The following is a 54,932-nucleotide window of genomic DNA, read 5'->3' as shown; positions in this document are numbered from 1 at the left end:
CCCGCACCCGCACCAGCCACTTCGCAGCACTTCGCCCCGCCGACCACAAGGTCGACGGGGCGAAGTAGGAAGGCCCCGGATTAACCAACAGCATCCGATCTTGGTCCGGGGCCTTTTGACGTGCACTTCTGACATCAGCGGGGCGGTCGAGAGGTCCCCTCGCTTCGGTTACCAGCGAATCGTCTGGCCCTCCGGGGTAACGGTGACGGTGAACTCCTCCAGCTTCGGTGCGCCGGCGGCGCGCCAGCGTCCGAGCTGCTCTTCCACGCGGTCCCACAGCCATACCGGCCCGCCTTGCCGGACGAGCCACCGACCGCCGTCCTCGTACACCGCGGCCCACGAACCGGAGCCGACGTCAACCAGGACGTCCTCGGTGCGCCCGTCCCTCCGCATCGTCAGCCGTTGGGCGCCCGGCACGGCGAGCTGCGTGACGAAGCGTGCGGTCCAGTTGTTCAGCACGTCGGCACCGGTGGCGGTCTCGCGTTCCTCGGCGTCGTCGAGGTCGGGGAGCATGCCGAGCGGGGGCGGCAGCTGCGGCCGGGCGAGCATGAAGGAGATCTGCCCCCCGAGCAGTCTGCCGTGGGCCACCCCGTCGTCGCCGACAGTGAGCCGGGCCAACTCCGAGGCATACAGCCACCCGCACAGGGTGGCCAGGATGGCTCCGCCCGGTGCGGTCTGCTCGATCCAGGCGTGCGGCACCTCCAGCACCCCGCAGGTGGCGACCAGCCGGTCGTACGGGGCCCCGTTCTTGTGCCCGGCGAGGCCGTCACCGACAACCAACTCGGGGAAGTAGCCACAGGAACCCAGGGCAGCACTCGCCCTGCTGGACACCTCCGCGTCCACCTCCACCGACGTCACCAACTCGTCTCCGAGTCGCTGGCACAGCAGCCCGGTCGAGTAACCGGTGCCGGTGCCGATCTCAAGTACCCGGTTGCCGTCTTCGACTTGGAGCTCTTCCAGCATCCTCACGACCAGGCTCGGCATGGTGCTGGACGACGTGGGGGTGCGCAGGATCTCGCCGCGAATGTCGCCCGGCACGACGGTCCCGGCGATCTGAGTGACCAGAGACTCATCCGCATAGCAGCGCTCCAGCCAGCCGGCGGTGCCGGGCAGGACCGGCCGCCAGGCTGTCGGTGCGGAGCCTTCGACCTGATCGAAGAAACCGCCGCGCAGGAACTCATGGCGGGGCACGGTTTCGACCGCCGCGCGCCACGGCGGGGTACGCAGGAAGCCGCCATCGACGAGTCGACCGGCCAGCGCACGGCGATGGGCTACGGAGTCCATGACGGTCATCAACGCATCTTCCTTTCCAGCAGGTCGGCCATGGCCGCGAGCATCGGCAAGCCGGTCTCAGGCTCCAGCCAGTACCACTGCCCAGACGGGTTGCACTCCAGAAACCACCATTGCCCCTCGCGGTCGATGGCGAAGTCGAAAGCGCCGAAGACGAGGCCGAAGCGGGCCAGGTACGCGTGCAGGGCGTCGACGATGCCGGGCGGCGGGCTGACCACGGAGTAGCGCAGGCGGCTGTAGTCGGTGCGCCAGTCCAACAGGTCAGAGTCGATGCGGACAGGGAACACCCGGTCACCGATGACGGTCACGCGTACGTCCGCGGTCTTCTCGATCCGCTGCTGGAACAGGTGCGCGGTGCCGGAGACGGCCTCATCGATGTCGTCGGCCGCCACCTCGGCGACCTCCACGGTGCAGGAAACCCCGTCGATGCGGTACAGCGGCGCCGACAGAGGCTTGTAGATCACGGGTGCGTGCTGCTTGATGAACGACCGCGCGGCATCCGGGTCCGAGGTGATGACCGTCGGCGGGAGATGGAACCCCGCAGCCGCAGCGGCGGCCAGGCCGGACGGTTTGAACTCGGCGTCCCCGATGCGGTGCGGGTGGTTGACGTACAGGCAGTCGGGAAGCGAGGCGAGGACTCCCCCCAGACCGTAGCGGGCCTGAGCGACCGCGAACCGGGCGTCCTGCTCGTCCAGGTGCGGGAAGGTGAAGCCTGAAGGCCGGCGGTAGTACAGGGACCGGACCTGTGTCAGGTCGGCGGTCCGTGACGGCGTGGACAGCGTGCCTGCCACGCCGTTCGGCGTGATCGTGGCCGTGACTGACAGGGCATGAGGGAAATCCCCCGAGTCGAACCGCACGACCGGAACACCCCGGTCGTGCAGCTCACTGATCACCACGTCGGCCGTGGGGTCGTCCAGATTGGTGACGACCAGCACCGGACCGAGGGAGCTCACTGGTCGGTGTCGTTCCCGGTGTCCTGGTCACCGCCGCCGCTGCCACCGCCGCCGGAGCCGTCTGACGGGTTACCGGTGTTGGTCGCCGGGTTCGTGCCACTGCTGGTGCCGTGCTTCCCCATCTCCAGCAGATGGCCGTCGGCGTCGAAGTAGCGAGCCGTCTGGGTGGTTCGGTCGAGCTCGACGCGGGCGTAGCCCGACACCATCGCCGGATACGGAGCCATGCGCCGCACGCCCCAAGGGGACGGCGCGGCCGCGCCGGACGGCAGAGGCGTCCCGGTCGGGAGCCGATCGGAGTGAGCGAACAAGGCTTCTTCCTCTCTTCTTCGGTCTTCTTCGGTCTTCTTCGGTTGCTTGACGAGCCCGCCCGGCGCTCGACCTGTCCAGGGTTCGAGGCCGGGGAGGGAGTCTCCTTGGATCAGGCGCCGCGGCGGGCGTCCCGGCACTCCCTGCTCAGCCGTACGGCTTCTGGGCACGTCAGCCGAAGGTTCGCGGCCTGGTCGTCAGCGGCCGTGCACGTCGGGCACGTCATGCAGTGGTTCGCCAGGCGCTCGAACGCGGCTGCCCAGGGGGCGTCGACGGAGGACGGATACGGGCGGCCGCTCATACCTCCGGCTCCGCGGGCATGCGGTGCCGTCCGGCGGCGATCAAGCGGGCTACCTCGACGGGCGAGCACAGCGCCGTGGGCGAGTCCATGGGCGCCGACCAGTAGGTGGCGCGGGGACGAGTCCATTGCACGGCGTCCACCCTCGGCACGCCGAGGTAGCTGCCGCGGCCCAGGCAGTCAACGTCCATGGCCCGCCAGTCATCGAGCGCCTGGTGCCAGGTTCTGGGCATGCTCGCGGGGACCAGGGCGTAGTACCGGCGGAAGCGCGGATCGCAGATGACCGGGCCGCCGTCGAGGGTCTCGCACAGGAACTGGTCCAACTTGGGGGCCTCGGTGATGCCGGTCAGGGCGACCAGGAGGCGGCCGGGGATCCGCACAGCGGAGAACAGGGTGCCCAACGGCAGCAGCGTCACCTGGTGCTGGTCCCATTCCAACCGCGCGCGGTCACGACTCGGTGCCGGAAGTGTTGCCAGCAGCCAGTGCTCCGAGGCCAACCGCCGGTCAGCGGTGGGATGAATGAGCACGCCGGGCGCTGCCTCGATCGGTCGTAAGGCCAGCTGGCTGTGATCGCTGTTCATGCTCGCGCCGCTCCTTTCGCATGTGGTCCGCCTCACACATGGGACCGTAGGGCGGGGTACAACTGAGCTGGGCACGCAAAGTGCGTGCCTTGTACGGGGGCACGGGGATGGACACTTCAGGCATCGGCCGGCGCATCGCCTACTGGCGAGCCGAGCGCGGCTACACCCAGTCGGACTTCGGCCACCTCATGGGCCAGACGAAGCGCTGGGTGCAGGACATCGAAGGCGGCAAGCGCCAACAGGACCCGCGGCTTTCGGTACTGGTGCGCGCGGCCGAGATCCTCCGCATCCCCCTGGAGCAGCTCTTGACCGACACTGCGCCCCAGCAACCCGCGGACAGCACCCCGCCCGCTGACGCCCTCCGCGTCATCGACGCCCTGTACGGCCCCGACCGCGACGACGACGTGCACCCGCGGGATGTTCTGCAACGCCGCCTCGACTACTGCTGCGTGGCCTTCCAGGCCTGCCACTACGCTGCGCTCTCCCGGGACCTGCCCGCACTGATCAGGGATGCCGGGCGGGCGGTGCACGCGGCGCCCGTCGGCGAGCAGGGTGAGGCGCATGCGTTGCTCTCCCGCCTGTACCAGCTCGTCACCTCGTACCTGCACAAGTACGGTGCGGCGACGGCGATCCCGGCGGCGCTCGCCGCTGACCGGGCGCTGGTCGCCGCCGAGCGGTCCGGTGATCCGGTGCAGATGGGCGCGGCCGCCCGGCGGGTCGCGAAGAGCCTCGTCTACCAACAACGTCCCGCTGCGGCGGTCGAGTTCGCGACAGCAGCCGCGCGGCGCCTGGCCGACGGGCTCACCGACCGCGGGGCGCTCGGCCTGTCCACCCTCGGAATGCTGTACCTGTCCGCCGCACTCGCCGAGTCCTCGCAGGAGCGGACCCCTGGGCGGGTCGCAGCGGCGGGCGGGTATGTGGCCGAGGCCGGGGACGTAGCCGCGCGGCAGGGCGCCGACCTGGACGAGGACTACACCCAGTTCGGGCCGACGAACGTCACCTTGCACCGGATGGACGTGCTGCTCCGCTTCGAGGACGGATGGTCCGCGCTCGAAGCCGCAGAGGATGCGAGGCCCGAAGCGCTCGCGGGGATGACCCGGGAGCGGCAGGCCGGGCACCGGGTCGCCATCGCGCGTGCCTTGCTGCTGACCCGACGCCAGGGCCCCGCCGCAGCAGCCCTGCTCCAGGCCGACGCGCTGGCGCCCGAGGAGGTGCGCGGACGCCCGGAGACGGTAAACCTCGTCAAGGACGTCGTCCGCGTTACCCGGGTCCCCGGACCGGCCTTGCGGACGCTCGCCGACCATTGTGGACTGCGGGCATGACCCAAGTGCTCTACCTCATCGCCTGCGCCGCCGGCCCGACCCAGCACATTGACGACGGCGTCCGCGCCGCGCAGGCCGACGGCTGGGACGTGTGCCTCATCCTCACTCCGTCCGCAGCGACCTGGTGGGAGCCGCGCATGGAGGAACTCGTCGAGCTGACCGGGCACCCGGTTCGGTCGCGGTACAAGCTGCCGTGGGAGAAGGACGCCCTACCGAAGGCCGACGCGATGCTGGTAGCGCCGATGTCGTGCACCACGTTGAACAAGTGGGGGGCCGGCATCTCGGACACTGTCGCCATCGGTATCCCGTCGGAAGCGGTGCACATGGGCGTGCCAGTCGTAGCGATGCCCTACTTCAACCAGGCTCAGGGCGCGCAGCCGGCGGTGGCACGGTCGATTGCTGTCCTGCGCGAGCAGGGCATTCTGGTCCTCGATGGCCCGGACGGATACCAGTCGCACGCCCCGAAGCGGGGGAACCCGCAGGCGTATCCCTGGGGAAAGGCGCTCGCCGGCGTTCGGCGACAGACCGGCGCTCGCTGACCCCGAACACGACGAAACTCCTCCTTCCGCCCGAAGGCGAGAGTGGGCAAGAGCTCTCAAGGGAACTGACGGTGACAGTTCTCCCCGCATGAAAGCCTGTACGGTCCCTGCACCCCATGCCCTTACCCGACCCGCTGGACTACCACGGCCACTGTCAACCATCAGCTGGGACCGAAGTGTCAAGCACCTACCGGGACCGGACAATCCCCACACCACAGACTGAGTTACAACTTTCTCTACTGGTTCAAGGCGGCTCGCTCCGCTCACCGCGCGCGGCCCGGCCCCCGGCCGGGCCTGCGCTCCTGTCTCCGCCCCGCTCCAGCCCGGCCGGCGCCCGCCCCGCGCTCAAAGCATGCGGCCGCCTGATGCCAGAGAAGGGTACGCCTGGCTGGGGCGGTCGGCTCCACGGCTTTACGGAGCCATGATCACTCGCGTCAAAGCAGCACCACACCAAAGCCGCTCCGCCGACCTCTTCCTGTCGCGAGAGCGCTATTTGAGTAGCTCAGAAAGGTACTGCTCAGTGAAGTCCCGTGTACGCCCGAAGTCACGGTTAATCTCTTGGCCGCCAGCAAGTTTCACCAGGGCGTTGGCGCAAGTTTGGACGGCTTCGAGATAGCGGTCGTCATCCCACAAGAAAGCGTTGAAAGGTTTGCAGTCCTTCTCTGCTTTCTTGTCGATACTTTCTACTCTTTCTGGAGTGCTCGACCCGGAATAAATCGTTCGTACCCCGGCCAGAAGATGATACCGGGCAGGCTTCAACTCCCGCGCAATTGCCCCACTTCTGAAGAAGTGGTCAAGTTTACAGAAGGCGTAGGCAGCGGAATAATAGTAGGCCTCATTGTGCGCATCGGAGAAGACGTCGTTACCCACACGGTTCCGAAGGTCACCATAATAACGGGCAGCCGTGTGAGGAATCCTCAAGTAGAGCGAGGCGAAAGCTTGCATCAGGTTGCGGAGAGAAATCACCCTCCATGTGCCGCGAACTTGAGCCGAACCTGACCATTGCCGTGAACGTCGCTCATAGTAAATGCGCTTACCGGGCTCCGCTTCGAACGAGTTGAAGTAGGCTTCGATCCTCTTTTGCAGTTCCGACAGGGCGAAAAGGTTCTCCTTGGTGACCTGACCCTGCTTATTGGTTGCCTTCGTGATGCTCTTAGCCACCTCATCGTCCAAAGTGACGATCAAGCGAAAGGGGACGTACACGCCGTCCAAGTTTTCTCGCTCAGAGTGAAGGATGTGGCTAGTCTGACACCCATTCACAACCTGGAAGTCAACAAGGGTCAAACGATTACCCGTGGACTTCAGGTCATGCGCAACGACCGTGACCCCGTTGTTAAGGACGCAGAACCGACTACGATCACCGGAGGCCAACGTCTGCCGGATATCCGCATTGACGTCGGTCTCACCTTGAAAGTCGCGGACGTTGTCGAAGAAGAGAGTCTTACGGATCTCTCCTTCGTCATCAGTTACGAGTTTGATGAATTCGCTACCAGGAAGAACCCCAAGATACGCTTCACGCACCCCTTCTACCTCAGGAAGCGTGGTTCGATTCTCAAACTGGACTGTCACCTCAAGAGCAGAATCAATGGCGCGCCAGTTCCTTTGAACCTCACTCGCCCCCCACACGTGAAAATCAACGCGCGAGAACAAGTTTGACCCGAGCAGCCGCTTTTGACTGTCTTTCATCTTTCTCACGATGGGGCCACGGTTGTTCCATGATCCAAGGGTCACATAGTAGAGGCGGCAAACAGGGTTTTCGCGAAATCGACTCGATTCCTCCAAGACTCTATGGAGCATCTTCTGCTGATTCTCCAGATTGGGGTGAGGAGGCTCATCCTCTGTAAGCAGAGTAATTGACGCATCCGAGAAGATGCTCAAATCTCCCAAGTCGAAACTCGGCGATGTTTTCACCTGTGTCAACGTGATCGAGACTTCGATCGCCCCGCCGCCCGAAAGCGCGTCTTCCAGTTCTGCCATATCGGACACAAGTTCGCCGTTAACGGAGAGCGCGAAGCCATCGATTCCTAGCGTACCGTCGTCACCGCAGGAATAATCTTCGACGCTGAACTGCTGGTCGTGGTGGCGAGAAAGAACAATGAAGTTAACGAAGCGCTCGAAGGCGACATATTCTTTCAGATGCCCAACTCCCGCATCCTTTGCCCAGCTCTCCATCAACCCGCGAGTAACCCTGTCCATTGCCCCTCCGCGTCACTCCCACTCGGCCCCCGCCGAGTCTGGCGATGAATGTCTACCGTACCCAAGTTCCAGCACTTACGTGTCCGCAAGCGGAGTTTTCGGGCCTGGGTGCCGGCCCGGGGCGGGGAGGTGTCCGAGGACCCGTGCCAGACCAGGCGGGGGCTCACGAGGAGCACCAGGGAGCCAGATGGCTGACCTCGAAGCTCTGAGACCGCTCACACAGCAAGGCAATCGGAACCGGGGGACACGGCTTCCTAAGTGGAGGTTTCTGGAGGCCACAGTCCTGCGCTGTGCTCCAAGTCGGCCGACGTGGCTCGCTCCCGCCGGACGCAGAACACCGGGCCTCCGGGGCCTGAGGCCTCAGGCCCCGGAGGGTGACCGCCCGTCCGCTGTCACTGTTCGAAGACAGTGTGGCTTACACCCTGCCCCCAGATGCAGCCATAGCCGTGCACGTCTAGCGTGGAGGAGTGGCCCTGGTACAAGACTTCCGAAGGTTCAACTTCGGTTACGCCGATTCGATCACTGAACTCCAGCAGGCCCCTAAACTCCTGCAGGATGGCTACTACGATCTGGGCGGAATCGAAGATCGAGTGCTCAATTCACACGAATTTCTGATCCTTGGCTATAAAGGGTCGGGGAAGTCTGCCGTTGGCGCACGCTTGCGGTTGCTCGCTCTGAATTCTCCTAGTCAATACTCTGCGCCTTCGCCAATCCTGGTAGACAAAATTCCCTTGCGGCAATTCAAGGGAGTTATGCCTGATTCGATGGATAACACACGGCACCGGAATGCATGGATTCTAAATTTCCTCGTTCGGATCATAGGGGCCCTCGCGGAAGATGGCCAGGCCGACCCCGGATCCAGAAAGCAGATAATCTCTGTCGCGAAAGACCTGGAAAAAGCGGGAGTAACTCCACGAAATCCCGCAACCATGAAGTGGTTCCGGGCAAATAGAGTAACGACCACAGTCGGTATGCAGGGCGCAGCAAGCATTTCAGCAGAGTTCGAGAGGCAGACCGACGCCAGCACTGCAAGTGACTGGATCGCGTACCTTGAGACCGCCACACGAAACTTCAAGAGCCAGCGGAGGCACTATTTTTTCGTGGATGGGCTGGACGACTTGTCACTGGTTCAGGAGGGACGTAGCGCTCTATTGGGTGGGCTCATCCACGCCGCGGCGGACCTGAACAGCCTATACTCCGAAGGTAAGACGCCTATCAAGATCGTTGTTTGCTGCAGAACCGATCTTTTTTCCAAGCTTACACTTTCACCTCGCGGAAAGATTAGGCGAGATTATGGGCTTGAACTCAACTGGTACCAAAACCCAAGAGACTATCGAACAAGTCATCTCGTCCGGCTGGCTAATATGCGAGCGCGACTTGTCGACGAGGGATGCAACAACATATTCGAACAATATTTCCCCCCAAAGATCGACCAAAAGCGCAGTGCTGAATTCCTCCTCCTCCAGACGCGCCACACTCCCCGGGATCTTCTTCAGCTTCTAAAAATCATCCAGAGGCACACAGAAGAGCCTGGTGTCATCCCTGAAGACAATGCGAAAGCTGGCAGCCGAGACTACTCGCAGACCTACCTTATTGACGAAATGCGGGATGCGCTGCACGCATACTTCACCGAAGAACAAGTGTCCTCCGTGATTAGCTTTCTCGGATCAATACACCGCAAGAATTTCACATTCCAGGAAATACAGGAGCGATTCGGATCGGATTCTCGCTTCCGGCGTATCGATCTAGACGATGCGCTCAGCGCACTCTTCGACACCAATTTCATTGGAAATGTTGGCACAAGTGGACATTTCTTCTTCAAGTACAGAAACCCGGAGGCCTCTTTGTCGTATAACGAAAGGATGCAAATCCATCCAGGCCTTTGGAAAGCGTTTAATGTGACGGCTCGCCTCTAATTTCATTAGAGAGAGGCATCGTCGTAACGGATCGGCCGTCGTGGCTCTCTCTGGTCGACGGCATAGCAGCGTGGCTGAGGCCGGTGGGGGTACAGCGAGGCATACGCGTGCGTGGTCGGTCGACGCCCCCGCCGTCGCGGCTGACCGTCGTCGGCTGAGGTTCAGACGAGGCGCATCGAAGGCGCCGGCCGTCCGTCGAGTGCGCCAAATCTGGGCCGTCCCTAGGCCGTCCGAGGCTGCTCAACAGCGGCTATGGACGACCAACGACGACCACCAGGCGCGCGAGCCCATCGCTCCTGACCAGCAAAAAACCAGCTCACCGAGATCCCCGGCAAGACCCAGGACAAGAGACAGATCTTGACTCACCCGTTAAGTCGCCGCGACCGAGCACGCTACGGGTGAGATTCAGCCATAGATCCGCGCCCCATTTGCCCCGATTGGCGTATTGGCCACAGTCGGAAAGTGCACACCACGTCCGAGCCGCGCTGGATGTTTCCGCAGGCCCTGGCCCGTTATCAAGTCTACGCAGATTAAAAAATGTTCCCGGTGAGCCATCCGATAATCAACCCAGAGCTCATGGCTGATTGGAGTCCTGCGCTAGCGTTCCGGCACGCCGAACGAGAACACCCCGCAGCGCGGATTAGCGGTCCGTGCTGCGGGGTGCAGCAAATGCCGGGCTGTTGGAGCAGCTCGTCAACAACCAGTCCTGGAGACTCACTGATGGACCAGCTGGGCACAGGGCCCTATCCGGAGCAAGATATTCCGGATAGAGCCAATATCCAGACGCAGCCTACAGGCCAGCACTCGCGGGTCAACCTGGCGCTTGGGTGGACAACGGCAGCAGCGGCCGTTATCAGTGCCGTGGCCGCACTGATCACTTCGCTGCGGGGATAACCTCTGCTGGAGAGCCGCGAGTTGGCGATCAACACTCAGGAAGCGCTAGTGTCGTTACACCCGCCAAGACCCTGCCGGAAAATGCATCAGGGGTGCAGCAGGTCGAGTTGACCGCCAACGACTCGTGAGCCGCCGCCAACGGCTCCCGCTGCGGGGAAGGATCGGGGTCCGGCCCGGTCCTCCGCCACCCCTCCAATTGCGCGGTGCGCCGTGCCCCAGCCGGTGCCTGTCATCCCAGCGCACTACAAGCGCACCAGATCTGGCGGGGAACGCGGGGTACCCCGGTGAAGGCGCCCAAGCCCGACACCCCTGCACCTCGGCCATACGCGCAGTTCAGCGCCCGGTCCGGGCTCAATGATCGCAGCTTCCCAAGCTGAGAGCTCACCTACAGCTGCCGTCCTCAGCGTCGGCGTGGCATCCCAGCGGACTCAATACAGTGCCCCTCATGGACTGGACTGCACCTCTGAGCGCCATAGCCGGTGCGCTTGCCGGCATCGTCGCAACGTTCGTCGTGGACCGAGACCGATGGAAACGCGCCCAACAGGCCGACGCACAGACCGTACTGCGCGAGACCTTCGTGACCTACCTCGCCCACCTTGCCCGCGCGACCGAAGGCATGCGTTTCGTCGCCGAGACCGCCTACGACACCCCAGAAGAGCGCAGGCGTGCAGTCCGCGCCGCATTCTCCGAGTCCGGTCTGTTCGAGCAGCGCTTCGGCCTGACAATGCTTGCTCCGCCACGTGTCGTCGAGTTGGGTGTCGAAGCGTTCCGTACCGTCCGAACGCTGCGTGACCTACTCGCGGACGGTGCGCAAGTCACAGACGGGACGTTCCAAACCGCACAGCACACGTACTACAAAGCAGTCCAGGCCGCAGCTGCCGCCATGCGCGAGGAACTTGGCATCCCCGAGCTTCCGTTCGTCCCCTTGGCATCCAGCCACGATGATCACCGTCAGGCACAGGCCTGAGCGCGAGAGTCCGCGCGGCTGCTGGGCCTGCCGAACCGTCTACGTTCCGTCCCATGCCCCGTTCACTGGCGTTCAGACGAGACCAGGGGCCGGTCACGCACACGGGTAGAAGGTTTCTGACATCCACTGCTGACATCAACGACGCCGGACAGGGACGTACACCAGCATCTCTGCCCAGCCGTCGCACCAGTCGCGGACGGCAGCTGGAGCGGAACCGGATCGAACTCCTAAAGCGGGTGTCGCAGGTTCGAATCCTGCCGGGGGCACCAGCCGAAGGGCCCCGGACCGATCTTGGTCCGGGGCCTTTGACGTGCACTTCTGACAACACCGAGGACAAGAAGCACCTCGCCTTCACCCTCGCACTGGCGGGCTCGGTGGAACAGATGGCGTCGAAAGGCGGCAAGGCGGCGGTGCAGAAGATCGCCCAGAAGCTGGTCTACCAGTACCTCACAGGGCCCGCCCTGGTCACGATCAAGCAGTTGTTCAAGCGGGTGTCCATCACCTTCACCCAGAAGGCGATGGCCAAGGCGATTCCAGCCGGCGTCGGTGTCGCCTTCAGCAGCTCGACCAACTACGTGCTGACGAGGGTGGTGGGCAGGGTTGCCGTCGCCGTCCTGGCCAAGGACGTGAAGTAGCAACGCCGTATCAGGTCCCTGACCGCCGACTATGTTCGGGGGCATGCCGTCGCGGGTGAGCCCTCCGACCAGGTGGCCGAGGTGCTACTGAACGCGACCGAGCTTGGCTATGCGGAGGGGGCGGGAGTTTCGGGTGAGGGCGGCAGGGGGTCGGCGACGAAAGTCCCCAGCCCGACCTCTCCCCGCGTCCACCCCTGCTCCCGGACATACCGCATCGCCTTCGCCGCTGTCGCGTTCACTACGCCGAACTCCTGGGCGATTTCCAGAGTGGAGGGCACACGGCTTCCCGGCGGATACGTGCCGTTCTCGATGCGCCGGATGATCTCCGCTGCGATCTGCCGCCACAGGGGGCGCGTGCGGTCAAGCTCCATGGCATCAGCGTGGGTGACCACGGCATTCCGTGCATCCGTGGTTATCTGCGGTTATCCACGCTACTGTAGGTTCACGACGCAGAGCGGCCCCGACGGGAAGCGGCTACTTCCCTACCGGGGCCTCAGCCGACTGATTGGGAGTCGACCTATGCGCAGCCTACTGGCCGCGATCCTGACCCTCTTCCTGCCCGCCCGCGGTACCCTCCGCTCCCCGGCATCCCCACCACCACTGCCCCTCACCCCCTGTCCGCCCGCTCCGGAACCCCCGCCCGTGATCACGTGTCCCCACCCGGCGGACGTCATCACCGCCGACGGCATGCCCCTGGTCCGGCCGTACGTCGTCGAATGGGAACGCGAGCGGGACCGGCGTCGCCTTCAGCGCGAGCGGCGCCGGGCGGCGGTCCTGGCGACGCTGGGGCAGGACTACGTTCCGGTTCCGTGGGAGGTCGCCGCATGAGCACGAGTACGCCGCGTCTGCGCAGTCTCGGCCTCGACCCGGACACCGGCAAGGAGGCCCTGGCGGTCACGGACCCCGGCGGCCGTCTTGAGGAGTTGGCCGACGCGCACGCGCTGAAGGCCGCCGCTGCCCTGGTGACGGTCGTCGGCGCAGTGCTGGAGGTGGGGAAGGCGTCGGACACCGAACTCGCCGCCTTCGTAACGCCGTTGCACGCTGCGCTCGAAGAATGCGTCGGCATCATGGCGGCCGACAGGGAGTGACGGCGTAGCGGCAGTTCGGCCGCAGGGCCGGTGGCGCCTTCTGCTCTCCCCCGCCGTCGCCCGCTTCACCGCGCTGCTCGACAGCGACGACGAGGACGACCAGGAGACGGCGGAGGGCTTCCGCGCCGACCTCGACGACTACGTCAGGAAGTACGGCTTCCTCGCGCAGATCGTCCCCTACGGCGGCCTGGCGGATGATCCGCCGCGAGGAGGGGCTGGACGACGACATCTGATGCGTGTGCTCCGGCTGGATACGCTGGCCGGGGCATCCCTTGGAGGACATCGTGAGCACACGGCCCGACCACGACACAGAGCTGATCCCGCGCCCCGCGCGGACCCCCGACGCCCTCCGGGCCGCCCTTGCCGCCATCGCGCCGGAGCGACTGCCGGAAATGGACGCCGATCAGCGCAAGGCCGTCGCCGCCGCCATCGAGCAGAGCAGCATCAAGCCCCTCCAGCTCTTCATGATCGCGTGGGCCGCCAACATCGAAATCGAGCGGTTTCCCGAGGCGGCGCGTGAGCTGCGCCGCGCCGAGTACATGGCCAACGCCGCCGAGACTCTTGAAGAAAGCCGCCGCTACGTAAGGATCTCCGGCGACATCATCCGCGCCGCGTACAAGGCGGTGTCCGAGTGACCTGGAGATGGGAGTACGACCCTAGCGAGGAGTACGTGGCCGGCGGAGCTCCGCCGGCCTTCATCACCGAGGTCGAGAAGAAAGCCGGCCGGGGTCAGCGCGTCGGGCGCTCGCTCGGTTCTGGCTGCTCCAGCTGCGAGGCGAGGACCGCGGCCTGGACGCGCCGCTGCACCCCGAGCTTGGCCAGGAGGCGGGAGATGTGGTTCTTGACGGTCTTCTCGGACAGGTAGAGCTTCTTGCCGATCTCGCGGTTGGTGAGCCCGTCCCCGATCAGGGCGAGGATCTCCCGCTCGCGCGGCGACAGGCTCGCCGGCTCACGGGCGACGGCTGCTTCCCCGGACGGGTCGGCGCGCAGCGAGCGCATCAGCCGGGCCGTGGTCTCCGGGTCCAGCATGGACCGCCCGGAGGCGACCGTGCGTACCGCCGAGATCAGGTCGGAGCCCTTAATCTGCTTGAGGACATAGCCGGACGCCCCGGCCATGATCGCGTCGAGCAGGGCCTCCTCGTCGTCGAACGAGGTCAGCATGAGACAGGCCAGCCCGGGCATCCGGCTGCGCAGTTCGCGGCAGACGGTGATGCCGTCGCCGTCCGGCAGGCGTACGTCGAGGACGGCGACGTCGGGGCGGAGCGCCGGGCCCCGGGCGAGCGCGTGCTCGACGTTCTCGGCGTCCCCGACCACCGAGATGTCGGGTTCGGCGTCCAGCAGGTCGGCCAGGCCGCGCCGCACGACCTCGTGGTCGTCGAGCAGGAAGACCCGGATCGGGTGATCCTCGGTAATGGTGCGTGACCCGGTCATCTCGGACCCTCGTTCCCCGGAACACCGAAGGACGGACTGCGGATCGCCCGTCACCACGATCATCACGTGCCCGGCCGGGATGCGATAGGGCCGTTCGGCCCCAGTACGGGACCTGCGGCCCCTCCACCGCGACGGCCGTCGCGGCGATGCTCGAATCGTCAGGCCCTACCCCGGAGGTGGAGACAATGTCCCGCACGATCACCGTGGGCCTCGACGGCTCGCCCGAGAGCCGTGCCGCCGCCGAGTGGGCGGCTCGTGAGGCGAAGCTGCGAGGTCTGGCACTGAAGCTCCTCCATGTGTGGGAGCCGGTACCGGAGCCCATGGCACAGGCCCCGCTGCTCGGTACCGAGACCCACCAGCACTGGAGCGAGAAGATCCCTCGTGACACCGCCGAGGGCCTCCGGCTGCGCCACCCCGGTGTCGAGGTGACTGCCGGGCACCTGCCCGGCCGGCCGAGTGAGGTGCTGGGCGAGGCCGCGAAGAACACCGAGCTGCTCGTCCTCGGCTCGCGGGGGCTGAGCGGTGTCGGCGGCTTCCTGGTGGGCTCTGTCGGACTCGCCGTGGTGGCGCACGCGGAATGTCCCGTCATTCTGGTCCGGGCCGGTGAGCAGGCGGCGGACGAGCACGAGATGGACCCGTCCGGCATTCCGTCGACAGCCACCTCCTACCGGCCGGTCGTGCTCGGCCTCGACACCGACCACCCCGACCCGTCCGTGATCGAGTTCGCCTTCGAGGCGGCCGCCCGGCGCGGGACGGTCCTGCGGGTCGTGCACGGGTGGGAACGGCCCTCGTACTACTCCTACGGCGGTGCCGCCGAACTGTGGCAGTACGAGGATCTCGCACAGGGGCAGGCCGTCGCGCTCACCGAAGGGCTGACGCCGTGGCGGGAGAAGTACCCGGCCGTCGATGTGGCCGAGGTGTCCCGCCTGGGCCACGCGGCGGACCAGCTGATCAACGCCTCTCGTGAGGCCTCGCTGGTCGTGGTGGGGCGGCGGATCCGCCGCAACCCGTTCGGGGTGCACATCGGCCCGGTGACGCACGCGGTCCTGCATCACGCCGCCGCCCCGGTCGCCGTCGTCGCACACGACTGACACGGCGACCTGAGGAGACGAGGACGATGGACCGGCCGGTGGTCGTCGGCGTGGACGGCTCCGAGTCCAGCCTGCGGGCCGTGGACTGGGCCGCTGACGAGGCGGCGCTGCGTAAGGTCCCCCTGCACGTGGTCTACGCCTCGCTGTGGGAGCGCTACGAACAGGCCGTCTTCCCCACGGGCCCGGGACGGTCGGAGCAGGTGCTGACCGACGTCCTCGTGGTGGCCGCTGCCAAGCGCGCCCGGCAGCGCGTCCCCGGCACCGAGGTCACCACCGAGGTCGTGCCCGAGGGGCCGGTACCCGTACTCCGTCGTGCGGCCCTCAAGGCCTGCGCACTGGTCATCGGGTCCCGCGGCCGGGGTGGCGCCGCCGAGCTGCTGCTGGGCTCGGTCGGTCAGGCCGTGGCCGGGCGCGCCGACGCTCCGGTGATCGTCGTGCGCGGCGACCACGACAACCGGGCCGGCGCCCGGAGCCGGGGGAGGCGCGTCGTCGTGGGAGTCCCCGACAAACCGGCGGACTCGGAGGCGGTGCGTTTCGCCTTCCGGGAGGCGGCCCGGCGCGGTGTACCGCTCGAGGCGGTGCGGGCCTGGCACTTCCCGGCATACGAGGCGACCGACCACGCCCCGTTCGTGGGCGAACCCGCCCGTGTGCACCGGCAGCGTGCCGTCGAGGCCCTGGAGACCGGGTTGCGCGCGCCGGCGGAGGAGCATCCGGAGGTCGAGGCGCGCCGACGGATCGTCGAGGGCCCCGCCGGCGCCGCGCTGCTCGACGCCTCGGCCGACGCCGCCCTCCTCGTGGTCGGCGCCCGGCGCCCTCGCGGACGCTTCGGCCTCCACATCGGCCGCGTCACACACGCCGTGCTCCACCACGCGGCCTGTCCCGTGGCTGTCGTTCCCGAGCCGGGGTGACCGTCGGCCGGGTGTCGGGCTGGCCAGGTCCGATCAAGCCCGTCCTCACGACGCCCGGCGCGGTCACCGTGCTCGATGCCCGGGTGCGCCTGCTGTCACGCCGGGCCCGGGATCCCTGTCCGCGCCGACTTCGTTGAGCGGCCCACGGCTTGCCGCTCGCACTGTGAGAGGAGGCGGATCACCATGTCGGAGAATGTGCTGGTCGCCTATGGAACGACGAACGGATCGACCGCGGAGATCGCCGAGGCCATCGCCGAGGTGCTGCGCAAGGAAGGGCTGACGGTCGACGCGCTCCCGGCTCGTTCCGTGCCGAGCGTGGCGTCGTACGACGGTGTCGTGGTCGGCGGCGGTCTCTACGCCGGACGCTGGCACAAGGACGCCCGCCGCTTCGTCAGGCGCCACGGCAAGGCCCTGGGCGAGCGCCCGCTGTGGCTGTTCAGCAGCGGACCGCTCGATCCCTCGGCGTCGCAGCGGGACATCCCGCCCGTTCCCTGGGTGCAGAAGGCCATGGCCCGGCTCGACGCCAGGGAACACGTCACCTTCGGTGGCTGTCTCCGGGACGGCGCGAAGGGCTGGGTCGCCCGCATGATCCTGCGGAGCGGCAAGGGCGGCGACTTCCGCGACTTCGAGAGGATCGAGGCCTGGGCTGCGCGGATCGGCCACGAGCTGGCCCGCGTCTGACGCGGTCAGACCGTCACCCCGTCCGCGGGACTCGCGGGCTGGGTGCCGGTCGGTCCCTCCGGCAGGTCGGGGAGTACCTCGAAGACTCCCGCCAGCCCGGTGAGCCTGAGGACCCGCCGGAAGCCGGCGCTCTCGGAGACCATGAGCAGTCGGCCCTGCCGTGCCAGCACGCGGTTCCGTGCCCGGCACAGGACTCCCAGCCCCGAGCAGTCGATGAACGACACGTTCCGCAGGTCCAGCACCAGATCGGGGCCGGGAGCGGCGGTCAGCGAGTCGAGACGAGCCCGCAGGGCCGGTGCCGTGAGCAGGTCGATCTCACCCCGGAGGGTCACGACGCGTGCCGTGCGCACCGCTCGGTGCGGGGTGGCGGCCCTGCTGGTGGTCTCGGACATGGTTCGAGCAAAGCCCCGAGGACGGGGTGTGCGGTAGGGCCGACCGGCCCAAGCGCGTCCCCTTGTTCCGCGTCAAGCTGGAAGTGCGGAGGAAACCGGGCACAGCGCCCGCACCAGGAAGGTGGGAACGCCATGAAGGGCTACGTCTTCCACGGCCCCGGACAGTCCGCCTGGGAAGGCGTCCCGGACCCCGGGATCCAGGAGGCGACGGACGCGATCGTGCGCGTCGACGCCGTCACCATCTGCGGAACCGACCTGCACATCCTCAAGGGCGACGTGCCCGAGGTGCGCCCGGGCACGGTGCTGGGACACGAGGCGGTCGGCGAGATCGTCGACATCGGCGGTGACGTGCGCACGGTGCGGCCGGGCGACCGGGTGCTGGTCTCCTGCATCACCGCCTGCGGCCGCTGCCGTTACTGCCGCGAGGGCATGTACGGCCAGTGCCGGGGCGGCGGAGGATGGATCCTCGGTCACCTGATCGACGGCACCCAGGCCGAGTACGTCCGCGTGCCGTACGCCGACCTCTCCGTGCACCCGCTGCCCAGCGCCCTGGACAGCAAGGAGGCCGTACTGCTGGCCGACATCTTCCCGACCTCCTACGAGGTCGGCGTGCTGAACGGGCACGTCCGGCCGGGGGACACCGTCGCCGTCGTCGGCGCCGGCCCCATCGGTCTCGCGGCCGTCGCCACCGCCCGGCTGTTCGCACCGGAACGGATCGTCGCCGTGGACCTCGCCGCCGCACGGCTCGACGCGGCCAAGCACCTCGGCGCCGACGCGGTCGCGGACGCCCGGGAGGCGCCCGAACAGCTCATCGCGGACCTGACCGACGGGCTGGGCGCGGACGTCGTCGTCGAGGCCGTGGGCGTCCCGGAGACGTTCGAGCTCTGCACCCGCATGGTGCGGCCCGGCGGGCACGTGGCCAACGTCGGTGTGCACGGCAGGCCCGCGACGCTGCACCTGGAAGACCTGTGGATCAAGAACGTGACCATCACCACGGGTCTGGTGGACACATACTCCACGCCCACGCTGCTCCGGATGGCGGCCGCGGGCCGCCTGCCCACCGGCCAGCTGGTCACGCACACCTTCCCGCTGACCCGGATGGAGGAGGCGTACGACGTCTTCGCCCGGGCCGCCGACACCGGTGCGCTCAAGATCGTGCTCGGCGGGGAGCAGCACGAGGAAGTCGTCCCCTTCCGGGCGGCCTGACAGAAGGAGAGGAGTGACGGGCCATGCACGAAAGGGCTTCCTCGCACGCCGTGGAAGGACGCCCCGCGGGCGACCTCGGGCGGCGGATCACCCAGCGGCGTACCGAACTCGGCCTGAGCCGGCAGGAGACGGCTGTACGGGCGGGCATGGCTCCGGCCTACCTCCAGTACCTGGAGGAGCGGCCGACCGCCGACCCGGGCGCGGGAACCCTCCTCAGGCTGGCCGGGGCCCTGAAGACCACGGTGTGGCATCTGACCGGCGGCGACGTCCAGTTGCCACCGGGCCTCGGACGGGCCGCCCGCACGCCCCGTTTCACGGAACTGACCGAAGCGGAGTGCCGTGGCCTGCTCTCCACGCACGGAGTGGGCCGTCTCGCCGTGACCACGGATGCCGGACCGGTCGTCCTGCCGGTCAACTACAGCGTCGTCGACGGCGACATCGTCTTCCGCACCGACCCGGGCTCCGCGCCGTCGCAGGCGGCGGGCGACCGGGTCGCCTTCGAGGTCGACCGCATCGACGAGGCGTTCAGCGAGGGCTGGAGCGTGCTGGTGCGCGGCCCCGCGAGCACCGTGACGGACCCCGAAGAGGTGGCCCGTCTCAAGGAGCAGGCGTACAGCGAACCCTGGGCGGGAGGCCGGCGCGAGCTGTGGCTGCGCATCCAGCCCGGCGCCGTCACAGGGCGACGGATCACCGTCTGAACACCCACGCAGCGGCATGGGCCGAACGGCCCCGGCAAGGGCCCATCCGCCTCTCGTGCCCGGCCGCCGCGGGGTGCGACGGTGAAAGCGGACCTGCGGAGTGCCCGAGCGCGAGGCGGTGGGAACGATGACGATGGAACTGCCCCTGGTCGTGGGTGTCGACGGGTCGGACGGCAGTCTCCCGGCGGTCGACTGGGCCGTGGACGAGGCCGCCCGGCACGGGCTTCCGCTGCGGCTGGTCTACGGCTCCCTCTGGGAGCGGTACGAGGGCCACGCCCCGTCGGTCGGCCTGGACCGCCCCGCCAGGCAGGTGCTGGCCGACCACGTCGTGGCCTCGGCGGCGGAGCGCGCCGGACGTCGCAACCCCGACGTGAAGGTGTCCACCGATGTCCTCCATGCGGACGCGGCCGAGGTCCTCCTGCTGGAGGGCAACAACGCGACGGCTCTGATCACCGGGTCGCGGGGCCGCGGCGAGCTGAAGGGCCTGCTGCTCGGCTCGGTCGGGCTGGCCGTCGCCGCCCGCGCGCACTGCCCGGTGATTGTGGTGCGCGGCGACAAGGCGGGCCTGTCCGGTACCCACGAGCGAATCCTTCTCGGCGCCGGAGGGCCCGACACGGGCGAGGAAGCGGCGAGATTCGCCTTCCGCGAGGCCGAGGCCCGGGGATGCGTCCTGGACGTGGTCCGTACCTGGCGCTGCCCGGCGCATGAGAACGCCGGCACGGCCGTGGCCGCGGAAGCCTCCGGCCAGGAGCACGAGGAGCGTGCCCGGTCCGAGCTCGACGCGCTGCTGCGCGAGGTCGCGGCCGATCACCCCGGTGTCCGAGTGCACCGCACAACGGTCGAGGGACCGGCCGGCCAGGTTCTCGTCCACCGCTCGGCCGCGGCCGACCTCGTGATCGTCGGAGCGCGCCGCCGGCAGGGCCACTTCGGGCTTCAGCTCGGCAGGGTGGCCCACACGCTGCTGCATCACGCCGAGTGCCCCGTGGCTGTCGTGCCCCAGCGGGTGTGAGCGAGGCCGAACCCGGAAACGCGGCACGCGAGGACGACCAGGCCACGGACAACCGCCGGGCCCGTGGGTCCGCTCGACGAGGAGAGCGCCCGTGACGGATCTGACCTCGGACTACGACGACACCTGGGAGTACGAGGGGTATCACCCCGAGCAGGAGCGGCTGAGGGAGTCGCTGTGCACGGTGGGCAACGGCTGCTTCGCCACCCGCGGGGCGCTGCCCGAGTGCGCGGCGGACGACGTGCACTACCCGGGGACCTACGTGGCGGGCTGCTACAACCGGCTCACCTCCGAGGTCGCCGGACGCCTGGTGGAGAACGAGGACCTCGTCAACCTCCCCAACTGGCTCCCCTTGCGCTTCCGGCTCAGGGGCGGGGAATGGCTGACACCCGATGCGGCGACCGTCCTGGACCACCAGCAGACCCTCCACCTGGACTCGGGCCTGCTGGAGCGGCGTACCCGGTACGCCCTCGGCCAGGGGCGGGCGCTGTCGGTACGGCAGCTGCGGCTGGCGCACATGGCCGACCCGCACCTCGCCGCGCTGCGCACCGACCTGACCGCCGAGAACGTCACCGGTGAGCTGGAGATCGAGGCAGCGCTCGACGGGGCGGTCTCCAACGCGGGAGTACCGCGCTACCGCGACCTGGACGGCCGCCACCTGACCCACGTACACACCGGAACCGCCGCACCCGGCACGGTGTGGCTGCGTTGCCGTACCCGCACCTCGGACATCCGGATCGGCATGGCGACCCGGCTGACGGCCCCGGCTCCGATCACCGCCGCGCACGAGCCCGAACGCGCCGTCCAGCACCTCACACTGTCCCTGGCCCCCGGTCGTACCGCCACCGTCGACAAGACCGTCGCCCTGCACACCTCACGCGACCTTGCGATCAGCGATCCGCTGCAGGCCGCCGTGGACCGGGTCGGGGCGGCGGCGGGCTTCGACGACCTGCGGGCATCCCACCGAACCGCCTGGAACCAGCTGTGGCGCAGGGCCCGACTCGATGTCCCGGGGGAAGCCGGCGCCATCCTGCGCCTGCACCTCTTCCACGTGCTCCAGACCCTCTCCCCGCACACCGCGGAGCTGGACGTGGGCGTGCCCGCTCGCGGGCTGCACGGCGAGGCCTACCGCGGGCACGTCTTCTGGGACGAGCTCTTCGTCCTGCCGTATCTGAACCTGCACTTCCCCGAGGTGTCCCGCGCCCTGCTCCACTACCGCCACCGGCGCCTGGACCGGGCCTGTGCCGCCGCCCGGGCCGTCGGCCGGCGCGGGGCGCTGTACCCGTGGCAGAGCGGCAGCGACGGACGCGAGGAGACCCAGCGGATGCACCTCAACCCACGCTCGGGCCGTTGGCTGCCCGACCACACACATCTCCAGCACCATGTGGGTTCGGCGATCGCCTACAACGTGTGGCAGTACTGCGAGGCCGGCGGCGACGTCGAGTTCCTGCACACCAAGGGCGCCGAGATGCTGTTGCAGATCGCGCGTTTCTGGGCCGATTCGGCGACTTGGGACGAGGGGCTGGGCCGGCACTGCATCCTGGGCGTGGTCGGCCCGGACGAGTATCACGAGGCCTACCCGGGCGCCGAGCGACCGGGCCTGGACGACAACGCGTACACCAACGTCACGGCGGCCTGGGTGCTCACCCGCGCCCTGGAGGTACTGCGCACCCTGCCCGAACCCCGCCGCCGCGACCTCGTCGAACGCATTGCCCTGGACGACGCCGAACCGGACCACTGGGAGGACGTCTCCCGCACGCTCCACGTGCCCTTCCACGACGGTGTCATCAGCCAGTTCGCGGGCTACGGCGACCTCGCCGAACTCGACTGGGACACTTACCGCGAGCGCTACGACGACATCCGGCGCCTGGACCGGATCCTGGAAGCCGAGGGCGACAGCGTCAACCGCTACAAGGCCTCCAAACAGGCCGATGTGCTGATGCTGGGCTACCTCTTCTCACCGGCCGAACTCCAGGGTCTCTTCGGCCGTCTGGGCCACAGGCTGGATGAGGAGACCTGGCGGCGCACCGTCGACCACTACCTGGCCCGCACCAGTCACGGCTCCACCCTCAGCGGTCTGGTGCACGGCTGGGTGCTGGCCCGCTGCCGGCGCGCGGACGCCTGGAAGTTCTGCCAGGAGGCGCTGCGCGGCGACATCGCCGACCTCCAGGGAGGCACCACCGGCGAGGGCATTCACCTGGGCGCCATGGCCGGAACCCTCGACCTGGTGCAGAGGGGACTGCCAGGTCTGGAGACCCGATCCGGGGCACTGTGGCTGGACCCGGTGCCGCTTCCGGAACTGTCCTCGTACGGATTCTCCGTCCGCTACCAAGGCCACTGGGGCATCCGCCTGCGCCTGGCGAGCGGGCAGCTGGAGATCTCGGTGCCGCCGTCCGATCTTCCGCCGATCGACGTCGAGCTGCCCGACCGTGCGATCGGCGTGCAGCCCGGGGAGACGTGCCGTCTGGTCCTCATGGAGTGAGGCGGAACCCGGTCGCCGCGTCCCCGCACACCGTAGACGCCACCGACCTGGACGCCGCCCTCAGAGCCAGCCACCGAGGATGATCAAGCCGTCCATGCGCGTTACTCCTCCCCTGGTGAGCGCCCCCGGCAGAACGCATTCAGCGCACATCAGGCTGGGAAACCTCCTGAAGCGGGTGTCGCAGGTTCGAATCCTGCCGGGGCGCGACGCGTTACCGCTCTTGCCTGGGGTTCCTCCTCCGGGGAGGTGTTCTGGTCGGCCTCGGACTTCTCGCTCGAGGCCGTATTGCGTGAGTGACGGGTACCGGTTGGTTCAGGCCAGGCCGAACTTCTCGGCGTGCACCTGTCGGGCGGGGACCCGCAGGTCCCGCAGGCCGGCGAGCACGGCCCTGGTCATGGCCGGCGGGCCGCAGACGTACACGTCGCGTTCGGTGATGTCGGGGACCAGCCGGTGCAGGCTGTCCTGGCCGAACGGCGGGGCCCCGCCCTCGCCGGTTCTGCCAGTGAGCAGGTGCAACCGTCCGCCCCGGAGCGCGACCAGGTGGCGCACCTCGTTCAGCAGCACCGCGTCGGCCTCGCTGCGTACGCGGTACAGCACGACGACGTCACCGGTCGCCTCCTCCTCCAACAAGGCCCGCACGGGCGTGATCCCCACACCCCCGGCGATCAACAGGGTGCCGGGGCGGCTCCGGTGCAGCGAGGTGAACGCCCCGTAGGGTCCCTCGACGAAGGCGCGGCTGCCGACAGGGACGTTCCGCAGGCCGGCGCTGGCGCTGCCCACCGCCTTCGCCGTCAGACGCAGCCCCTGTCCGCCCGGCGCCGCCGAAAGAGAGAAGGGGTTGGCCAGCCACCAGTGGTTGTGCCCGGGGAACCGCCAGATGCAGAACTGCCCTGCCCGGGCCGGGAGTTTGTCGAGGTGTCGGCCGGTGACGTACACGGAGACCACGTTGTCCGACTCCGGCACCACGGCCGCGACGCTGAAGCGGTGGTAGGCGTTGCGCCACAGCGGCATGGTGACACGCCCGGTCAGCAGGGCGCCGAAGGCGAACAGCCACAGGATCCACCAGTAGGCCGTCGCGAACGCGGAGGACGTGAACGTCGTGGTCTCCAGCAGCTGGTGGACGAACGACAGACCCAGGGCCACGTAGAGCAGCAGGTGCAGACCGTGCCAGACCTCGTACCGCAGGCGCCGGCGCAGGGGCCGGGTGGAGATCACGCCGATCACGACGATGACGGCCGCGGCGAGCATGCCCAGCAGGGAGGCCGGCACCCCGCTCAGTGCGACGAACGTCTTCCCCATGGAGGTGTCGTCGAGTGTCGCGTAGCCGAGCACCACCAGCGTCGCGTGGGTGAGGACCGTCCAGAGCAGGGTGAAGCCGACCCAGCGGTGCCACACCGTGAGCCGGTCCATCCCGATGCGGCGGTCCAGCCACGGCAGCCGGGCCACCAGCAGCAGTTGGAACAGCATCAACAGGGCCGCGTGCAGTCCGAAGAACTTGGCGACCGTGAGCACTCCGTTCTTCCCCGAACCGGCGCTGAGGAACAGCGCCTCGACGATCACCACGTTGCCGATGACGAACGCCCACATCGCCCAGCGCGCCGCGTCCACCGGAAGCACGATGCCTCCGCGCACCGTGTTACTCGCCACCACCATGGTCGCCTCACATCCCCCCGCGGCCGCGGCACTCGCGACCCGTATGCACAAACCCCATGAAGATCGAGTGATTCGTCCGGATACGCACCTCGATCGGATAAGCATACGGAGCGTCGGCCCGATCCGTTCACGCCAGAACCCTCGAATCCAAGTGCCCTTCGGCGTTCGATGCGTCCTGCGGCCCAGGGTTCCGCGACGGTTCAAGGAACGCTCCCGACCGCAGGGCACCGCCCACCGCGGCCCGCCGCCGGGCGGACGCACACCGACCAGCGGGCGCGCATGGTCGCGACCGGCACACACGTCGGTGGGTTCGCATGGGCCGGCTGGTCTGCGCCGCACACCGTAGGTCTCCGATCTGCTGCATGTCCCGCATCTGAGCCTCCTGGCTGACGTTCGGCCTCACCACAAGAGGTCACGCCATCAAGGGGGTATGGATGGGCTCCTGGTGAAGACAGCGAGAGGAACCTTGTGAACGGTGAGGGCCCCGTGCAGCAGCGTCGTGCCCACGCGGAAACCGGAGCGGTCGCTGACGTACGGTCACGCGCCCGGCCCAGCCGGGCCGCGTACCCGGCGTCGTCCTGGCCATCGAGCCGGAGCCGGCCTGGGCATGGGCCTGGGACCGTATCGTCGCCGGGCACGGCCAGGTGCGGGTCGAAGGGCTGGCCGACGAGCTGGGCTGGAGCCGCAAGCGCCTGTGGTCCCGTTTCCACGCTCAGCTCGGCCTGCCGCCCAAGCGCGCCGTGAAGCTCGTCCGCTTCGACTGGGCCGCCACCCGCCTGGCCGGGGGCCAGGAGGCGGCCGGGGTCGCGGCCGACTGCGGCTACGCCGACCAGTCGCATCTGCACCGGGACGTCGTGGCGTTTCACCGGTGTGACTCCCGCGACCGTGGCCGGCCAGTCGCTCGTCGCGACGCCCGACCTGGCGTGGGTGGACCACGTACCGCGCCTCCCGGCGCGAGGGGGCGATGCCCCAGCCGCCCGTTTCGACGGGCCGCACCGGTCTCCGCCGGCAACCGAACTGATGGGGTAGGCATGCGCCGCGGCCGGCAACGCGCACAGAGACACACCTGGTTGGTCAGAGGTGGGGAGCTGTGCGGGATGGCCGCGAAGGACGGGCCGGCCCGGCGGCGCTGCGAGAAGCCGCTCGACCGCTTGGCGGGCCTGGCGCGGGCTTCCTCGAAGCCCCGCCACGGGCGCTGCCACGGGCAGCCGATCCGGCGCCTATCTTGATGCGCATGCAGTCCTACACAATCGGCCAGGCCGCACGGCTCCTCGGAGTGAGCCCGGACACCGCGCGGCGATGGGCGGACGCCGGGCGGGTGGCCACGCACCGGGACGAGGTCGGTCGGCGGCTCATCGACGGGAAGGACCTGGCCGCCTTCTCCGTGGAGCTGGCCAAGAGCGGTGGCGCCGAGGGGGACACCTCGTACACCTCTTACACGTCCGTTCGCAACGCCTTCCCCGGCATCGTCACCGCCGTGAAGCTCGGCGACGTGGCGGCCCAGGTGGAGATCCAGGCCGGGCCGCACCGGCTCGTGTCGTTGCTGACGCGGGAGGCCGTGGAGGAGCTGGGGCTGGAGGTCGGGGTGGAGGCCACCGCCCGGGTGAAGTCGACGAACGTGCACGTCGACCGGGCCTGAGCCGGTGCCTCCACGGGTCACTTGGTCACCGACCAGGAGTGGGCGCCGGTGCCGGCGAGCGCGCCTGAGCCGACGATCAGATACTCGTCGCGGATCAGCCGCCCCGCCGGCAGCTTGTCGCCGAAGAGGCCCTCGGTCTCGGGGTGCAGCGGCGCGTTGATGGTGACGACGTCGCGGACTCCTGTCACTACCAACTCGCGTAGCCGCCGTCCACCCGGATGGCGTTGATGCCGCTGATGTGCCGGGCGCCGCAGCGGTCCTGGGGCAGGACGAGCTGAGGGCCGGCACGGTCCAGCGGGGTGCCGTCGACGGCGACCGCGAGCAGGACGGGTGCCTGGCCGAAGTCGGGGTCGATCTCCGCCCAGGACAGCAGGGCGTGGTGACCGTCGGCGCCGGAGACGGCGATCAGGAAGCGCAGGCGGTCCTTGCGGCGGGCGGGAGCGAAGACGTGACGGGCATCCGCGAGCACGTCGAGCAGCAGCGGCCCGGTGAAGCGGTGGTGCTGAATGCCGCTGGTGGAGCACTCAAGCTGACGTCGGCCTCGTGCTGCGGCCAGGCCAGCAGGTCGGGCACCGTCAGCCGGGCCGGACGGGTCAGATCGCCGGTGAGGGCGAGTTCCGCCACGGTGTCCGCGGCCGTACCGGCGGTTGCGAGGGACTGGCTCACGGGCTGCCACCTCCCGGATGACCGCACCCGGAGGCACGTCCCGTACGAACGCACATGCCACCCACCCAGATCACTGTCATGGCTCATGCGAATCGACAGGAGACTTTCCCCTCGCATCTGCGGCATTATCATCGACGCATGCACACCTACCGGATCGGGGACGCGGCCGCCTTACTCGGCGCCAGTGCCGACACCGTGAGGCGCCTGGTCGAAGGGGGAAACCCACCGCCGAGCGCGACGAGACGGGCCACCGGACCATCCCCGGGCCGGCCCTGGCGGCCTATGCCCGGCAGGTGCACCGGACGGAGCGGGAGAACACCGGCTCCTCGGCCCGCAACCGCTTCTTCGGGATCGTCACCGAGGTGGTCGTCGGGGGTGTGTCGGCGCAGGTGGAGATCCGGGCGGGGCCGTTCCGGGTGGTGGCGCTGGTCAGCCGCGAGTCGGCCGACGAGCTGAAGCTGGAGCCCGGGGTTCCGGCGGTTGTCGTGATCAAGTCGACCAACGTGGTCGTCGAGAGTCCGTAAAGGTCCGCCAGGACCACGAGTGAACGTGTCCGTCAGGACCGCAGGTGATGGGGTCCGTCAGGGCCAGAGGGAGTAGACCCGTGATGACCCGTATCGCGCGCCGGACCCGCCGCCCCCTGCGGGCGACCGCGCTGGGAGCCGCCACCATGCTGGCCCTGGGCGCCTGCTCCTCGTCCGAGGACTCCTCGTCGACGAAGCCGGACTCCTCCGCCTCGGCGTCCGCCTCGGGCAAGCTGTCCGGCACGGTGACCGTCTTCGCCGCGGCCTCGCTGAAGGAGAGCTTCACGACGCTGGGGAAGCAGTTCGAGAAGGAGCACCCCGGCACCAAGGTGACCTTCAGCTTCGGCGGCAGCGACTCGCTCGCCGCGAGCATCACCGGCGGCGCCCCGGCGGACGTGTTCGCCTCGGCCAGCCCCAAGACGATGAAGATCGTCACGGACGCCGGCGACGCCTCCGGTACGCCGGCCCCCTTCGTCCGCAACGAGCTGGAGATCGCGACCCTGCCGGGCAACCCGGACAAGGTCGACTCCCTGACGGACCTCACGAACTCCGACCTGAAGGTCGTCCTGTGCGACAAGGAGGTGCCGTGCGGCGCCGCCGCCCAGAAGGCCCTGGACGCCGGCAAGCTCAAGCTCACCCCCGTCTCCTACGAGCAGGACGTCAAAGCCGCTCTGACGAAGGTCGAGCTGAAGGAGGCCGACGCGGCGGTCGTGTACAAGACCGACGTGAAGTCCGCGGGTGACAAGGTGGAGGGCGTGGAGTTCCCCGAGTCCGCCGACGCCGTCAACGACTACCCGATCACCCTCCTCAAGGACGCGCAGAACCCCGAGACCGCCAAGGCGTTCATGGCGCTCGTGCAGTCCGCCGAGGGCCAGAAGGTCCTGAGCGAGGCCGGGTTCCTCAAGCCGTGACCCCGACCGACAAGGCCGACGCCGCGACCGACACCCTCCGGGGCGGTCCGCGGCGCCGGCACGTCCGGACCGGCGTCCCGCTGCCCCTGCTGATCCCCGCGCTGATCGGCCTGGCGTTCCTGATCGTGCCGCTGATCGCCCTGCTCGTACGGACCCCGTGGCACAGCCTGCCGCAGCAGCTGACCAGCGCCGACGTGTGGCAGGCGCTCAAGCTGTCCCTGATCTGCGCCACGGCGGCGACCGCGGTGAGCCTGGTCCTCGGGGTGCCACTGGCCTGGCTGCTGGCCCGCGTCGACTTCCCCGGCCGCGGCTTCGTGCGCGCCCTCGTCACCCTGCCCCTCGTCCTGCCGCCGGTCGTCGGCGGTGTGGCCCTGCTGATGGCGCTCGGCCGCAACGGCATCGTCGGACAGTGGCTGGACTCCTGGTTCGGGATCACGCTGCCCTTCACCACCGCCGGGGTCGTGGTCGCCGAGGCGTTCGTCGCCATGCCGTTCCTCGTCATCAGCGTCGAGGGCACCCTGCGGGCCGCCGACCCGCGCTACGAGGAGGCCGCCACCACCCTGGGCGCCTCGCGCTTCACCGCGTTCCGCCGGGTCACCCTGCCGCTCATCGCCCCGGGCATCGCGGCCGGAGCCGTGCTGGCCTGGGCACGGGCATTGGGCGAGTTCGGCGCGACCATCACCTTCGCCGGCAACTTTCCCGGCCGTACCCAGACCATGCCGCTGGCCGTCTACCTCGCCCTCCAGAGCGATCCGGAGGCGGCCATCGCCCTCAGCCTCGTCCTGCTCGCCGTGTCCATCGCGGTACTGGCGGGACTGCGTGACCGCTGGATGACCGCCTCATGACCGACGCCGACAAGACCGCTCGGGACGCCGTCGAAGCACCGGGCCCGGCCGGTGAAGGGCTCGACACCCGGCTGGTGGTCGAGCGCGGCTCCTTCCGCCTCGACGTGAAGCTGACCGCGGCCCCCGGCGACGTGGTCGCCCTCCTCGGCCCCAACGGCGCGGGCAAGACCACCGCCCTGCGCGCCCTGGCCGGTCTGGTACCGCTCACGGAAGGCCATCTCTGGCTGGACGGAGCGGAGTTGGTCCGTACGCCACCGGAATCCCGCCCGGTCGGGGTCGTCTTCCAGGACTACCTGCTCTTCCCCCACCTCACCGCCCTCGACAACGTGGCCTTCGGCCCCCGCTGCCACGGCGCCACCAAGGCGGAGGCCCGCGCCCAGGCCGCCGAGTGGCTGGAGCGCATGGACCTCACCGCCCACGCGTCCGCCAAACCCCGCCGCCTCTCCGGCGGCCAGGCCCAGCGCGTGGCCCTCGCCCGCGCCCTGGCCACCCACCCGCGCCTCCTGCTCCTCGACGAGCCGCTCGCCGCCCTCGACGCCCGCACCCGCCTCGACGTCCGCGCCCAACTCCGCCGCCATCTGGCCGACTTCGAGGCGGTCGCCGTCCTCGTCACGCACGACCCGCTGGACGCCATGGTCCTGGCGGACCACCTCGTCGTCATCGAGGACGGCCAGATCGTCCAGGAGGGCGCCCCGTCCGACATCGCCCGCCGCCCCCGCACGGACTACATCGCCCACCTGGTCGGCCTCAACCTCTACCGGGGACAGGCGGAAGGACACACGGTCCACGTCGGCGCCGGTCCCGCGATCACCACCACGGAAGACCTCACCGGTCCGGTCTTCGTCGCCTTCCCGCCCAGTGCCGTCACGCTCCACCGCGACCGCCCCACCGGCTCCAGCGCCCGCAACCTGTGGCGCTGCGAGGTGGCCGGCCTGGAGACCCACGGCGACCAGATCCGCGCCTCCCTGTCCGGCGAGCTCTCCCTGATCGCCGACCTCACCACGGTCGCCGCGGCCGAACTCGACCTCCATCCCGGGGCCGCGGTCTGGGCGGCGGTGAAGGCGGCGGAGACGCACGCGTACCCGGCGTAGGAGGCCGCCGCGGCAGCCGCCCGGACGGCTGTCCCGGGTCTGCGAGGCATCACGCGCCCACTGCCTCGCGGTTGCGACGGGCCCGGCACAAGGGGCGCCCTCACCGGACTACGGTGGTCCACACAGCCGCACCAAAGCCGGACAAGAGCCGGAAAACAACCCACCTTCTGCGAGGCTTGCCACCATGAGCCTGAGCATCCGCAACCAGATCCCCGGCACCGTCACCGCCGTCACGCCCGGAGAAGCCATGGCAACGGTCAAGGTCCGCCTCGACGGCGGCCAGGACGTCACCGCCGCCATCACACTCGACGCCGTCAAGGACCTCGGCCTCGCCGTGGGCTCCACCGTGCGGACCCTCGTCAAGGCCACCGAGGTCTCGCTGGCCACCGGCCCGGTGGAGGGCCTGTCCATCCGCAACCGGCTGCCCGGCACCGTACGCGAAGTCGCGACGGGCGCCGCCATGGCCTCGGTCAGGGTCTCGGTCGAGGGCGGCGAACTGACCGCCGCGATCACCAAGGACGCGGCCACCGACCTCGACCTGACGGAAGGCACCGCCGTCACCGCCCTGTTCAAGTCCACCGAGGTCTCCCTCGCGACCGCATGAGCCCGGTGCGCCACGGGAAAGGGCGACCCCGTCAGTAGCGCCCCTGGAGTGCCTTGTGGGCGCCGTACGCTTCGATGAATCCCTGAACCGCCTGCAAGTTGTCCCCGAAGGATGTGGATCGCCACTTCCCCTTGGTGCCGTCGCGGTAGTCGAGGTCCACCCAGACACTGAGACTCGCGAAGGAACTGTCGGAGGAAGTGCTTGCGGCCGCCTTCAGCGTTACTCCAGCCAGATCGTGGAAATTGACGATCGTCAGCGGCTTGCGTTCGTCCTTGTACTCGACGAGCCCGTCCGGGGTGATGACCAGCAGCGGGTTCGGATCCGCCGATGTTCCGCGCAAGAAGCCGGATATCTTCCCCCGCTTCTTGGTGAAGACCCGCCAATTCGCCGGTACGGGACCTTGGCGTGCCTGCGTAAGGATCGCTCGCGGCTCCGTCATGCCACCTCCGGATTCACCACCGTGCCCTTCGAGAGTTGCTGAGCCAAGAAGAATTGTCCGTTCCCTGGCCGGGGTGCGCCACTCGGGCCGTATCGCGTTTGACCGGGCCACGGGGGTGGCGCCGCTTCCCGGAGACCCGGTCGAGGGTGGCGGGCTCTGGTGGTCGGGCGATCGAAGTGGAACGCTGTCCGCTCGCCGTGGCGGGGGGCGGGCGGCCCGTCAGTACCGCCGCCGCGCACTCCTTCGGGCTCACCCTGCCCGGTGAAGTCGTCCTCCCGGTCTCCGGGGTGACCGCCGTCGGCGTCCTTCCCTCGCACCGGCGGCAGGGTGTACTCAGCGCGATGATGCGGCATCAGCTCGCCGAGTCGCGGGGCCGCGGGGAGGCCCTTTCCGTGCTGCCGGCCTCGGAGGCCTCGATCTACGGCAGGTTCGGCTACGGGCCCGCGACCTAGCGGCGCGGCTGACGGTACCGCGCCACCGGGGCGCCCTCGCGCTCCCCCGGGCGGGTGGAACGGCCGACATGCCGGGACCGGCTCGGTCGAGGTGATGCGTCGTGCCGAGTGCGGCGAGATCCGCCCGGCGCCCACACCGTGCCGGTCACTCGCCGATCGCGGCCTTGTAGCCGGAGGCGTCCAGCAGGCCTTCGAACTCGCGCGCGTTCGACGGCTTGAGCCTGAAGATCCACGCATCGTAGGGCTCATCGTTGAGCAGCTCCGGACTGTCCGACAGCTCCTCGTTGACGGCGATCACTTCACCGCCGAGCGGCGCGTAGATGTCCGTCGCCGCCTTCACGGACTCCACGACACCGACAGGGTCGCCGGCCTCGAAGACCTTGCCGATCTGCGTCAGCTCCACGAACACGACATCGCCGAGCGCCTTCTGAGCGTGATCGCTGATGCCGACCGTGACCGCGCCGTCCGATTCCCGTCGTGCCCACTCGTGCGACTCGGCGTAACGCAGCTCAGCCGGAATGTTCGACATACTCGCTCCCCAGAAGCCACCTGAAGCCATGGACGATCAGCGTGTCCATCATTCCCAGCGCCCGAGCGGCACGAGCACCGGTTCCCTCGTGTGGGCTACACGGTTCCAGCGAACCGGGGTGGCGAGGTCGCGTCACGCGACGGCGGTTGCCTCGAGCTCGACCAGCCGGCCGGGGACGTCGGTCGCGCCGCCGCGATGGCCACCCGTTACGGAGACTCGGCGTCGGCCTCGTCTCCCGTGCGGCTCAGGACTTCTTCGTAGCCGACCGCTTCGTGTTCCTGGTCCTGGTCCTGCTCGTGCTCGTGGTGGTCCGAGCGGCCTTGGTGGGTGGCTTCTCCGGCTTCGGGGCGGTGGTCGGCCAGGTGAACTCGATTTCCAGCTCGATCTCCCCGTTGTCGATCTCGAACTCCATCTCGCTGCGGAGGTCGTCGGGGATGCGCAGGCTCAGCGTTCCGGAGCCGAGTTCCAGTTCGGCGTCGCCGCCCTCTCTCAGGGCGGCCGCGAGTGCCGTGAGCTGGTCGGCCGCCTCCAGGCGTGTCAGCGAGCGCTTCTGCTCAAACTTGAGATCCGTCATGCGCGTCTCCGATCCGGCATGCATGGCTCGACAACGCCCATTCTGGTGCCACGCGCGGGATCGGACATCCTGGACAGTCACTCGGTGACTCGGTCGGCGTGACGATGCGCCACCCGCCACTCGCCGCCCTCACGGCGGTACACCTGGGTCGCTCGCAGCGTGTAAGTGCGCGGCTCTCCGTCGACGGAGGCGGAGGTGTGTTCGAGGCCGGTCGTGTAGGCCATGTCCCCGGAGACGTCGTACGCCCGCAGTTCGAACACGTACGACGTGCAGTCGGAGAAGCGCTCCCCGAGGGTGGTGAACAGCTCGTCGAGTTCCCGCCGGCCGTGGGCGTCGCGCCACGCGCCCATGACGCTCACGGGCTCGTCGCGTGACCAGAGTGCGCGGCGGGGGGCCACATCGCCGTTGTGCATCGCGCGCTCCGCCTCGTACAGGGCGGTCCTGACCCACGCAAGGAAGTCGTCGCGGTCGGCCATGTCTTCATCATGCGCCCGCTGATCGACGGCGCCCACTCGGCGGCATGAGCGCCGTGCGCCGCGCGTCGGGCGGGTGAGGGTTCAGTCGTCGGTGCCGAGGCCGTCGATCAGGCGGTTGAGGAAGCGGGTGAACGTGGCTTCGGGGGTCAGGGGGCGGGCGGGGGCCGAGAGGGCTTCGGCGAGTTCCGGGTGGTGGCCGTCCGCGGCGACGGTCGCGAGGTAGCGGGCCTCGGCCGCGGCACGGTCGGGAGAGCCGGCGGCTGCCGCCTGGGTGAGTTCGTGGCTGACGTGTCCGGCGACGAAGGCCGTGAGCTGGGCGAAGATCTCCAGCTTGGCCGCGCCGTCCAGGCCCGTGGGGCGCAGGGCGGCGAGGGCGTGTTCCAGGAAGGCCAGGGTGTTGGGGCCGAGGCTGCGGCGGGTGGAGAGGGCGGCGGGCAGCCAGGGGTGGCGCAGCATGTTGGACCGCTGGAGGTGGGCGATGGTCTTCAGGTCGGTGCGCCAGTCGCCGGTGAGGGCGGCCGAGGCGGGCAGTTCGCCGCTGACGTGGTCGATCATCAGCTCCAGCAGCGTGTCCTTGTCGGGGGCGTAGCTGTAGAGCGACATGACTCCGGCGCCGACCTGGGCGGCCACGCGCCGCATGGTGACCGAGTCGAGGCCTTCCGCGTCCGCCAGGGCCACCGCGGCCGTCGTGATCGCCTCCCGGCTGAAGGCGGGCTTGCGGCCCCTGCGGGGCTGACCGGGGCTCAGCCACAGCTGTTGCGGGTCATGGCCCGGGGTGCCGGAATCGTCCTCACGCGTCACGGTCGCGTACTCCTGTTCACCGAGGGCCGCTGTCGTCGTATCCAAGCATCCTCTATTCTCGTACAACGTACGGAAAATTGAGGAGGGGAACCGCCCATGGCCGCACGCACCCACGACTCCGCCCCAAGGCCGGCCCGGACGCCGTCCGCCCGGAAGCCGCCGCTGTCCTCGCGGATGATGAGGGCGATCTGGCGCGGGCTCCCGGAGAAGCGGTACGACGTCGGGTGGGAGCCGGGGCTGGAGGTGCCGGCCGCCGACGGGAGTCCGCTGGTCACGGACCACTACTTCCCCCGTACGGACACGGACACGGACGGCGGTTTCCCCACCCTCCTGGTGCGCTCGCCGTACGGCAGGGGCGTGCCCTGGTCGCCGCAGTACGGCATGCTCTTCGCCGAGCAGGGCTTCCATGTGGTCCTGCAGAGCTGCCGCGGCACCGGCGGCTCGGGCGGGGTGTTCGATCTGTGGCGCAACGAGGCCGCCGACGGCCGGGCGACCGTGGAGTGGCTGCGCGAACAGCCCTGGTTCGACGGGACGCTGGGGACCATCGGCCCCAGCTACCTGGGGTATGTGCAGTGGGCCCTCGCCCTGGACCCGCCGCCGGAGCTGAAGGCGATGGTGGTGCAGGTCGGGCTGCACGACCCGTACGCCCTGTTCTACGCGGACGGTGCCCTGCGGCTGGAGAACGCCCTGCTCGTCGGGCTCGGCATGACGTACCAGCACCAGGGGATCATGCCCGTCGCCAAGGCGACGCTGCGGCTGCGGCGCCGACTGCGCGACATCGTCACGGCACGGCCGCTGCGCGGGGCGCACGCCCCGGCCCTCGGGGAGGTGCCGTGGCTCGACGACGTGATGACGCACCCGGACGCCGACGCCCCGTACTGGGACGGCGCTTCCCTGGCGCGGGCGGCCGAGGGGCTGAGCGTCCCCACGAGTCTGGTCACCGGATGGCACGACGCCCTGGCCGACCAGACCTTCGAGCAGTACGCCCGGCTGCGCGCGGCCGGATGCGACACCGCCCTGCTGGTCGGGCCCTGGACGCACACCTCGGCCATGCAGCAGGGCTGGCCAGAGGTCTTCGCCGAGAGCCTCGCATGGCTGCGTGCGCACCTGTGCGGTGATCCCTCCGGGCTCCGTCCCACGCGGGTACGCGTGCACGTCGGCGGCGAGGACGTATGGCGGGACCTCGACGACTGGCCGTCGCCCTCCTCACCCGTCGCACCTGCCCTCCCCTCCCCCGTCACCACCTCATGGGTTCCCGCGGCCGACGGGCGTCTCGACCGGCGAGCGCCTGCGGCTCCCACCGGCGGCGCGGGGTCCGCGCCCCTCGCGTCCCTTCGCTACGACCCGGCCGATCCGACGCCGTCCATCGGCGGTCAGCTGCTGTCCCGGACCGCCGGTGCTCGCGACAACGGCGCCCTGGAGGGCCGGGAGGACGTGCTGACGTTCACCAGTCCGCCCCTGGCCGAGGCGTTGGACGTCCTCGGTCCGGTCTCCGCCCGGCTCAGTGTCTCCACGGACACCGGGTACGCCGATGTCTTCAGCCGCCTGTGCGACGTGGACGCGCGGGGCCGCTCCACCAACGTCTGTGACGGGCTGGCCCAGGTGGAGACGGCCGGGGAAGAGCCCTCGGAGGTCACCGTTCCGATGAGCTCCACCGCCTACCGATTCCCGGCCGGGCACCGGATCCGCTGGCAGATCAGCGGGGGCGCGCATCCGCGGTACGCCCGCAATCCGGGGACCGGCAAGTCGGGGGTGGACGCCGTCGACTTCACGGCGATACGCATCGCGCTGCACGACGGCTCCGCGCTGGTGCTTCCCGACGGGTCCGGGGCCGTGTGAACGGCGGGGCAGCCCCGGATCGGACGCCCGTATGTGACTGCGAGGATCGGACGCCCGTATGTGATTGCGAGGATGGGGGGCATGTTCGTACAGCTGCTCGCGGCGGTCGGTGTGCTCGCCGTCCTGACGATGGTTCCCGGGCCGGACATGGCGGTCGTGACGAAGCGGGCGGTGGCCTGCGGCTGGCGGGACGGGCTGCGGACGGTCGGCGGTATCACGGCCGGACTGCTGGTGTGGGGCGTCCTCACGGTGGTCGGACTGGCGGCCGTCCTGGCGGCGTCCGCCACGGCCTACACCGTCGTCAAGCTGGCCGGAGCCGCGTACCTCGTCGTCCTCGGGGCGCAGTCGCTGCTCGGCAGCCGGAAGAAGCGGGCGGGTGAAGGAGGGGGAGCGGCGCCGGCTGGGAATCCTTGGCGGACGGGGCTGGTCAGCAACGTCTTCAACCCCAAGATCGCCGTGTTCTACACCGGCCTGCTGCCGACGCTCGCACCCGCCGGTCTGTCCCCCCACATCGGTATGGCCCTTCTGGTGCTGCTGCACGCCGGGCTCACCGTCCTCTGGCTCAGCGGCTATGTGGCGCTGCTGTCCAGGGCCCGCGCCTTCTTCGAACGGCCCGCCGTGCGCCGGGCCATGGACCGGGTGACCGGAGTCGTCCTCATCGGCTTCGGCGTCAAGGTCGCGGTGACGCGGCCCTGACGGCCGGCTCACCGGCCCGCTCCGCGATCCACCCCGCCATCGCCCGTACCCCGATGCCGATGGCCCGCTCGTCGGGGGCGAACTCCGTGAAGTGGGGATAGCCGGTGGTGATGGGGGCGTTGGGGGCGCGGACACCGAGGAAGGTGTAGGTGCCGGGGACGCGGCCCAGGTAGAGGGCGTAGTCCTCGCCGCTGAAGGGCGGGAACGCGGAATGGAGTGTGGTGACCGCGTCGGTGCCCAGTCCGCGGCGCAGATGGCGGGCGAGTGCCTGGGCGTCCGGTGCCGGGCAGACCATGGCGGGGAACGGCTCGGTGGGGAAGCGGACCTCGGTTCCCGGGTATGACTCGGCCAGCCGGCTGATGTTCTCGCGTACCTCCGTGTACCGCTCCTGCGGCCAACAGCGGTAGGACACGCTCACCTTGGCCTCCTGCGCCGAGGCCCGGAGAGCCACGAAGCGCGCCAGCGGGCCGTCCGGGGTCTGGGCGTCGATGACCATCCGCTCGATGTCCGCGGGTGCCTGCGGAGTCGTCACGGTGGCGAGCGCGCCGATCCCGGCGGCCAGTCGCCGCGCGGCGTCCGGCGCGTCCGGGCCTTGGAGGGTCACCTCCGCCTTGTCCTGGCCCGGCATCCCGTAGCCCGGGGTCACCGCGAACCGGCCTACGGGGAAGGGCCCGCAGTGCAGCGCGTGGATCTCCTCGACGCGGGTGCGCTCCAGCACGCCCGCCTCGATCATGGCGCGGGCTCCGGAGAGGCTCTCCTCCGCGGGCTGGAAGAGGAACACCACCGTGCCGCTCAACTGCCGCCGCAGTCGCGCCAGGACCTTCGCGACGCCGAGGGCCACGGTCGTGTGGATGTCGTGCCCGCAGAGGTGGGCCGCGGCCGGGCCGCCTCCGACGATGTCCTTGGGCGGTACCGCGTCCATGTCCGCCCGGTACGCGACCGTCCGGCCGGGACGCGCGCCGCGCAGAACGCCGACCACGCCGTGCCCGCCCACACCGGTCGTGACGGCCAGCCCGGCCGCTCGCAGCTCCCGGGCGACCACGCCGGCGGTACGACGCTCCTCCCCCGGCGGCTCGGGATGCCGGTGGATGTCCCGCCGGAGCCGGATCAGCCCGTCCTCCAGGCGCGCCACCTCGGCGTCCACCCGAGCTTGCCCCAACGGTCCGCCGCGCCCACCGGCGGCGGCCGTCCCCGCGGCACCCCACGCCGTTCCCGCGCCGGCCGCCGTGGCCATTCCTGCCATTCCAGCTGTTCCGGCTATTCCAGCCATTCCGGCCAGCAGCGTACGTCTCTTGAGCGCGTTCTCCGTCGGACGCTTCACTGTTCCCGTTCCCCCTGCGTGATCGTCGAGTGGCCGCCCGGCGAGCGGGAGACCCGTCCGTACACGATCACCGCGGGGGCATACGGTCGCCCATCCGGCGAGCCACCGCATGCGGGTGGGGAACACCCCCCGTCGATGCCCTGTGATCCGGAAACTGTTCGAAAGATTCGAGTATCGGAATTCCGCACTCCGGCCGGGACGCCACCCCACCCTCCGCCGCCCGATGCCCGCCCCGGCCCCAACCCGGCCTGGAACAGCGAATACACACCACACCCCTCCCCCACCCCCGAACGAATCTTTCGCAACAACCACCGAAACCATTGACAGTTGACAGGGCCCGGCCAACACTCCCCGATGACGGAGCACCCCCGTCCACCCCACGAGGACGATGGAGGAAGCACGCCCATGAGCAACGCACTCAGCCGCTTACGGCTGCTCATCAGCAGCGCCTGCACGATGCTGCTGGTCGCGCTGGCCGTCCTGGCCCTGCCGGGCACCGCCCACGCCGACACGGTCGTCACCAGGAACCAGACCGGCACGCACGACGGCTACTACTACTCGTTCTGGACCGACAGCCAGGGCACGGTCTCCATGAACCTGTCCGCCGGGGGCAGTTACAGCACGTCATGGCGGAACACCGGCAACTTCGTCGCCGGCAAGGGCTGGGCCACCGGCGCCCGCCGCAGCGTGACCTACTCCGGCACGTTCAACCCGTCCGGCAACTCGTACCTGACCCTCTACGGCTGGACGGCGAACCCGCTCATCGAGTACTACATCGTCGACAACTGGGGCACGTACCGGCCCACCGGAACGTACAAGGGCACCGTCACCAGCGACGGCGGCACGTACGACATCTACAAGACGACGCGCTACAACGCCCCCTCCGTCGAGGGCACCAAGACCTTCGACCAGTACTGGAGCGTGCGCCAGTCGAAGCGCACGGGCGGCACGATCACCGCGGGCAACCACTTCGACGCCTGGGCCCGGGCCGGGATGCCCCTGGGCAACTTCAAGTACTACATGATCATGGCGACCGAGGGTTACCAGAGCAGCGGCAGCTCCAGCATCACGGTGCGCTGACGATGGCAGCCACAGCGCGCGTCGCGCTGCTCACCGCCCTCCTGACGGCGGCAGCCACGTTCACCGCCACCACCGCCCCGGCGCGGGCCGCCGCCTGCAACGGCTACGTCGGACTCACCTTCGACGACGGCCCCTCCGGCAACACGACAAGACTGCTCGACGCACTCCGGCAAAACGGGCTGCGGGCCACCATGTTCAATCAGGGCCAGTACGCGGCCGCCAACCCGTCCCTGGTCCGGGCCCAGGTGTCCGCCGGCATGTGGGTCGGCAACCACAGCTACACCCACCCGCATCTGACCCGGCTCAGCCAGGCGCAGATCGACTCGGAGATCTCCCGCACCCAGCAGGCGGTCGCGGCCGCGGGAGGCGGCACCCCGAAACTGTTCCGCCCGCCCTACGGCGAGACCAACGCGACGGTGAAGTCGATCGCGGCCCGGCACGGCCTGACCGAGATCGTCTGGCACGTCGACTCCCAGGACTGGAACGGCGCGAGCACCGACGCGATCGTCCAGGCCGCGGGCCGCCTCACCAACGGCCAGGTCATCCTCATGCACGACTGGTCCGCCAACACCCTCGCGGCCGTCCCCCGCATCGCCCAAGGCCTGGCCGCCCGGGGCCTGTGCGCGGGGATGATCTCCCCACAGACGGGGCGCGCGGTGGCGCCCGGCTGAGAGGCACTCGGAAAGCGGCGCGATGGCGGCCCACGCCATCGCGCCAACCCCGGCGGCAGGCCCGCGTACTCAGGCCCGTGTACCTGAGTACGCGGGCTCATGACGGCCCCGCGCCGCCCCCGTGACCATGGACGTATGAAGAATCGGGGAATGCTTTCCGCAGGGGCCGCGCTCGTTCTCGGTGTGCCTGTCGCCGCCTGGGGGCTGATGGGGCAGCAGAACTACGACGGGCTGCCGGGGAGCGAGCTCGACTACGCCTACCAGCCGTGGGGCATCGGGGACGGTGTCGCGGCGGTCGTCGGCGGACTCGCGCTCGTGCTGGCGGGGGCCGGTGCCGCGGTGCTCGTGCGGGCGGCGCGGAGTGGGGCGCTGGACCGGCGGTGGTGGGGGGTGCTCGGGCCGCTCGTGGTCGTGGGGCTCATGGCCGGTGTGGGGTGGAGGATTCTGACCGCGGGAGTGGTCGGGGCCAACATCGGGGCCGGGATGCTGGTCATCTTCGGTACGCCGGTCGCCGCCGGGCTGCTGCTGTGGGCCGTGGGGCGGGGCGTGTGGCTCGCGACGCGGGGGCACGGGGGCGGCGACGGCGGGGCCGGGCGTCTGGGCGGGGTCTCGCCGCGCGGCGTGTGACCCGGCCAGGCCGGGTGGCCGAAACGCCATCGTGGTGAGAGGCGGGGAGCGGACAACTTCACTGTCCGGCCCGGAGGTTCGCCTAGGTTGGTGAACCGGTCCCCTTCCCCACCCCCCAGGAGGCCCTGCCGTGCTCGACGACAGCCTGCGTGCCCGTATCGACACCTCCAAGCCGCACTCGGCCCGCTTCTGGAACTACTTCGTCGGCGGCAAGGACAACTACGAGGTCGACCGCGAGATCGGCGACCAGATCAAGTCGATCTTCCCGGGCCTGGTCGACGTGGCGGTCACGAGCCGCCGCTTCCTGGGGCGGGCCGTCCGGCACCTGGCCGAGGAGCAGGGCGTCCGGCAGTTCCTGGACATAGGGACCGGGTTGCCGACCGCCGACAACACGCACGAGGTCGCCCAGCGCGTCGCACCGGACGCCCGGATCGTGTACGTCGACAACGACCCCATCGTGCTGGCCCACGCCAACGCGCTGCTCACCAGCACGCCCGAGGGCGCGACCGCGTATCTGGACGCCGACCTGTACGACCCCGAGGCCGTCCTGGAGGCCGCGGCGGGCACGCTCGATCTGTCGCGGCCGGTCGGGCTGATGATCCTCAACACGCTGGGGCATGTCGCCGAGTACGAGCGGGCGCGGGAGCTGGTGCGGCGGCTGATGGCGGGGTTGCCTGCCGGCAGCCACCTGGTGATCAGTGACAGTACGGCCACGAGCGAGGGCATGATCGCGGCGTCGGAGGCGTACAACGCGAGTGGCGCTGTGCCGTATTACGTGCGGACCGTAGGTGAGATCGCCGGGTTCTTCGACGGGCTGGAGTTGGTGAGGCCGGGGGTGGTGCGGGTTACGGAGTGGCGGCCTGAGCCGTCGTCCGACCTCGGTGTGGCCGTGGACGCGTACTGCGGCGTCGGGCGCAAGCAGTAGCGGGTTCGTGGTCCAGTGACGCACCGTTGTTGCTGGTCGCGCAGTTCCCCGCGCCCCTAAGGGCAAAAGGGCGTTCCGCCGTACGGGGCCCATCCCCTCAGCCACCCACCGCCCCCGGACGATAATCAGGGAATGATCACCCCACCCCCCGTCGCCGAGCCGCGCAGTCGTCTCGTCGGGGATCTTCTGACGGTCGGTGAGGAGTACTCGCTCGTCCTCGCGGGCGGATACGCGGTGCTGGCGCACGGGCTGGTGGAGCGGGCCGGGCCCGATGTGGACGTGGCCACCGAGGACCCCGCCGGGATGGAGGCCATCGCCGATGCCGTCCGGGCCGGGCTGGTGACGCGGGGCTGGCTCGTGCAGACGCGGGAGACCGAGCCGCTGTCCGCCCAGTTCCTCGTCACGGACGCGGCGACCGGGCAGGAGTACGACGTCGGTGTCCACAAAGAGGTGCTGTGGCGTCCGCCCGTGCTGACGGAGCTCGGGCCCGCGCTCTCCCTCGACGACCTCGTCGGCACCCGGGTACGGGACCTGGCCGACCGCGGACTCGCCCGCGACCTGGTCGACGTGCACGCCGCCGCGGCCCGCTGGAGCCACCCGGAACTCGAGGAGCTCGGCCGCCGCCACGCCCCCGACACCTTCGACCTCACCGACCTCCAGGCCCGGCTGACCGGCACGGACTGGATCGACGACCGGGCGTTCACCGTCCATGGTCTCGAGGTCTCCGCCGTCGCCGGACTGCGCCGCTGGGCGCAGGAGTGGGCCGACGACATCGCGGAACGGCTCATCGAGGGAGAGGCCCCGGAGGAGGAGTGACCCGGTCGGTACCCTGACCCGATGGGCAACGGGGCAGGCGGGCAGGTGGGTGTCGTCGCCGCGCTGGTGCGGGCGGCGTTCCTGGTGGACGGTGTCTACGCGGAGGCCAGCCGGACGTACGGACTGACGCCCCAGCAGGGGCAGCTGCTGTGCGTGCTGATGCCGCAGCCGTACGGGATGGGGGAACTCGGGGAGACGCTCGGGCTGGCGAAGTCGAGCCTGACCGGGCTGGTGGACCGGACGGTGCGCCGGGGGCTGGTACGGCGGGAGGCCGATCCTCGGGACGGCCGGGCCGTGCGGGTGGGGCTGACGGAGGAGGGCGCCTCGCTCGCCGGACGGTTCTACGCCGAGACCGTACGCCGGCTGGAGGCCCTGCCGTCCGGGCTCAACGGCGTCGAGCGGGAACGACTGGCCGTGCTGCTGTCGCGGGTCGTGGTCGACAACGAGGTTCCCGAGGTGTTCGTGGAGAGATCTCTCGGCTCCGAACGGCGGTCGTAGGGCTACGACCGCCGTTCCGGCACAGCGACCGTCACCCGCTCCGCGCGCCTGCCCGCCGCCATCAGGGCCAGCGTCACCGCCGTCGACACCGCCGCCAGCACCGTCATCGCCACCGCCGGAGAGGTCAGTTGGGCCACGGAGCCCGCGAGCGCCGCGGCCACACCCTGCATCGTGAGCATGCCCGCCGAGTGCAGGCCCAGGGCATGGCCCGTCAGGGCGTCGGGGGTCAGGGCCACCAGACGCTCCTGCTGCACGAGGCTCGCGCCGAAGCCGACGGAGGCCAGTGTGACCGCGGCGGCCGCGAGCGGGAGCCGAGGGTGCAGGAGGAAGGGCACGTACGGGACGGCCAGGAGAAGGAGGAGCGGAAAGCCGAGGCGGGGGCGCAGGCGCGGGGGGACCAGGCGGCCCACCAGGATGTCCCCGGCCAGCATGCCCAGCGCGGCACAGGCGAACAGGGTGCCCGCAGAGGCCGGGGCGTAGGAGACGAACAGGGATTCGCAGCCGACGATCAGTCCGTTGGGGATCCAGAGGGCCAGATAGACCTGGCGGCGGGGCGCGGACGACCACAGCAGCGCGTTGGCGCGCCAGGTCGCCGCCACCGAGGGGCGGCCCGTCGCACGGGGCGGGCGGCGGGTCAGGCCCAGGCGGACGACCGCGGCCGTCACGGCGTACAGCGCGGCGGCCATCAGCAGGGACACCCGTGGGGACAGCAGCGCGACCAGGGCGCCGCCGGTCGCGTAGCCGGCGATCTGCATCAGGCCGCTCATCATGTTGAAGACCGAGCGGCCGAGCAGATAGCCGTCCTTGAAGAGGATCTCGTTCAGCAGGCCCCAGCGCACTCCCCCGCCCACCGACTCCACCAGCCCCTTGGCCAGGACGATCACGAAGAGCGCCCAGACCGGCAGGCCGGGCAGGGCCAGGGCGGCCGTGGCCGTCGCGAAGAGCAGAGGCAGGGTCGTCAGGGCCGCGCGCGGGGGCAGGCGGTCGGCCGCCGAGAGCAGGAACGTCGCGCCCAGCACCTGCGCCAGCGACGAGCCGAACATGCTCACCGCGGACAGCAGCGGCGACTCGGTCGCCCGGTACACGAGGGTGCCCAGGGCCAGGCCGCCCATGGTCTGGGCGACCGTCTGGGCCGACGCGGCGAGGAAGAACGGGGTGAACTCGGGGGTGCGGAACAGTTCTCGGTAGCTGCGCATGTGGGGAGTCTGTGGCGGCCCGTACGGGGTGGTTATTGTTTCGCGCGAGTGCGAAACGACGGGGCTCGTCGGGGGTGTGCGTGGGCTGGTGGCAGGTCAACGCCGACACCCTGGCCGGGAGCCGGTTCGTGCTCTCCCCGCTCGCCGAGACCTTCGCCTGCCTCCAGTTGCTGCACCGGGGCACCCCCGCGCACCCCGGCGAGCAGGCCTGGCTGCGCGACCATCTGCCCCGCTACCGGGCCCGGTTGGCCGCCGACCCCGTGACCGCGCTGCTCGTCCGCGCCGGACTGGGCCGGTCCTGGATCGCCGACTTCCTCACGCCCACCCCGAGGAGCAAGGAGACCTTCGAGGAAGGGGTGGCACGGGTGCGGGCGGCCCGTCCCGGCGAGTGCCGGGCCAACCTGCGGATCTCCCTCGCCGGCCCGCTCCCCGCGGCCCTGGACCGGGACGACCTGCCCGAGCGGGCGGCCGACCTGCTGTCCTACGTCTGGACCGAGACCGTACGACCGGACTGGGACCGGCGTCGGCGGGTGCTGGAGGCGGACGTGGCCGCCCGGACCGCGCAGGTGAGCCGGGGCGGCTGGGCGGCGGCGCTGGACACACTGCGGCCGGGCCGGACCCGGTGGCTGGGCGACAACCGGCTCCAGGTCAACCTGCACGAGTACCCGCCGCGTGAGATCTCGGGCGCCGAGCTGCTGTTCGTGCCGGTCACCCCGAGGACCGGCTGGGTGTCCTGGGAGGAGCCCGACCGGTACGCGGTGGTCTACGCGTGCGCGGGCGCCCTCGCCGACCCCGGCGGCAGGCCGGTGCCCGCGAGCCTCGGCGCGCTGCTCGGCACGGCCCGCGCCGGTGTGCTGGTCCGGCTCGGCTCGCCCTTGAGCACCAGCCAGCTGGTCGCCGTGACCGGACAGGGGCTCGGCTCGGTGGGGCGGCATCTGCGGGTGCTGCTGGACGTCGGCCTGGTGGAACGGCGGCGGGCGGGCAGATCGGTGTTGTATTCGCGGACGGCGGCGGGGCAGGTCCTGGTCGACGCGGCGGAGGCCGGGCACCGGGGCGGCAGCCGCCGGAGCTAGCATCGCGCTCATGACGACTACCAACGGCTCCAGCGGCTCCAACGGCTCCTCTCCCCTCGACGTCGAGATCGGTGCACTGCAGGGCGGTTCCGCCGACCTGTCCCAGTACGCGGGCAAGGCCGTGCTCGTGGTGAACGTCGCCTCCAAGTGCGGTCTGACCCCGCAGTACACGGGGCTCGAGAAGCTCCAGGAGCAGTACGCGGAGCGCGGCTTCACCGTCCTCGGCGTGCCCTGCAACCAGTTCCTCGGGCAGGAGCCCGGCAGCGCCGAGGAGATCGCCGAGTTCTGCTCGGCGACGTACGGCGTGACCTTCCCGCTGACCGAGAAGGTCGACGTCAACGGCGACGACCGGCACCCGCTGTACGACCGTCTGACCGGCTTCGCCGACGCCGAGGGGCACAGCGGCGACATCCGCTGGAACTTCGAGAAGTTCCTCATCGGCCGGGACGGCCAGGTCGTCGCCCGCTTCTCCCCGCAGACCGAGCCGGAGTCGGACGAGGTCGTGCGGGCGGTGGAGGCCCAGCTGGGCTGAGGCCCCTCGGCCCCGATCCGGTTGACCTTGCCCGTGGGGCAGGCCCGAGTGTCCTCGTCACCGGGCGGAAGAGCCGCCCGGTGACGGAGGATGCCGTGGTGGACGTACCGGACCGGGAACTGCTCACCATCGGGTCGTTCGCCGCGCGCGCCCGGCTGTCGGCCAAGGCCCTGCGGCTGTACGACCGGCTGGGGCTGCTCGCCCCGGCGCATGTCGACGAGGCCACCGGCTACCGCTACTACCGTGCCGGCCAGGTCGAACGGGCCCGGCTCGTGGCCATGCTGCGGCAGCTGGACATGCCGCTCGCCCGGATCGCCGAGGTGGTCGCGGCGGACGACGGGCCCACGGCGGCCGCTCTGCTCGGCACGTACTGGGCGGACGTCGAGGCACGGGTCGCCGGGCAGCGGACGCTCGCCGAGTACCTCCGTGGACGACTGTCGGGGAGGAGCTCCGAGATGTACGAGAAGTTCGCGGTCGAGACGGTGGACGTGCCCGGGCAGGTGGTGATCACCGAGACGCGGCATGTGCTGGCGGGCGAGCTGCCCGCGTGGATCGGGGCGTCGCTGGGCCGGCTGGAGTCGGCGGCCCGGGAGTGCGGCGGCGTCACGGCACCGCCGTTCGTCGTCTACCACTCCGAGGTGTCGATGGAGAGCGACGGCCCCGCCGAGTCGTGCGTACCCGTGGCCGACGAGGCGGCTGCCCGGGCGTGGGTCGAGGAGCACGGCCGGGCCCACGGGGCGAAGGTGCGGGTCCACCCGGCCCAGCGGCTGGCCTACACCCGGATCACCAAGGCGCAGGTGGCGCATCCGCAGATCATGGCGGCCTTCGAGGCGGTGGAGGAGTGGATCGCCCGGGAGGGGCTGGAGCAGGCGGGCCCCTGTCGGGAGGTGTACTTCGCCGACTGGGCGGCGGCGGGGGCCGAGGATCCCGTGTGTGACGTGGCGTTCCCCGTGAGCTGATCCCTCTCGGATACCCCGGGCACGAGCGGAGCCCCCTCGGCAAGGACGGCGGGCCTGTCGAGAGGGCTTTCGGTCGTGCTGTGAACCTGCCTGATCGGTACTACCTGACCAGGGCCACGAAGGCGCTCCATGCGTCGGCGGGGAACGTCAGCGTCGGGCCGTCGGGGACCTTGGTGTCCCCGACGTCCAGCGCTTCCACGGCGGTTGACCTGACCTGCACACAGGCGCCGCTGCCATTGGTGTAGGAGGACGTCGTCCACTTTTCCGTGGCACCCAGAAGAATTGCCATGACCACTCCGGTAGCCAGTTGTCGAATCACTGTCTCCGTGCTGGCAGTTCTGGCTAGGAGACTCAGCACGGTTTCCGCCAACGCACGGTGATCGTTGGCCTGATCGACGCTACCTGCCGCTCCCGCCATCCGGATCAGTCATTCACCCGACCGGGTGGCATATTCCAGAAGTTCCTTCCGTGCGGGCGTGCCATGGGTATAAGGTCCGCCTCTTCCCGAAGGCTCAGCGTGCGTACTCCTTCGCGGTGTCCTGGATGAGACGCAGCGACTGGTCGACGTTCAGGGACTGTGCGCGCAGGTGCTCGTACATCACGGTGTACTTCTGCACGTCCTGGGCCTTCTCCAGATACAGGTCGCTGGTCACGCCCTCGATGTACACGACGTTCGAATCGGTCGCGTCGGCGAACTCCAGGATCGAGTACTGCCCGTTGAGCCCCGCGTGGGCGCCTACGTCGAACGGCAGCACCTGCACCGTGATGTGCGGAAGCTGGGACGCGTCGGCGAGGTACTCCAGCTGTTCGCGCATCACCTGACGGTTCCCCACGCCCCGACGCAGGGCCGCCTCGTCGAGCACGACCCAGAGGCGCAGCGGATCCTTCTCGGCGGTGATGCGGCCCTGACGGCGCATGCGCACCTCGATACGGTTCCGGATGTCGTCCTCGGAGGTCTCGGGCGATGCGCCCCGAATGATCGCCTCGGCGTAGTCGCGGGTCTGCAACAGCCCCGTGATGATCTGCGGCTCGTACACGCGAAGCGACTCCGCGTCCGTCTCCAGACCGATGTAGACGCTGTACGGGATGTCCCCGAAGGCATGCCACCAGCCCTGCTGACGGGAGTCCTTCGCCATCTGCATCAGCGAGTCGACCATCTTGTGGTCCTCGACCTCGTAGACCTCGCACAGGTCCCGGACATCGCGCTGGCTGATACTGCGGCGGCCGTTCTCGAGTCGGCTGATCTTCGATTGCGACACGAGCAACCGTGCCGCCACCTGTTCGGCGGTCATGTTCTTGGCTTCGCGGAGCCTGCGCAGCTCCATGCCCAGCCGGCGCCGCCGGACGGTGGGATTGGTATTGGACGCCACGGGACGTGCACCTCCGGCTGCGTGCCTCTACTTTGCGTATCTGCTGTTGAGCAGACTGCCACCAAGGTGCTTCCTACCGCTGGGAAACGGTGGATATGCGACGGGTACACGCCAGTTCGGACAGGCACGCCGAGCGGGGCGGGGAGAGTGTGTGCTCTCCCCGCCCCGCTCGGACAGCGGCTCCCGTGACCGGGTCGTGGGTGCGGCGTGGTGCTCGTGGTGCGGCGCGGCTCAGTGGGCCGGGACGCGGGCCATGCTCGCGCGGTGCGGCTGCATCGGCACACCGCGGGCGGGTTCCGGTGCGGACCTGGCTCCGCCGGCGGCCTGGCGGCCGGGCGGTGCCGGGTTGCGGCGCGGCTGCGCGGCCACGCCGTTCTGGACGTCCATCACGGCGTGCGCGACGAGACCGCCCATGGGGTCGTGCCTGATCAGGTCCCGCAGCCGGGACCGGGACGAACGTCCCTCGTTCCCCGGATACAGGTGCTTGCCGAGGCCCACCGCGTGTGCCAGTGCGGCGAGCGCGGCGGTCCGCGGGTCCGGCGGTACGCCGGTGCGGATCGCGGAATCCAGCCTGGCCCTGATCTCCCGGCTGATCTCCGTGTCCGTCGCCTGGTAGCGAGTCGTCGGAAGCACTCCGCACATCTGGCCGGCCACGGCATGCACCATGCCGCACCTCTCCAGATGCGAGAGGTAGGTCTGGCGGAGCCCCAGTCGCGGCCCGCCGATCCAGTGGACGGCCCGCACGGGAGCGCCACGCCTTCGCAGCAACTCCAATGCGCAGTCCAGTGTTGGATCTCCAGTCGGCCGTGGTGCCACCACGGCGATACGATCCCCGTCCGGGGCTATCCGTCCGGCCAGCGCCAGCTCTACTAGCTGTGCTCCGGCCAGACCGAGGTCGAGCGACTGCGGCTGTGCAGTGGTACCCGTGGTCGGGTCCAATGCCAGCAGAAGAAGCTCTTCCGGAATTGTTCTGCGGCTCCTGCCCATCCATGCCTCCCCGCGTGGATGAAAGACAGGGTGACCCCTCTCACATTGGTCTGTCGAGGGTGCGTGACCGGTTCGTAGTGGAACCAGTAGGTATGTCGTTCTCGTCTACCGGATGGGTTCAGTCCCCACACAGGACACTGGTACATGGTTCGGACAGCGCCGGGGGAGCGGTGTCACGGTGGCGGTTCACGGTTCGTTACGCGTACGCGGGGAGTGCGGCGCGAGGAGGAGGCATCGGTGGCGGGCGAGTCCCCCGACAGGTCGAAGCAGCGCGAGTCGTCGGAACAGAAGACGTCGGGGAGCGCGAGTCCGGTTCCGGAGGCCAGGAGCGAGGCGTCCGCGGAGTCCCCCCGCGATCCGCGCCTCTCGGTGGCCCGGGACTCGGAGAAGTCCTCCGCACGCGGCGGCGTCGATACGGCGACCCGCGTGTTCTCCGTCCGCACCCCCGAGGAGCCGACGGACGCACCACGCGATGCCGTGCCCGGCTCCAAGAGGCCCACGGACGCGACGTCTGACGCCGAGCAGGACGACGGCGACGGCGACGGCGGCGGCGACGCGGGCGTGGACGACACGGCGGCTGGTGAGTCGGCTGACGAGTCCCAGGAGCCTGCGGAGGATTCCGCGGAGGGAGACGGGCGGCTGCGGGACGCGGTGGCCGCGTGGGTCGCGTCGGCGGACGCGGACGCCGACGCGGACACGGACGCCGACGCGGACGCGGGCAAGGAGCCCTCGGCTGCCGAAGGTCGGGACGAGCGCGCCGAGCAGGGCTCCAGTGACGACCAGGAGACCGGCCAGGAGGCCGAGCAGACCGACGCGGAGGCCCTGGACGGCCAGGAGGCCGCCGAGAGCGCGGACGAGAGCCAGGACGAGCCTGCGTTCGCCCCTGAGGCCCAGGAAGCCGCAGAGGAGGCGTCCGAGGGCGCCGAGGCGAGCCAGGACGAGGACGACGAGCCCGAGGCCGCCGAGCCCAAGGACGACGAGCCCGAGGCGGACCGTTCCGCCACCGACGAAGGCACGGACGCGGACGCCTCCGAGACCGACGCCGGCAGCGAGCCGGGCACCACCGGGTCCGAGGCCGGAACGAAGTCCGCCAAGGGCGACGCCACGGCGAGCGACGAAGCCGGAGCCGCGAAGGCCGACAGCACGACGGACACCGACGCCGACGCCGAGCCGAAGACCGACAGCGCGGCGGACACCGACGACAAGACCTCCAAGCCCAAGGACCCCCGCACCTCCGACGACGCCGCCGACGCCGAGCCGAAGACGGACAGCGCGGCGGACACCGACGACAAGACCTCCAAGCCCAAGGACCCCCGCACCTCCGACGACGCCACCGACGCCGACGCCGACGCCGACGAGGACAGCTCCCCCGGAGCCAAGTCCGACGCCGAAGACGACGCCGAAGACGAAGACGAAGGCAAGGCCCAGAAGTCGGGTGACGGTGACGGCGCCGACGGACCCCGCGTCGATCAGCCCACCGCCGTCTTCAAGGCCCCCCGGCCGGCCGTTGACCAGCCGACCACCATGCTGAAGATCGGGGACGCGGCCAAGGGCAAGGCCAAGGGCAAGGACGCCCCCGAGAAGGACGCCGAGCGGACCAGCAAGTTCGTCGCGCTGAAGCCGCTGGACGACCCGGCGACGCGGAAGCCGGCCACGCCGGCCGCGCCCGCGCCCGCACCCGCCCCCGCGGAAGCCACCGCCCCCGTCCCCACCGTCAGCCCCGAGCGGACCACGCAGCAGCCGTTGCCGCCGCGGCCGCCGCTGGACATGCTGGCCGAACTGACGAACACCCCGCCGCCCCCGGACACCCCGCTGCGGACGGCCGCTCGGCGGGTGAAGATCTGGACGCCGCTGGCGCTGCTGCTGGTGATCGTCTTCGCGGTCGTGCAGAGCGTGCGCCCGCTGCCGACGCCCACGCTGGAGCTCACCGCGAAGGACACCTACACCTTCGAGGGCGGCAAGGTCGACATCCCCTGGCCGGCCGACGGCCAGGCCGCGCTGGACGTGCAGGGCATCGGTACGTTCGGCTCGTCCGGCGAGCAGAAGCCCGTGCCGATCGCGAGTGTCGCCAAGGTCATGACCGCCTATGTGATCCTGCGCGATCACCCGCTGAAGAGCGGCGAGGACGGGCCGAAGATCGGGATCGACCAGGCGGCCGAGGACCAGTCCGACGCCGGCCAGGAGTCCACCGTCGATGTGACGAAGGGCGACAAGATCAGCCAGCGGGAGGCTCTGGAGAGCATCCTGATCGCGTCCGCGAACAACGTGGCGCGACTGCTGGCCCGCTGGGACGCGGGGTCGGAGAAGGCGTTCGTGCGGAAGATGAACGACGCCGCCGAGGACCTCGGCATGAAGAACTCGACGTACACCGACCCGTCGGGCCTGAACAACACGACCGTGTCCACGGCCGTGGACCAGGTGAAGCTCGCCCGGGCCGCCATGGAGCAGCCCGCCTTCCGCGAGGTCGCGGCGATGATGTCGTACGTCGACTACAAGGGCACCAAGCACGACAACTGGAACCGCCTGGTCGGCTACAACGACGTCACCGGCATCAAGACCGGCACCACCACCTCGGCACTCGGCAACCTCGTCTTCTCCGCGAAGAAGGACGTCGACGGCGAGACCCACCGGGTCATCGGCGCCGTGGTGCGCCAGCCCGCCGGCGGTCCGGACAACACGATCCTGGGCGCCGCGCTACACGAGGGCGACAAGCTGATCCGGGCCGCGCAGGGCGCGCTGGAGTCGGCGACGATCCTGAAGAAGGGCGACATCGTCGGGTACGCCGACGACGGTCTCGGCGGGCGTACGCCGGTCGCCGTCACGGAGGACGTCACGGCCGTCGGCTGGGCGGGCCTGTCCGTCAAGCTGACGTTCGCCGCGGACGAGCTGCCGCACACGGCCAAGGCCGGCAAGAAGGTGGGCACGCTCACCGTCGGTGACGGCAGCAGCAGCGCGGTCAAGGTTCCGGTCGCCCTCCAGGAGGACCTCGTGGAGCCGGGCTTCGCGGACAAGCTCACGCGCATCGGCTGAGCCGGGACGCCCACCCGCACCACCGCACCCCGCCGGTGGGGCCTTCTGGTGGATCTCCGCAGGAGAAGGAGCGGCGTTCGGTGCGTGCGATCGGCGTGCGGTGCGGAGGGTCATGTGGCGGAGCCACCTGGCCCTGCGGACCGTGCGGCGAGCGTGCGTGCCGGGCGTCGCGACGCTGCGGAGATCCATCAGAAGGCCCCTAATGGCCCGTCCGGGCTCTGTCCGGCGGGGTGCGTGCTAGCGTCCCGAATCGGGGCAGGTCGCCGTCCGCGGCGGCGCGGTCGCGAACCGAGGGTGAACGGTACGCGGCCGGGAAGCAGAAGCTGAGAACAGAAGACGGGACACGGGGAGTGCCTTTCAGTGGCCACTGCGGAGCCGACACGCACCGAGAACGCCGATCCGGGCCCGGGATCCGGCCCGCGAATAGGCATGTCCGAGACGCGGGAAGCCGACGCGCGGGACGCTGACGCACGCGGCGCCGACGCACGGGACGCCGACGGCACGACCGGCCGTGAGCGTCCTGCCCGTGACACCCGGCTGCGGACCGCCGTACTGACGCTGCGTGAGCGCATGCTGCGCCACCCGGTCCTGTCCATCACGGGCCTGGCCGGGGTGCTCCACGTCGTCTGGTTCTTCACGTTCGCGAACAGTGGCGGCGACCTCGCCGCGCAGGACGCGTGGGCGGAGTTCGTCGGCCGGCACCCGGACTCGGCGTACAACCTCGCCTGGTACGGCGGGATGCACCCGGTGTCGTACAGCGTCGTGTCGCCGTACCTGATGTCGGTGCTCGGCGTGCGGACGACGATGATGATCGCGGGGACGGTGTCGGCCGGGCTGCTGACACTGCTCCTGCTGCGCAGCAGGTCCGTCCGCAACCCCCTGTGGGCGTCGCTGGCGGGCGTGTTCGGGCTGTTCTGCAACGCGGTGTCCGGGCGGGTGACGTTCGGCCTCGGCATGATGTTCGCGCTCGGCGCGGTCTCCGTCGTGTTCTGCTGGCCGTACAGGTGGCGTTACAAGCGCTGGGCGAAGGCCCTGTGCGCGGCGCCGCTGGCCGCGCTGGCCACCATGGCGTCGCCGGTCGCGGGTCTGTTCGTGGGCCTGGTGGCGGTCGCGCTGTTCCTGCAGAAGCGGCGGCCGGGCGCGTGGGCGCTGGGGCTGGCGCCGAGTGCGGTGGTGGGCGTGTCGGCGCTGCTGTTCCCCTTCTCGGGGACGCAGCCGATGATATTCGGCTCGGTGATCCTGCCGGTCCTGTTCTCTGCCTGTGCCTACTTCCTGGTGCCGAAGGACTGGAAGACGGTCCGGCTGACGGCGGCGGTGTACGGGCTGGGCGTGGTGCTGGTGTGGCTGATCAGCTCCCAGATCGGGTCCAACATCACGCGGCTCGCGATGCTGTTCGCCGGGGTGGCGCTGGTGGCCGCGCTGCCGTACCTGGTGCCGCGCGGCCGCAGGTGGTACACGGCCGTGGTCGCGATGGTCGCCTTCGCAGGGTGGATCGGCTTCAAGACGGTCGACGACATCGTGCACACCGCCCCGGCGGCGTCCTGGTCGCGCGAGCTGGCGCCGCTGCTCAACGAGTTGCAGGAGGTCGGCGCCGAGAAGGGCCGGGTCGAGGTCGTCCCCGCCCGCTCCCACCGCGAGGCCTCCGCCCTGGCCCCCTACGTCAACCTGGCCCGCGGCTGGAACCGCCAGGCCGACATGGAGCGCAACCCCCTCTTCTACGACGACACACTCAACTCGGCGAATTTCCGCGAGTGGCTGCAGCGCTGGGCGGTGCACTACGTCGTACTGCCGAAGGGCGAGCCGGACGGCGACGGCGGGGTGCGGGAGCGGGCGCTGGTGCAGCGCGGGCTGCCGTATCTGACCCAGGTCTGGGGCGACGCCAACTGGCAGCTCTTCAAGGTCACCGCCCCCGCCCCGCTGGCCGAGCCGAACACCGTCGTCGAGCGGGCCGAGCAGGGCGAGATGGTGCTCAAGGTGCGGAAGCCGGGCCGGATCCTGATCCGTATCCCGTACACGCCGTGGCTGAGCGTCGTCGACGCCGAGGGCAAGAGCCTGAAGCCGCCGCGGGAGACGGAGGAGTCCAGGAACCGGCCCGAGGGCGAGCCGAAGACGTACGTCAACGTCAACGGCTGCCTGATGGACACGGAGGAGGACGAGCAGGGCGTGCGCTGGACGGAGCTGCTCGCCCCGAAGGCGGGGACGTACCGGCTGGCGGCGCCGTACCAGTTCCCGCGGGGGCTGCCCTGCCCGCAGGAGCTGCGCTGATCACGGGAGCCGCGCTGATCGCAGGAGCCGCGCTGATCGCCTGAGTCCTCAGCGGAGCCGGTCCACGTAGGTGTCGGTGCCCGGCAGGGTCGGTATGAACGGTGCCACCAGTTCCACCCTGCCGAGCCCCGACTCCGCCACCGCCGTGTCGAGACCCGTGAAGTGGTCCTCCCAGCACTCCCCGGGGTCGGCCTGGAGGAACCACAGCAGGGTCAGGCGGGTGTCGACGCCCTCGACCTGCTTGACGTAGGTCATGCGGTCGCCGGGGAGCGGGGTCGGGCGGAAGACCGTCACCATCGCCGCCGGGGAGCCCGCGAGGCGCTTCGGCAGGTGGCGGGAGCGCAGCCACTCCAGCAGTTCCGCGCGCCGCTCGGGGGTGTCGGCCTCGACGACCTGGAGGACCAGGCCGGCGTAGGGGTGGTCGAGGGCGTGCCGGTCCCTCGGGCCCGCCGCGCCGTCCCGGTACACGGTCGCCTCGTGGTCCTGGAACGCGGTGAGGACGTGGGTGCGGTCCTGGTAGACGCGGCCGTCGCGGTTGAGGCGCTTGTTGATGGCGACCGTCCAGCGCATGTGGTCGTCGTAGCGGCCGTCGGTGATCCAGTACGTGGAGAGGTAGCAGCCCGTGGTGACGGGCTGGGCGATCGCCGACTTCTCGGGGTAGCGCAGGAGTTGCAGGTCCCGGGTGGCCACCCAGCGGCGGCCGGCGTACATCCAGGGCATGGCCATCGCGCCGGCGTAGTAGTGGTCGTCCTCGTACCAGCGGTTGTAGGCGTACTCGTGGCCGGGGTGCGGTTCGACCATGGTGATCAGGGCGTGGCCGGGGTGGGTGCCGTAGGGGCCGACGGCGGCCAGTTCGGCGTACAGCTCGCTGCGGGTGTCGTCGCTCATGTCCCTTCCCCTTCGTCGGTGACAGGCCCATACTCTGACGCTCCGTCAGATAGAACGCCAGGGTTCCGGGAGGTC

The 54,932-nt window shown here is 69.9% G+C and carries 55 protein-coding genes, 1 tRNA gene and 4 pseudogenes; 37 read left to right on the top strand and 23 right to left on the bottom strand.

The annotated features are described in order from the left end of the window. Window positions 1-168: 168 nt before the first annotated feature. The 4 genes from tgmC to ACFZBT_RS32460 form a co-directional block, all read right to left on the bottom strand. Window positions 169-1,293 (bottom strand): ATP-grasp peptide maturase system methyltransferase, encoded by a 1,125-nt coding sequence (tgmC, locus tag ACFZBT_RS32475; RefSeq protein ID WP_391111215.1) that lies wholly within the window; start codon window positions 1,291-1,293, stop codon window positions 169-171. After that, entirely contained in the window at window positions 1,293-2,243 is a 951-nt protein-coding gene (gene tgmB, locus ACFZBT_RS32470; protein ID WP_391111212.1) for an ATP-grasp ribosomal peptide maturase, read from the bottom strand. The genes tgmC and tgmB overlap by 1 nt, the downstream gene beginning before the upstream one ends. After that, entirely contained in the window at window positions 2,240-2,551 is a 312-nt protein-coding gene (gene tgmA / locus ACFZBT_RS32465) for a putative ATP-grasp-modified RiPP (RefSeq protein ID WP_391111209.1), read from the bottom strand. The genes tgmB and tgmA overlap by 4 nt, the downstream gene beginning before the upstream one ends. 295 nt (window positions 2,552-2,846) lie before the next feature. Beyond that, entirely contained in the window at window positions 2,847-3,428 is a 582-nt protein-coding gene (locus ACFZBT_RS32460) for a hypothetical protein (protein ID WP_391111206.1), read from the bottom strand. Window positions 3,429-3,535: 107 nt separating this feature from the next. On the opposite strand from ACFZBT_RS32460, the gene ACFZBT_RS32455 reads away from it, so the two are divergent. Next, window positions 3,536-4,750 carry a DNA-binding protein gene (locus ACFZBT_RS32455; RefSeq protein WP_391111204.1) on the top strand — a complete coding sequence of 405 codons (1,215 nt, stop codon included), beginning with the start codon at window positions 3,536-3,538 and terminating at the stop codon, window positions 4,748-4,750. Then, complete coding sequence (locus ACFZBT_RS32450; protein WP_391111202.1) at window positions 4,747-5,289, top strand: flavoprotein; 543 nt, start codon at window positions 4,747-4,749, stop codon at window positions 5,287-5,289. Before ACFZBT_RS32455 ends, ACFZBT_RS32450 begins: the two co-directional genes overlap by 4 nt. A 489-nt stretch (window positions 5,290-5,778) precedes the next feature. Here ACFZBT_RS32450 and ACFZBT_RS32445 read toward each other — a convergent pair whose 3' ends face one another. After that, window positions 5,779-7,485, bottom strand: coding sequence for an AIPR family protein (locus ACFZBT_RS32445; protein WP_391111199.1), 1,707 nt, complete (start codon window positions 7,483-7,485; stop codon window positions 5,779-5,781). Between the two features lie 467 nt (window positions 7,486-7,952). On the opposite strand from ACFZBT_RS32445, the gene ACFZBT_RS32440 reads away from it, so the two are divergent. From ACFZBT_RS32440 to ACFZBT_RS32430, 3 genes are all read left to right on the top strand, one after another. Beyond that, the gene (locus tag ACFZBT_RS32440) at window positions 7,953-9,401 is read left to right on the top strand and encodes a P-loop ATPase, Sll1717 family (RefSeq protein ID WP_391111197.1); all 1,449 of its coding nucleotides are present in this window, start codon (window positions 7,953-7,955) and stop codon (window positions 9,399-9,401) included. Window positions 9,402-10,740: 1,339 nt separating this feature from the next. After that, a complete protein-coding gene (locus ACFZBT_RS32435) occupies window positions 10,741-11,262 on the top strand; it encodes a hypothetical protein (protein ID WP_391111194.1) in 522 nt (173 codons plus the stop codon). Between the two features lie 305 nt (window positions 11,263-11,567). Further along, a complete protein-coding gene (locus ACFZBT_RS32430; RefSeq protein ID WP_391111192.1) occupies window positions 11,568-11,897 on the top strand; it encodes a hypothetical protein in 330 nt (109 codons plus the stop codon). Window positions 11,898-12,004: 107 nt separating this feature from the next. Here ACFZBT_RS32430 and ACFZBT_RS32425 read toward each other — a convergent pair whose 3' ends face one another. Next, window positions 12,005-12,268 (bottom strand): GntR family transcriptional regulator, encoded by a 264-nt coding sequence (locus tag ACFZBT_RS32425; RefSeq protein ID WP_391111190.1) that lies wholly within the window; start codon window positions 12,266-12,268, stop codon window positions 12,005-12,007. 148 nt (window positions 12,269-12,416) lie between these two features. Between ACFZBT_RS32425 and ACFZBT_RS32420 the strand changes: the two genes are divergently transcribed. Both ACFZBT_RS32420 and ACFZBT_RS32415 read left to right on the top strand, forming a co-directional pair. Continuing rightward, entirely contained in the window at window positions 12,417-12,725 is a 309-nt protein-coding gene (locus ACFZBT_RS32420; RefSeq protein ID WP_391111187.1) for a hypothetical protein, read from the top strand. Continuing rightward, window positions 12,722-12,985: a hypothetical protein gene (locus tag ACFZBT_RS32415; protein ID WP_391111184.1), complete on the top strand. Its 264-nt coding sequence runs from the start codon at window positions 12,722-12,724 to the stop codon at window positions 12,983-12,985. The genes ACFZBT_RS32420 and ACFZBT_RS32415 overlap by 4 nt, the downstream gene beginning before the upstream one ends. On the opposite strand, the gene ACFZBT_RS32410 is transcribed toward ACFZBT_RS32415, so the two are convergent. Then, window positions 12,963-13,214, bottom strand: coding sequence for a hypothetical protein (locus ACFZBT_RS32410; RefSeq protein ID WP_391111181.1), 252 nt, complete (start codon window positions 13,212-13,214; stop codon window positions 12,963-12,965). The genes ACFZBT_RS32415 and ACFZBT_RS32410 overlap by 23 nt on opposite strands. A gap of 55 nt (window positions 13,215-13,269) precedes the next feature. On the opposite strand from ACFZBT_RS32410, the gene ACFZBT_RS32405 reads away from it, so the two are divergent. Further along, complete coding sequence (locus ACFZBT_RS32405) at window positions 13,270-13,620, top strand: hypothetical protein (protein WP_391111179.1); 351 nt, start codon at window positions 13,270-13,272, stop codon at window positions 13,618-13,620. 94 nt (window positions 13,621-13,714) lie between these two features. Here ACFZBT_RS32405 and ACFZBT_RS32400 read toward each other — a convergent pair whose 3' ends face one another. Beyond that, complete coding sequence (locus tag ACFZBT_RS32400) at window positions 13,715-14,416, bottom strand: response regulator (RefSeq protein ID WP_391111176.1); 702 nt, start codon at window positions 14,414-14,416, stop codon at window positions 13,715-13,717. A gap of 185 nt (window positions 14,417-14,601) precedes the next feature. Between ACFZBT_RS32400 and ACFZBT_RS32395 the strand changes: the two genes are divergently transcribed. The 3 genes from ACFZBT_RS32395 (at window position 14,602) to ACFZBT_RS32385 (ending at window position 17,096) form a co-directional block, all read left to right on the top strand. Next, complete coding sequence (locus tag ACFZBT_RS32395; protein WP_391111173.1) at window positions 14,602-15,507, top strand: universal stress protein; 906 nt, start codon at window positions 14,602-14,604, stop codon at window positions 15,505-15,507. A gap of 26 nt (window positions 15,508-15,533) precedes the next feature. Continuing rightward, window positions 15,534-16,415 (top strand): universal stress protein, encoded by an 882-nt coding sequence (locus tag ACFZBT_RS32390; RefSeq protein ID WP_391111170.1) that lies wholly within the window; start codon window positions 15,534-15,536, stop codon window positions 16,413-16,415. A gap of 183 nt (window positions 16,416-16,598) precedes the next feature. Further along, window positions 16,599-17,096, top strand: coding sequence for a flavodoxin domain-containing protein (locus ACFZBT_RS32385; protein WP_391111168.1), 498 nt, complete (start codon window positions 16,599-16,601; stop codon window positions 17,094-17,096). A gap of 5 nt (window positions 17,097-17,101) precedes the next feature. Here ACFZBT_RS32385 and ACFZBT_RS32380 read toward each other — a convergent pair whose 3' ends face one another. Beyond that, window positions 17,102-17,488 (bottom strand): anti-sigma factor antagonist, encoded by a 387-nt coding sequence (locus tag ACFZBT_RS32380; protein ID WP_391111165.1) that lies wholly within the window; start codon window positions 17,486-17,488, stop codon window positions 17,102-17,104. 132 nt (window positions 17,489-17,620) lie between these two features. On the opposite strand from ACFZBT_RS32380, the gene ACFZBT_RS32375 reads away from it, so the two are divergent. From ACFZBT_RS32375 to ACFZBT_RS32355, 5 genes are all read left to right on the top strand, one after another. Further along, window positions 17,621-18,694: an alcohol dehydrogenase catalytic domain-containing protein gene (locus tag ACFZBT_RS32375; RefSeq protein ID WP_391111162.1), complete on the top strand. Its 1,074-nt coding sequence runs from the start codon at window positions 17,621-17,623 to the stop codon at window positions 18,692-18,694. Window positions 18,695-18,717: 23 nt separating this feature from the next. Continuing rightward, window positions 18,718-19,392: a pyridoxamine 5'-phosphate oxidase family protein gene (locus ACFZBT_RS32370; RefSeq protein WP_391111159.1), complete on the top strand. Its 675-nt coding sequence runs from the start codon at window positions 18,718-18,720 to the stop codon at window positions 19,390-19,392. A 133-nt stretch (window positions 19,393-19,525) separates the two neighbouring features. Next, complete coding sequence (locus ACFZBT_RS32365) at window positions 19,526-20,401, top strand: universal stress protein (RefSeq protein WP_391111225.1); 876 nt, start codon at window positions 19,526-19,528, stop codon at window positions 20,399-20,401. A gap of 91 nt (window positions 20,402-20,492) precedes the next feature. Continuing rightward, a complete protein-coding gene (locus ACFZBT_RS32360; RefSeq protein ID WP_391111156.1) occupies window positions 20,493-22,880 on the top strand; it encodes a glycosyl hydrolase family 65 protein in 2,388 nt (795 codons plus the stop codon). Window positions 22,881-22,999: 119 nt separating this feature from the next. Further along, a tRNA-Pro gene (locus ACFZBT_RS32355) sits at window positions 23,000-23,086 on the top strand. Window positions 23,087-23,192: 106 nt separating this feature from the next. Here ACFZBT_RS32355 and ACFZBT_RS32350 read toward each other — a convergent pair. Continuing rightward, window positions 23,193-24,533 (bottom strand): ferric reductase-like transmembrane domain-containing protein, encoded by a 1,341-nt coding sequence (locus ACFZBT_RS32350; protein ID WP_391111154.1) that lies wholly within the window; start codon window positions 24,531-24,533, stop codon window positions 23,193-23,195. 593 nt (window positions 24,534-25,126) lie between these two features. Here ACFZBT_RS32350 and ACFZBT_RS32345 point away from each other — a divergent pair. Both ACFZBT_RS32345 and ACFZBT_RS32340 read left to right on the top strand, forming a co-directional pair. Beyond that, window positions 25,127-25,562 (top strand): annotated as a pseudogene (locus ACFZBT_RS32345) (helix-turn-helix domain-containing protein); the annotation flags it as partial. A 205-nt stretch (window positions 25,563-25,767) separates the two neighbouring features. Then, on the top strand, window positions 25,768-26,172 hold the full coding sequence (locus tag ACFZBT_RS32340; protein ID WP_391111152.1) for a TOBE domain-containing protein: 405 nt from the start codon (window positions 25,768-25,770) through the stop codon (window positions 26,170-26,172). 17 nt (window positions 26,173-26,189) lie between these two features. Here the strand turns inward: ACFZBT_RS32340 and ACFZBT_RS32335 are convergent, their stop codons facing one another. Together ACFZBT_RS32335 and ACFZBT_RS32330 are read right to left on the bottom strand one after the other, a co-directional pair. After that, the gene (locus ACFZBT_RS32335) at window positions 26,190-26,360 is read right to left on the bottom strand and encodes a hypothetical protein (RefSeq protein ID WP_391111149.1); all 171 of its coding nucleotides are present in this window, start codon (window positions 26,358-26,360) and stop codon (window positions 26,190-26,192) included. Next, window positions 26,360-26,838, bottom strand: a pseudogene (locus tag ACFZBT_RS32330) (molybdopterin-dependent oxidoreductase). Before ACFZBT_RS32330 ends, ACFZBT_RS32335 begins: the two are co-directional and overlap by 1 nt. 138 nt (window positions 26,839-26,976) lie before the next feature. Here ACFZBT_RS32330 and ACFZBT_RS32325 point away from each other — a divergent pair. The 5 genes and pseudogenes from ACFZBT_RS32325 to ACFZBT_RS32305 all read left to right on the top strand — a co-directional run bounded on the left by ACFZBT_RS32325 (window position 26,977) and on the right by ACFZBT_RS32305 (window position 30,813). After that, window positions 26,977-27,362 (top strand): annotated as a pseudogene (locus ACFZBT_RS32325) (molybdopterin-binding protein). 83 nt (window positions 27,363-27,445) lie between these two features. Continuing rightward, on the top strand, window positions 27,446-28,273 hold the full coding sequence (modA, locus tag ACFZBT_RS32320; RefSeq protein ID WP_391111146.1) for a molybdate ABC transporter substrate-binding protein: 828 nt from the start codon (window positions 27,446-27,448) through the stop codon (window positions 28,271-28,273). Then, window positions 28,270-29,118, top strand: coding sequence for a molybdate ABC transporter permease subunit (modB, locus tag ACFZBT_RS32315; RefSeq protein WP_391111143.1), 849 nt, complete (start codon window positions 28,270-28,272; stop codon window positions 29,116-29,118). Before modA ends, modB begins: the two co-directional genes overlap by 4 nt. Further along, window positions 29,115-30,209: an ATP-binding cassette domain-containing protein gene (locus tag ACFZBT_RS32310; protein WP_391111141.1), complete on the top strand. Its 1,095-nt coding sequence runs from the start codon at window positions 29,115-29,117 to the stop codon at window positions 30,207-30,209. Before modB ends, ACFZBT_RS32310 begins: the two co-directional genes overlap by 4 nt. A 184-nt stretch (window positions 30,210-30,393) precedes the next feature. After that, window positions 30,394-30,813, top strand: coding sequence for a TOBE domain-containing protein (locus ACFZBT_RS32305; RefSeq protein ID WP_391111138.1), 420 nt, complete (start codon window positions 30,394-30,396; stop codon window positions 30,811-30,813). 31 nt (window positions 30,814-30,844) lie between these two features. Here the strand turns inward: ACFZBT_RS32305 and ACFZBT_RS32300 are convergent, their stop codons facing one another. Beyond that, window positions 30,845-31,252 (bottom strand): hypothetical protein, encoded by a 408-nt coding sequence (locus ACFZBT_RS32300; RefSeq protein WP_391111135.1) that lies wholly within the window; start codon window positions 31,250-31,252, stop codon window positions 30,845-30,847. A gap of 127 nt (window positions 31,253-31,379) precedes the next feature. Between ACFZBT_RS32300 and ACFZBT_RS32295 the strand changes: the two are divergent. After that, window positions 31,380-31,825, top strand: a pseudogene (locus ACFZBT_RS32295) (GNAT family N-acetyltransferase); the annotation flags it as partial. Between the two features lie 24 nt (window positions 31,826-31,849). Here ACFZBT_RS32295 and gcvH read toward each other — a convergent pair. From gcvH to ACFZBT_RS32275, 4 genes are all read right to left on the bottom strand, one after another. Then, window positions 31,850-32,233: a glycine cleavage system protein GcvH gene (gene gcvH / locus ACFZBT_RS32290; protein WP_391111133.1), complete on the bottom strand. Its 384-nt coding sequence runs from the start codon at window positions 32,231-32,233 to the stop codon at window positions 31,850-31,852. Between the two features lie 244 nt (window positions 32,234-32,477). After that, entirely contained in the window at window positions 32,478-32,807 is a 330-nt protein-coding gene (locus ACFZBT_RS32285) for an amphi-Trp domain-containing protein (RefSeq protein WP_391111130.1), read from the bottom strand. 77 nt (window positions 32,808-32,884) lie between these two features. After that, window positions 32,885-33,283, bottom strand: coding sequence for a nuclear transport factor 2 family protein (locus ACFZBT_RS32280; protein ID WP_391111127.1), 399 nt, complete (start codon window positions 33,281-33,283; stop codon window positions 32,885-32,887). An 81-nt stretch (window positions 33,284-33,364) separates the two neighbouring features. After that, the gene (locus ACFZBT_RS32275) at window positions 33,365-34,084 is read right to left on the bottom strand and encodes a TetR/AcrR family transcriptional regulator C-terminal domain-containing protein (RefSeq protein ID WP_391111222.1); all 720 of its coding nucleotides are present in this window, start codon (window positions 34,082-34,084) and stop codon (window positions 33,365-33,367) included. Window positions 34,085-34,180: 96 nt separating this feature from the next. Between ACFZBT_RS32275 and ACFZBT_RS32270 the strand changes: the two genes are divergently transcribed. Continuing rightward, on the top strand, window positions 34,181-35,923 hold the full coding sequence (locus tag ACFZBT_RS32270) for a CocE/NonD family hydrolase (RefSeq protein WP_391111124.1): 1,743 nt from the start codon (window positions 34,181-34,183) through the stop codon (window positions 35,921-35,923). Window positions 35,924-36,004: 81 nt separating this feature from the next. Continuing rightward, complete coding sequence (locus ACFZBT_RS32265) at window positions 36,005-36,619, top strand: LysE family transporter (protein ID WP_391111121.1); 615 nt, start codon at window positions 36,005-36,007, stop codon at window positions 36,617-36,619. Here ACFZBT_RS32265 and ACFZBT_RS32260 read toward each other — a convergent pair. After that, on the bottom strand, window positions 36,594-37,862 hold the full coding sequence (locus tag ACFZBT_RS32260; protein WP_391111118.1) for an amidohydrolase: 1,269 nt from the start codon (window positions 37,860-37,862) through the stop codon (window positions 36,594-36,596). The two genes, ACFZBT_RS32265 and ACFZBT_RS32260, sit on opposite strands and share 26 nt — an antisense overlap. 483 nt (window positions 37,863-38,345) lie before the next feature. On the opposite strand from ACFZBT_RS32260, the gene ACFZBT_RS32255 reads away from it, so the two are divergent. The 6 genes from ACFZBT_RS32255 to ACFZBT_RS32230 all read left to right on the top strand — a co-directional run bounded on the left by ACFZBT_RS32255 (window position 38,346) and on the right by ACFZBT_RS32230 (window position 42,557). Continuing rightward, window positions 38,346-39,020, top strand: a complete 675-nt coding sequence (locus ACFZBT_RS32255) for a glycoside hydrolase family 11 protein (protein WP_391111115.1) — start codon at window positions 38,346-38,348, stop codon at window positions 39,018-39,020. Between the two features lie 2 nt (window positions 39,021-39,022). Beyond that, a complete protein-coding gene (locus tag ACFZBT_RS32250; RefSeq protein WP_391111113.1) occupies window positions 39,023-39,691 on the top strand; it encodes a polysaccharide deacetylase family protein in 669 nt (222 codons plus the stop codon). 150 nt (window positions 39,692-39,841) lie between these two features. Next, window positions 39,842-40,318: a hypothetical protein gene (locus ACFZBT_RS32245; protein ID WP_391111111.1), complete on the top strand. Its 477-nt coding sequence runs from the start codon at window positions 39,842-39,844 to the stop codon at window positions 40,316-40,318. Between the two features lie 130 nt (window positions 40,319-40,448). Next, window positions 40,449-41,243 carry an SAM-dependent methyltransferase gene (locus ACFZBT_RS32240; RefSeq protein ID WP_391111108.1) on the top strand — a complete coding sequence of 265 codons (795 nt, stop codon included), beginning with the start codon at window positions 40,449-40,451 and terminating at the stop codon, window positions 41,241-41,243. Window positions 41,244-41,375: 132 nt separating this feature from the next. Further along, the gene (locus tag ACFZBT_RS32235; RefSeq protein ID WP_391111105.1) at window positions 41,376-42,059 is read left to right on the top strand and encodes a nucleotidyl transferase AbiEii/AbiGii toxin family protein; all 684 of its coding nucleotides are present in this window, start codon (window positions 41,376-41,378) and stop codon (window positions 42,057-42,059) included. Window positions 42,060-42,080: 21 nt separating this feature from the next. After that, window positions 42,081-42,557 carry a MarR family transcriptional regulator gene (locus ACFZBT_RS32230; RefSeq protein WP_391111102.1) on the top strand — a complete coding sequence of 159 codons (477 nt, stop codon included), beginning with the start codon at window positions 42,081-42,083 and terminating at the stop codon, window positions 42,555-42,557. A 2-nt stretch (window positions 42,558-42,559) separates the two neighbouring features. Here ACFZBT_RS32230 and ACFZBT_RS32225 read toward each other — a convergent pair whose 3' ends face one another. Further along, window positions 42,560-43,753: an MFS transporter gene (locus ACFZBT_RS32225; RefSeq protein WP_391111099.1), complete on the bottom strand. Its 1,194-nt coding sequence runs from the start codon at window positions 43,751-43,753 to the stop codon at window positions 42,560-42,562. An 80-nt stretch (window positions 43,754-43,833) separates the two neighbouring features. On the opposite strand from ACFZBT_RS32225, the gene ACFZBT_RS32220 reads away from it, so the two are divergent. From ACFZBT_RS32220 to ACFZBT_RS32210, 3 genes are all read left to right on the top strand, one after another. Further along, window positions 43,834-44,826, top strand: coding sequence for a transcriptional regulator (locus ACFZBT_RS32220; RefSeq protein ID WP_391111098.1), 993 nt, complete (start codon window positions 43,834-43,836; stop codon window positions 44,824-44,826). A 10-nt stretch (window positions 44,827-44,836) separates the two neighbouring features. Continuing rightward, window positions 44,837-45,358, top strand: coding sequence for a redoxin family protein (locus tag ACFZBT_RS32215; protein WP_391111096.1), 522 nt, complete (start codon window positions 44,837-44,839; stop codon window positions 45,356-45,358). An 80-nt stretch (window positions 45,359-45,438) separates the two neighbouring features. Then, complete coding sequence (locus tag ACFZBT_RS32210; protein WP_391111093.1) at window positions 45,439-46,317, top strand: MerR family transcriptional regulator; 879 nt, start codon at window positions 45,439-45,441, stop codon at window positions 46,315-46,317. 100 nt (window positions 46,318-46,417) lie between these two features. Here the strand turns inward: ACFZBT_RS32210 and ACFZBT_RS32205 are convergent, their stop codons facing one another. The 3 genes from ACFZBT_RS32205 to ACFZBT_RS32195 form a co-directional block, all read right to left on the bottom strand. Next, window positions 46,418-46,606 (bottom strand): DUF397 domain-containing protein, encoded by a 189-nt coding sequence (locus tag ACFZBT_RS32205; protein ID WP_391111091.1) that lies wholly within the window; start codon window positions 46,604-46,606, stop codon window positions 46,418-46,420. Between the two features lie 223 nt (window positions 46,607-46,829). After that, window positions 46,830-47,687: a Scr1 family TA system antitoxin-like transcriptional regulator gene (locus tag ACFZBT_RS32200; RefSeq protein WP_391111089.1), complete on the bottom strand. Its 858-nt coding sequence runs from the start codon at window positions 47,685-47,687 to the stop codon at window positions 46,830-46,832. Window positions 47,688-47,918: 231 nt separating this feature from the next. Continuing rightward, entirely contained in the window at window positions 47,919-48,674 is a 756-nt protein-coding gene (locus ACFZBT_RS32195; protein ID WP_391111086.1) for a GPP34 family phosphoprotein, read from the bottom strand. Between the two features lie 237 nt (window positions 48,675-48,911). Here ACFZBT_RS32195 and ACFZBT_RS32190 point away from each other — a divergent pair, with 237 nt between their 5' ends. Both ACFZBT_RS32190 and ACFZBT_RS32185 read left to right on the top strand, forming a co-directional pair. Further along, window positions 48,912-51,704 (top strand): D-alanyl-D-alanine carboxypeptidase, encoded by a 2,793-nt coding sequence (locus tag ACFZBT_RS32190; RefSeq protein WP_391111083.1) that lies wholly within the window; start codon window positions 48,912-48,914, stop codon window positions 51,702-51,704. 360 nt (window positions 51,705-52,064) lie between these two features. Beyond that, window positions 52,065-53,969, top strand: a complete 1,905-nt coding sequence (locus tag ACFZBT_RS32185; protein ID WP_391111080.1) for an MFS transporter — start codon at window positions 52,065-52,067, stop codon at window positions 53,967-53,969. Window positions 53,970-54,017: 48 nt separating this feature from the next. Here ACFZBT_RS32185 and ACFZBT_RS32180 read toward each other — a convergent pair whose 3' ends face one another. Then, the gene (locus ACFZBT_RS32180) at window positions 54,018-54,857 is read right to left on the bottom strand and encodes a hypothetical protein (protein ID WP_391111077.1); all 840 of its coding nucleotides are present in this window, start codon (window positions 54,855-54,857) and stop codon (window positions 54,018-54,020) included. Between the last annotated feature and the right edge of the window lie 75 nt (window positions 54,858-54,932).

The organism is Streptomyces sp. NPDC008137, from assembly GCF_042957035.1.
GTDB lineage: Bacteria > Actinomycetota > Actinomycetes > Streptomycetales > Streptomycetaceae > Streptomyces.
Note: the sequence above shows the minus strand (reverse complement) of the source record. Positions and strands in the feature narration are given on the sequence as shown.

Bases quoted from the DNA above. Each gene is read 5' to 3' on its own strand.
- ACFZBT_RS32385 (WP_391111168.1), top strand. From the start codon at position 16,599: ATGTCGGAGAATGTGCTGGTCGCCTATGGAACGACGAACGGATCGACC.
- ACFZBT_RS32395 (WP_391111173.1), top strand. From the start codon at position 14,602: ATGTCCCGCACGATCACCGTGGGCCTCGACGGCTCGCCCGAGAGCCGT.
- ACFZBT_RS32435 (WP_391111194.1), top strand. From the start codon at position 10,741: ATGGACTGGACTGCACCTCTGAGCGCCATAGCCGGTGCGCTTGCCGGC.
- ACFZBT_RS32305 (WP_391111138.1), top strand. From the start codon at position 30,394: ATGAGCCTGAGCATCCGCAACCAGATCCCCGGCACCGTCACCGCCGTC.
- ACFZBT_RS32420 (WP_391111187.1), top strand. From the start codon at position 12,417: ATGCGCAGCCTACTGGCCGCGATCCTGACCCTCTTCCTGCCCGCCCGC.
- ACFZBT_RS32460 (WP_391111206.1), bottom strand. From the start codon at position 3,428: ATGAACAGCGATCACAGCCAGCTGGCCTTACGACCGATCGAGGCAGCG.
- modA (WP_391111146.1), top strand. From the start codon at position 27,446: ATGACCCGTATCGCGCGCCGGACCCGCCGCCCCCTGCGGGCGACCGCG.
- ACFZBT_RS32195 (WP_391111086.1), bottom strand. From the start codon at position 48,674: ATGGGCAGGAGCCGCAGAACAATTCCGGAAGAGCTTCTTCTGCTGGCA.
- ACFZBT_RS32225 (WP_391111099.1), bottom strand. From the start codon at position 43,753: ATGCGCAGCTACCGAGAACTGTTCCGCACCCCCGAGTTCACCCCGTTC.
- ACFZBT_RS32455 (WP_391111204.1), top strand. From the start codon at position 3,536: ATGGACACTTCAGGCATCGGCCGGCGCATCGCCTACTGGCGAGCCGAG.
- ACFZBT_RS32205 (WP_391111091.1), bottom strand. From the start codon at position 46,606: ATGGCAATTCTTCTGGGTGCCACGGAAAAGTGGACGACGTCCTCCTAC.
- ACFZBT_RS32280 (WP_391111127.1), bottom strand. From the start codon at position 33,283: ATGGCCGACCGCGACGACTTCCTTGCGTGGGTCAGGACCGCCCTGTAC.
- ACFZBT_RS32285 (WP_391111130.1), bottom strand. From the start codon at position 32,807: ATGACGGATCTCAAGTTTGAGCAGAAGCGCTCGCTGACACGCCTGGAG.
- ACFZBT_RS32245 (WP_391111111.1), top strand. From the start codon at position 39,842: ATGCTTTCCGCAGGGGCCGCGCTCGTTCTCGGTGTGCCTGTCGCCGCC.
- ACFZBT_RS32270 (WP_391111124.1), top strand. From the start codon at position 34,181: ATGGCCGCACGCACCCACGACTCCGCCCCAAGGCCGGCCCGGACGCCG.
- ACFZBT_RS32300 (WP_391111135.1), bottom strand. From the start codon at position 31,252: ATGACGGAGCCGCGAGCGATCCTTACGCAGGCACGCCAAGGTCCCGTA.
- ACFZBT_RS32410 (WP_391111181.1), bottom strand. From the start codon at position 13,214: ATGTCGTCGTCCAGCCCCTCCTCGCGGCGGATCATCCGCCAGGCCGCC.
- ACFZBT_RS32180 (WP_391111077.1), bottom strand. From the start codon at position 54,857: ATGAGCGACGACACCCGCAGCGAGCTGTACGCCGAACTGGCCGCCGTC.
- ACFZBT_RS32415 (WP_391111184.1), top strand. From the start codon at position 12,722: ATGAGCACGAGTACGCCGCGTCTGCGCAGTCTCGGCCTCGACCCGGAC.
- ACFZBT_RS32365 (WP_391111225.1), top strand. From the start codon at position 19,526: ATGGAACTGCCCCTGGTCGTGGGTGTCGACGGGTCGGACGGCAGTCTC.
- ACFZBT_RS32260 (WP_391111118.1), bottom strand. From the start codon at position 37,862: ATGGCAGGAATGGCCACGGCGGCCGGCGCGGGAACGGCGTGGGGTGCC.
- ACFZBT_RS32380 (WP_391111165.1), bottom strand. From the start codon at position 17,488: ATGTCCGAGACCACCAGCAGGGCCGCCACCCCGCACCGAGCGGTGCGC.
- ACFZBT_RS32235 (WP_391111105.1), top strand. From the start codon at position 41,376: ATGATCACCCCACCCCCCGTCGCCGAGCCGCGCAGTCGTCTCGTCGGG.
- ACFZBT_RS32310 (WP_391111141.1), top strand. From the start codon at position 29,115: ATGACCGACGCCGACAAGACCGCTCGGGACGCCGTCGAAGCACCGGGC.
- ACFZBT_RS32400 (WP_391111176.1), bottom strand. From the start codon at position 14,416: ATGACCGGGTCACGCACCATTACCGAGGATCACCCGATCCGGGTCTTC.
- ACFZBT_RS32215 (WP_391111096.1), top strand. From the start codon at position 44,837: ATGACGACTACCAACGGCTCCAGCGGCTCCAACGGCTCCTCTCCCCTC.
- gcvH (WP_391111133.1), bottom strand. From the start codon at position 32,233: ATGTCGAACATTCCGGCTGAGCTGCGTTACGCCGAGTCGCACGAGTGG.
- ACFZBT_RS32370 (WP_391111159.1), top strand. From the start codon at position 18,718: ATGCACGAAAGGGCTTCCTCGCACGCCGTGGAAGGACGCCCCGCGGGC.
- ACFZBT_RS32390 (WP_391111170.1), top strand. From the start codon at position 15,534: ATGGACCGGCCGGTGGTCGTCGGCGTGGACGGCTCCGAGTCCAGCCTG.
- ACFZBT_RS32250 (WP_391111113.1), top strand. From the start codon at position 39,023: ATGGCAGCCACAGCGCGCGTCGCGCTGCTCACCGCCCTCCTGACGGCG.
- ACFZBT_RS32450 (WP_391111202.1), top strand. From the start codon at position 4,747: ATGACCCAAGTGCTCTACCTCATCGCCTGCGCCGCCGGCCCGACCCAG.
- ACFZBT_RS32350 (WP_391111154.1), bottom strand. From the start codon at position 24,533: ATGGTGGTGGCGAGTAACACGGTGCGCGGAGGCATCGTGCTTCCGGTG.
- ACFZBT_RS32230 (WP_391111102.1), top strand. From the start codon at position 42,081: ATGGGCAACGGGGCAGGCGGGCAGGTGGGTGTCGTCGCCGCGCTGGTG.
- ACFZBT_RS32255 (WP_391111115.1), top strand. From the start codon at position 38,346: ATGAGCAACGCACTCAGCCGCTTACGGCTGCTCATCAGCAGCGCCTGC.
- ACFZBT_RS32375 (WP_391111162.1), top strand. From the start codon at position 17,621: ATGAAGGGCTACGTCTTCCACGGCCCCGGACAGTCCGCCTGGGAAGGC.
- ACFZBT_RS32425 (WP_391111190.1), bottom strand. From the start codon at position 12,268: ATGGAGCTTGACCGCACGCGCCCCCTGTGGCGGCAGATCGCAGCGGAG.
- tgmC (WP_391111215.1), bottom strand. From the start codon at position 1,293: ATGACCGTCATGGACTCCGTAGCCCATCGCCGTGCGCTGGCCGGTCGA.
- ACFZBT_RS32340 (WP_391111152.1), top strand. From the start codon at position 25,768: ATGCAGTCCTACACAATCGGCCAGGCCGCACGGCTCCTCGGAGTGAGC.
- ACFZBT_RS32265 (WP_391111121.1), top strand. From the start codon at position 36,005: ATGTTCGTACAGCTGCTCGCGGCGGTCGGTGTGCTCGCCGTCCTGACG.
- ACFZBT_RS32445 (WP_391111199.1), bottom strand. From the start codon at position 7,485: ATGGACAGGGTTACTCGCGGGTTGATGGAGAGCTGGGCAAAGGATGCG.